51 protein-coding genes and 2 tRNA genes (1 of these 53 running past the window's edge) are annotated in these 57,671 nt (G+C 51.3%); 24 read left to right on the top strand and 29 right to left on the bottom strand.

Translation table 11 applies throughout. From position 1 onward, the window contains the following. The 4 genes from DEV76_RS20015 to DEV76_RS20000 all read right to left on the bottom strand — a co-directional run. Positions 1-130: the 5' end (the start) of a zinc-binding alcohol dehydrogenase family protein gene (locus DEV76_RS20015; protein WP_109699716.1), read on the bottom strand. It extends 884 nt beyond the left edge of the window; the window shows 130 of its 1,014 coding nt (coding positions 1-130); its start codon is at positions 128-130; the stop codon falls past the left edge of the window. Beyond that, on the bottom strand, positions 130-1,620 hold the full coding sequence (locus DEV76_RS20010) for a RagB/SusD family nutrient uptake outer membrane protein (protein WP_109699715.1): 1,491 nt from the start codon (positions 1,618-1,620) through the stop codon (positions 130-132). Before DEV76_RS20010 ends, DEV76_RS20015 begins: the two co-directional genes overlap by 1 nt. A 25-nt stretch (positions 1,621-1,645) precedes the next feature. Then, positions 1,646-4,708, bottom strand: coding sequence for a SusC/RagA family TonB-linked outer membrane protein (locus DEV76_RS20005; RefSeq protein WP_109699714.1), 3,063 nt, complete (start codon positions 4,706-4,708; stop codon positions 1,646-1,648). Between the two features lie 185 nt (positions 4,709-4,893). After that, on the bottom strand, positions 4,894-6,528 hold the full coding sequence (locus tag DEV76_RS20000; RefSeq protein WP_109699713.1) for an alpha-L-fucosidase: 1,635 nt from the start codon (positions 6,526-6,528) through the stop codon (positions 4,894-4,896). 176 nt (positions 6,529-6,704) lie between these two features. Here DEV76_RS20000 and DEV76_RS19995 point away from each other — a divergent pair, with 176 nt between their 5' ends. Together DEV76_RS19995 and bla are read left to right on the top strand one after the other, a co-directional pair. Beyond that, positions 6,705-7,613 carry a helix-turn-helix domain-containing protein gene (locus DEV76_RS19995; protein WP_109699893.1) on the top strand — a complete coding sequence of 303 codons (909 nt, stop codon included), beginning with the start codon at positions 6,705-6,707 and terminating at the stop codon, positions 7,611-7,613. 52 nt (positions 7,614-7,665) lie between these two features. Further along, positions 7,666-8,592 (top strand): class A beta-lactamase, subclass A2, encoded by a 927-nt coding sequence (bla, locus tag DEV76_RS19990; RefSeq protein WP_109699712.1) that lies wholly within the window; start codon positions 7,666-7,668, stop codon positions 8,590-8,592. 336 nt (positions 8,593-8,928) lie between these two features. On the opposite strand, the gene DEV76_RS19985 is transcribed toward bla, so the two are convergent. From DEV76_RS19985 to DEV76_RS19955, 7 genes are all read right to left on the bottom strand, one after another. Further along, the gene (locus DEV76_RS19985; RefSeq protein ID WP_109699711.1) at positions 8,929-10,128 is read right to left on the bottom strand and encodes a DUF1501 domain-containing protein; all 1,200 of its coding nucleotides are present in this window, start codon (positions 10,126-10,128) and stop codon (positions 8,929-8,931) included. Between the two features lie 19 nt (positions 10,129-10,147). After that, on the bottom strand, positions 10,148-11,566 hold the full coding sequence (locus tag DEV76_RS19980; protein ID WP_109699710.1) for a DUF1800 domain-containing protein: 1,419 nt from the start codon (positions 11,564-11,566) through the stop codon (positions 10,148-10,150). A 125-nt stretch (positions 11,567-11,691) separates the two neighbouring features. Then, complete coding sequence (locus DEV76_RS19975) at positions 11,692-12,768, bottom strand: ThiF family adenylyltransferase (protein WP_109699709.1); 1,077 nt, start codon at positions 12,766-12,768, stop codon at positions 11,692-11,694. A gap of 38 nt (positions 12,769-12,806) precedes the next feature. Continuing rightward, positions 12,807-13,865 carry a M48 family metallopeptidase gene (locus tag DEV76_RS19970; protein WP_109699708.1) on the bottom strand — a complete coding sequence of 353 codons (1,059 nt, stop codon included), beginning with the start codon at positions 13,863-13,865 and terminating at the stop codon, positions 12,807-12,809. Between the two features lie 6 nt (positions 13,866-13,871). Beyond that, complete coding sequence (locus DEV76_RS19965) at positions 13,872-14,417, bottom strand: GNAT family N-acetyltransferase (protein WP_157963007.1); 546 nt, start codon at positions 14,415-14,417, stop codon at positions 13,872-13,874. A gap of 82 nt (positions 14,418-14,499) precedes the next feature. Beyond that, on the bottom strand, positions 14,500-14,796 hold the full coding sequence (locus DEV76_RS19960; protein WP_109699706.1) for a c-type cytochrome: 297 nt from the start codon (positions 14,794-14,796) through the stop codon (positions 14,500-14,502). Positions 14,797-14,846: 50 nt separating this feature from the next. Then, a complete protein-coding gene (locus DEV76_RS19955; RefSeq protein WP_109699705.1) occupies positions 14,847-17,621 on the bottom strand; it encodes a S8 family peptidase in 2,775 nt (924 codons plus the stop codon). 348 nt (positions 17,622-17,969) lie between these two features. Here DEV76_RS19955 and DEV76_RS19945 point away from each other — a divergent pair, with 348 nt between their 5' ends. After that, positions 17,970-18,794, top strand: a complete 825-nt coding sequence (locus DEV76_RS19945) for a M57 family metalloprotease (protein ID WP_109699703.1) — start codon at positions 17,970-17,972, stop codon at positions 18,792-18,794. Between the two features lie 72 nt (positions 18,795-18,866). Here DEV76_RS19945 and serS read toward each other — a convergent pair whose 3' ends face one another. The 3 genes from serS to DEV76_RS19930 are packed head-to-tail and all read right to left on the bottom strand — an operon-like array spanning position 18,867 to position 22,625. Next, the gene (gene serS, locus DEV76_RS19940; RefSeq protein WP_109699702.1) at positions 18,867-20,141 is read right to left on the bottom strand and encodes a serine--tRNA ligase; all 1,275 of its coding nucleotides are present in this window, start codon (positions 20,139-20,141) and stop codon (positions 18,867-18,869) included. A gap of 45 nt (positions 20,142-20,186) precedes the next feature. Further along, positions 20,187-21,857 carry an NAD+ synthase gene (locus tag DEV76_RS19935; protein ID WP_109699701.1) on the bottom strand — a complete coding sequence of 557 codons (1,671 nt, stop codon included), beginning with the start codon at positions 21,855-21,857 and terminating at the stop codon, positions 20,187-20,189. A 42-nt stretch (positions 21,858-21,899) separates the two neighbouring features. Then, the gene (locus tag DEV76_RS19930; protein WP_109699700.1) at positions 21,900-22,625 is read right to left on the bottom strand and encodes a porin family protein; all 726 of its coding nucleotides are present in this window, start codon (positions 22,623-22,625) and stop codon (positions 21,900-21,902) included. 20 nt (positions 22,626-22,645) lie between these two features. Here DEV76_RS19930 and gldB point away from each other — a divergent pair, with 20 nt between their 5' ends. Next, positions 22,646-23,671 (top strand): gliding motility lipoprotein GldB, encoded by a 1,026-nt coding sequence (gene gldB / locus DEV76_RS19925; RefSeq protein ID WP_109699699.1) that lies wholly within the window; start codon positions 22,646-22,648, stop codon positions 23,669-23,671. On the opposite strand, the gene apaG is transcribed toward gldB, so the two are convergent. The 5 genes from apaG to DEV76_RS19900 all read right to left on the bottom strand — a co-directional run bounded on the left by apaG (position 23,668) and on the right by DEV76_RS19900 (position 26,468). Then, positions 23,668-24,054 (bottom strand): Co2+/Mg2+ efflux protein ApaG, encoded by a 387-nt coding sequence (gene apaG, locus DEV76_RS19920; RefSeq protein ID WP_109699698.1) that lies wholly within the window; start codon positions 24,052-24,054, stop codon positions 23,668-23,670. The two genes, gldB and apaG, sit on opposite strands and share 4 nt — an antisense overlap. A gap of 83 nt (positions 24,055-24,137) precedes the next feature. After that, positions 24,138-24,464, bottom strand: coding sequence for a DUF4157 domain-containing protein (locus DEV76_RS19915; protein ID WP_109699697.1), 327 nt, complete (start codon positions 24,462-24,464; stop codon positions 24,138-24,140). 65 nt (positions 24,465-24,529) lie between these two features. After that, positions 24,530-25,459, bottom strand: coding sequence for a DUF5777 family beta-barrel protein (locus tag DEV76_RS19910; RefSeq protein WP_109699696.1), 930 nt, complete (start codon positions 25,457-25,459; stop codon positions 24,530-24,532). A 27-nt stretch (positions 25,460-25,486) separates the two neighbouring features. Further along, a complete protein-coding gene (locus DEV76_RS19905; RefSeq protein WP_109699695.1) occupies positions 25,487-26,038 on the bottom strand; it encodes a YceI family protein in 552 nt (183 codons plus the stop codon). Between the two features lie 19 nt (positions 26,039-26,057). Beyond that, a complete protein-coding gene (locus DEV76_RS19900) occupies positions 26,058-26,468 on the bottom strand; it encodes a hypothetical protein (protein WP_109699694.1) in 411 nt (136 codons plus the stop codon). Between the two features lie 136 nt (positions 26,469-26,604). On the opposite strand from DEV76_RS19900, the gene DEV76_RS19895 reads away from it, so the two are divergent. Further along, entirely contained in the window at positions 26,605-27,876 is a 1,272-nt protein-coding gene (locus DEV76_RS19895; protein ID WP_109699892.1) for a UDP-N-acetylmuramoyl-tripeptide--D-alanyl-D-alanine ligase, read from the top strand. Here DEV76_RS19895 and DEV76_RS19890 read toward each other — a convergent pair. Both DEV76_RS19890 and mce read right to left on the bottom strand, forming a co-directional pair. Then, a complete protein-coding gene (locus DEV76_RS19890) occupies positions 27,873-28,301 on the bottom strand; it encodes a putative quinol monooxygenase (RefSeq protein WP_198652143.1) in 429 nt (142 codons plus the stop codon). The genes DEV76_RS19895 and DEV76_RS19890 overlap by 4 nt on opposite strands. A gap of 572 nt (positions 28,302-28,873) precedes the next feature. After that, complete coding sequence (gene mce / locus DEV76_RS19885; protein ID WP_109699693.1) at positions 28,874-29,275, bottom strand: methylmalonyl-CoA epimerase; 402 nt, start codon at positions 29,273-29,275, stop codon at positions 28,874-28,876. Positions 29,276-29,376: 101 nt separating this feature from the next. Between mce and DEV76_RS19880 the strand changes: the two genes are divergently transcribed. The 9 genes from DEV76_RS19880 (at position 29,377) to DEV76_RS19840 (ending at position 42,217) form a co-directional block, all read left to right on the top strand. Next, positions 29,377-30,540 carry a cysteine desulfurase family protein gene (locus tag DEV76_RS19880; RefSeq protein ID WP_109699692.1) on the top strand — a complete coding sequence of 388 codons (1,164 nt, stop codon included), beginning with the start codon at positions 29,377-29,379 and terminating at the stop codon, positions 30,538-30,540. A 13-nt stretch (positions 30,541-30,553) separates the two neighbouring features. After that, positions 30,554-30,880: a HesB/IscA family protein gene (locus DEV76_RS19875; RefSeq protein ID WP_109699691.1), complete on the top strand. Its 327-nt coding sequence runs from the start codon at positions 30,554-30,556 to the stop codon at positions 30,878-30,880. Positions 30,881-31,014: 134 nt separating this feature from the next. Continuing rightward, positions 31,015-31,752 (top strand): gliding motility-associated ABC transporter permease subunit GldF, encoded by a 738-nt coding sequence (gene gldF / locus DEV76_RS19870; RefSeq protein WP_109699690.1) that lies wholly within the window; start codon positions 31,015-31,017, stop codon positions 31,750-31,752. 2 nt (positions 31,753-31,754) lie between these two features. Next, complete coding sequence (gldG, locus tag DEV76_RS19865) at positions 31,755-33,470, top strand: gliding motility-associated ABC transporter substrate-binding protein GldG (protein ID WP_109699689.1); 1,716 nt, start codon at positions 31,755-31,757, stop codon at positions 33,468-33,470. A 49-nt stretch (positions 33,471-33,519) separates the two neighbouring features. Further along, complete coding sequence (locus DEV76_RS19860) at positions 33,520-34,470, top strand: TerC/Alx family metal homeostasis membrane protein (RefSeq protein ID WP_109699688.1); 951 nt, start codon at positions 33,520-33,522, stop codon at positions 34,468-34,470. A 67-nt stretch (positions 34,471-34,537) separates the two neighbouring features. Continuing rightward, positions 34,538-37,030 (top strand): bifunctional UDP-N-acetylmuramoyl-tripeptide:D-alanyl-D-alanine ligase/alanine racemase, encoded by a 2,493-nt coding sequence (locus DEV76_RS19855; RefSeq protein ID WP_109699687.1) that lies wholly within the window; start codon positions 34,538-34,540, stop codon positions 37,028-37,030. A 55-nt stretch (positions 37,031-37,085) separates the two neighbouring features. Beyond that, positions 37,086-37,748 (top strand): lipoprotein signal peptidase, encoded by a 663-nt coding sequence (locus tag DEV76_RS19850; protein ID WP_109699890.1) that lies wholly within the window; start codon positions 37,086-37,088, stop codon positions 37,746-37,748. Between the two features lie 439 nt (positions 37,749-38,187). After that, on the top strand, positions 38,188-41,052 hold the full coding sequence (locus tag DEV76_RS19845) for a TonB-dependent receptor (RefSeq protein WP_109699686.1): 2,865 nt from the start codon (positions 38,188-38,190) through the stop codon (positions 41,050-41,052). Between the two features lie 193 nt (positions 41,053-41,245). Continuing rightward, entirely contained in the window at positions 41,246-42,217 is a 972-nt protein-coding gene (locus tag DEV76_RS19840; protein WP_109699685.1) for a sulfite exporter TauE/SafE family protein, read from the top strand. 270 nt (positions 42,218-42,487) lie between these two features. Here DEV76_RS19840 and fumC read toward each other — a convergent pair whose 3' ends face one another. The 4 genes from fumC to DEV76_RS19820 all read right to left on the bottom strand — a co-directional run bounded on the left by fumC (position 42,488) and on the right by DEV76_RS19820 (position 46,194). Continuing rightward, positions 42,488-43,888 carry a class II fumarate hydratase gene (gene fumC, locus DEV76_RS19835; protein WP_109699684.1) on the bottom strand — a complete coding sequence of 467 codons (1,401 nt, stop codon included), beginning with the start codon at positions 43,886-43,888 and terminating at the stop codon, positions 42,488-42,490. A 42-nt stretch (positions 43,889-43,930) separates the two neighbouring features. Beyond that, a complete protein-coding gene (locus DEV76_RS19830) occupies positions 43,931-44,707 on the bottom strand; it encodes an enoyl-CoA hydratase/isomerase family protein (RefSeq protein WP_109699683.1) in 777 nt (258 codons plus the stop codon). 118 nt (positions 44,708-44,825) lie between these two features. Beyond that, complete coding sequence (locus tag DEV76_RS19825; protein ID WP_157963006.1) at positions 44,826-45,665, bottom strand: hypothetical protein; 840 nt, start codon at positions 45,663-45,665, stop codon at positions 44,826-44,828. Between the two features lie 109 nt (positions 45,666-45,774). Next, positions 45,775-46,194 (bottom strand): cobalamin B12-binding domain-containing protein, encoded by a 420-nt coding sequence (locus DEV76_RS19820; RefSeq protein WP_109699681.1) that lies wholly within the window; start codon positions 46,192-46,194, stop codon positions 45,775-45,777. A 101-nt stretch (positions 46,195-46,295) separates the two neighbouring features. Between DEV76_RS19820 and DEV76_RS19815 the strand changes: the two genes are divergently transcribed. Then, positions 46,296-47,963, top strand: a complete 1,668-nt coding sequence (locus tag DEV76_RS19815; protein ID WP_198652142.1) for a glutamine--tRNA ligase/YqeY domain fusion protein — start codon at positions 46,296-46,298, stop codon at positions 47,961-47,963. A gap of 69 nt (positions 47,964-48,032) precedes the next feature. Here DEV76_RS19815 and gltX read toward each other — a convergent pair whose 3' ends face one another. Continuing rightward, complete coding sequence (gene gltX, locus DEV76_RS19810) at positions 48,033-49,562, bottom strand: glutamate--tRNA ligase (RefSeq protein ID WP_109699680.1); 1,530 nt, start codon at positions 49,560-49,562, stop codon at positions 48,033-48,035. 55 nt (positions 49,563-49,617) lie between these two features. On the opposite strand from gltX, the gene DEV76_RS19805 reads away from it, so the two are divergent. Further along, positions 49,618-50,232 (top strand): polysaccharide deacetylase family protein, encoded by a 615-nt coding sequence (locus DEV76_RS19805; protein WP_109699679.1) that lies wholly within the window; start codon positions 49,618-49,620, stop codon positions 50,230-50,232. Between the two features lie 77 nt (positions 50,233-50,309). Here the strand turns inward: DEV76_RS19805 and DEV76_RS19800 are convergent, their stop codons facing one another. Next, positions 50,310-51,179 (bottom strand): hypothetical protein, encoded by an 870-nt coding sequence (locus DEV76_RS19800; protein WP_157963005.1) that lies wholly within the window; start codon positions 51,177-51,179, stop codon positions 50,310-50,312. Positions 51,180-51,300: 121 nt separating this feature from the next. Here DEV76_RS19800 and DEV76_RS19795 point away from each other — a divergent pair, with 121 nt between their 5' ends. The 4 genes from DEV76_RS19795 to DEV76_RS19780 all read left to right on the top strand — a co-directional run bounded on the left by DEV76_RS19795 (position 51,301) and on the right by DEV76_RS19780 (position 53,595). After that, positions 51,301-52,071, top strand: a complete 771-nt coding sequence (locus tag DEV76_RS19795; protein WP_109699677.1) for a TatD family hydrolase — start codon at positions 51,301-51,303, stop codon at positions 52,069-52,071. Between the two features lie 42 nt (positions 52,072-52,113). Next, positions 52,114-53,148 carry an asparaginase gene (locus tag DEV76_RS19790; protein WP_109699676.1) on the top strand — a complete coding sequence of 345 codons (1,035 nt, stop codon included), beginning with the start codon at positions 52,114-52,116 and terminating at the stop codon, positions 53,146-53,148. Between the two features lie 43 nt (positions 53,149-53,191). After that, complete coding sequence (locus DEV76_RS19785) at positions 53,192-53,437, top strand: YdeI/OmpD-associated family protein (protein ID WP_198652141.1); 246 nt, start codon at positions 53,192-53,194, stop codon at positions 53,435-53,437. 71 nt (positions 53,438-53,508) lie between these two features. Continuing rightward, a tRNA-Ser gene (locus tag DEV76_RS19780) sits at positions 53,509-53,595 on the top strand. Between the two features lie 393 nt (positions 53,596-53,988). On the opposite strand, the gene DEV76_RS19770 is transcribed toward DEV76_RS19780, so the two are convergent. Next, complete coding sequence (locus tag DEV76_RS19770; RefSeq protein WP_109699674.1) at positions 53,989-54,321, bottom strand: YegP family protein; 333 nt, start codon at positions 54,319-54,321, stop codon at positions 53,989-53,991. 107 nt (positions 54,322-54,428) lie between these two features. Between DEV76_RS19770 and DEV76_RS19765 the strand changes: the two genes are divergently transcribed. Beyond that, positions 54,429-55,049: a GyrI-like domain-containing protein gene (locus DEV76_RS19765; RefSeq protein ID WP_109699673.1), complete on the top strand. Its 621-nt coding sequence runs from the start codon at positions 54,429-54,431 to the stop codon at positions 55,047-55,049. Here DEV76_RS19765 and DEV76_RS19760 read toward each other — a convergent pair. Then, positions 55,042-55,947, bottom strand: a complete 906-nt coding sequence (locus DEV76_RS19760; protein ID WP_109699672.1) for a glutamate--tRNA ligase family protein — start codon at positions 55,945-55,947, stop codon at positions 55,042-55,044. The two genes, DEV76_RS19765 and DEV76_RS19760, sit on opposite strands and share 8 nt — an antisense overlap. Before the next feature lie 70 nt (positions 55,948-56,017). On the opposite strand from DEV76_RS19760, the gene DEV76_RS19755 reads away from it, so the two are divergent. The 3 genes from DEV76_RS19755 to DEV76_RS19745 all read left to right on the top strand — a co-directional run bounded on the left by DEV76_RS19755 (position 56,018) and on the right by DEV76_RS19745 (position 57,522). Further along, positions 56,018-56,091, top strand: a tRNA-Asp gene (locus tag DEV76_RS19755). 347 nt (positions 56,092-56,438) lie between these two features. Then, positions 56,439-56,768 carry a hypothetical protein gene (locus tag DEV76_RS19750; protein ID WP_109699671.1) on the top strand — a complete coding sequence of 110 codons (330 nt, stop codon included), beginning with the start codon at positions 56,439-56,441 and terminating at the stop codon, positions 56,766-56,768. Then, entirely contained in the window at positions 56,761-57,522 is a 762-nt protein-coding gene (locus tag DEV76_RS19745; RefSeq protein ID WP_109699670.1) for a hypothetical protein, read from the top strand. The genes DEV76_RS19750 and DEV76_RS19745 overlap by 8 nt, the downstream gene beginning before the upstream one ends. Positions 57,523-57,671 lie beyond the last annotated feature (149 nt).

The following is a 57,671-nucleotide window of genomic DNA, read 5'->3' as shown; positions in this document are numbered from 1 at the left end:
ATGCATGGAGGTCTGTTCCGCAGATGCCTATCCGCCGTATGCGGATAATTGCATGGCCTTTCTTCAGTTCCGGTTTCGGGGACTCACCATAGCTCAACTGGCCGGGAGTCGTACATGTCAGTGTTTTCATCAATAATCCGGGTTTTGTTTCAATGCCGGCGTATTCCTGTCAATTTCAGTTTGTGGAATGGGCCAGTATTGATATTTGTCTTCGTATTTCAGTTTAATGTTCGGCGCAAGGGGGTTGGATACAAATCCATTTAATTTCTGCGTGGCTATGCCCCAGCGGCGAAGGTCGAAATAACGCAGGCCTTCCAGTGCAAATTCCACTCTTCTTTCATGACGGATCTTTTCCCGCATCTGATCTTTCGACAGGCCTGCAGGCAGCTCTGGCATATTCACTCCTGTTCTCGCACGCACTTCGTTGATCTGCTTATAAACAGATGCATCTGCACCCACCGCTTCGTTCTGCGCTTCTGCATACATGAGCTTGATATCGGCAAAACGCATCAGCACAAAATCGTTATCCACCAGTGTTCCCGTGGTAGGGTCTTCCAGTCCGGGAGGGAGCCATTTCCGGGGTGTATAATACCCTTGTATCCAACCATCCATACCCGGTGTGGCTACAGACAGATCTCCCGTAAAAGGCCAGCCCTGCGCCTTGGTATCGCCGGGGAAGAACCAGGTCATCGTTTTACGGGGGTCATTCACCTCGTATTCATTGATGAGGTCCTGTGTGCCCATATACCCTTTCCAGCGGTGCATAGGCGCTACCAATGGCACATCCTGATGTGTGATATTGGGAAGGAGATATTTCACGGAAAACATGATCTCCTTACTGCTGTTCTGGGCAGGCTTGTAAAAGTTAGCCAAATAGTTATCGTTCAGGAAAAATTTGTTGTCGTCGATGATCTGCTTTGCCAGCGCGGCTGCTTCTGCATACTTCTTCTCGAACAGCAATACCCTTACTTTATATCCCTGCGCCGTACCTTTCACCGCATGGCCGGTAGTATACCCCACATCGGGCAGCCCTGCAATGGCAATATCGAGATCTTCCCTGATAAAAGCGAGCACCTCTTCGCGGGTAGATTTCCCCATTATGCTCGTATAATCTACCGTATAGGGATCAGCCTTCACGATCGGCACATTTCCATAAAGCTGTGCCAGCCAGAAATAGTTAAAGGCACGCAGGAAGTAAGCTTCCGCTTTGTAACGCTTCAGCTTATCACCGCTGATCACTTTGTCTACATTGGCGAGGAAGTGGTTGGCTGCAGCAATGGCTTTGTAATTGTTCGTATAATAGCTTTCCACATAAGCTTTCGTATTAGGCGTAAGCCCCGAACTCCCGGCGCTTCTGCCTCCGCCGTAATCGTGCTGGCTGTACGCATCATCCGTATAAGTATCCCATGCAAATACATAGTACTGTGAGCACGACCAGTTGCCGCCCGGCATATACAGGAAATTGTAAAGCCCTGTCAGTGCGAAATCCGCATCCCCTTCCGATTTCCAGAAAATGGTTCTGGGAAGCTTGTCTGTAGGCGACACATTCAGATCTTTGCAGGCGGCCAGCATAAACAGGCACCCCGCTGCGATATATAGACTGCTGATAATCTTTCTCATGATAAATAATTTAATAAACCTGTAATCAGAATTGTACGGACGCGCCGAAGGTGAATGTCCGGATCTGCGGATACGTCACATACAAGCCATCTCCTCCCCTTTCCGGATCAAGCCCCGGATAATCGCTGATGGTAAATACATTGTCTGCAGCAAAGTACACCCGCATCGATTTCATGGCCGCCTTACTGGTAAGCCGCGCAGGCAGCGTATACCCCAGTTGCAGGTTCTTCATCCGAAGGAACGATGCATCTTTCAGGAAGTAAGTGGAAGGATAGCCCTGCACCGGTGCATAGCCGTCGGCCATATAGATCTTAGGCATCTTGTTGGTGGGATTGGTGGGCGTCCAGCGGTTGCGCCAGTCAGTGGTTGGCATCGATCCCTGGCGGAAAGGTTCAGCACCCCAGCCATTCACATATATCTTCTGCCCCTGCGAACCATACAGCATGGCGCTGAGGTCGAAGTTCTTCCAGTTGAGCCCGAGGTTGAGGGTATACTGGAATGATGGGTATTTACCCTGCACATACGTACGGTCTGCATCCGTGATCTTACCATCTCCGTTCACGTCTTTGATCTTGAGATCACCCGGACTGGGCGTAATAGGCTGTTTGGGAGACTTGTCGATTTCATCCTGACTCTGGAAAATGCCATCCCAGATATACAGGTAGTATTCGTCCAGCGGCTTACCTTCTTCACGGATCAGGTTGCCGTTGATCTCACGCTTACCATATTTCTCCAGTGTGTTTTTATATGCCTGGAAGTTGGCACCGGCAAAGAAGCTGAGGTCTCTGGTGATGTTGCCTCTGTACTGCACACCGAGTTCCACACCTTTGTTGCGTACGGAGCCATTGTTGATGAATGGTGCTTCCATACCCAGCCAGAGCGGGATTTGTGCCTGCCGGAGGATGTCGAATGTATTTTTGTTGAACCAGTCGAAAGTAACCGACAGTTTATTGTTGAAAGCCGTAAGGTCGGCACCGATATCAAGTACCTGCGTGGTTTCCCAGGTAAGAGTAGGCTCTACGATCATGCCTGAGCTGTATCCGGGCTGCACCTTGCCGTCGAAGGCATAATCCCTGATGGATAGTGTTGCCTGATATGGATAGATACCGATATTCTGGTTACCCAGTTTACCCCAGGAGCCGCGCAGCTTCAGATCGTTTATCCAGCTAACATCTTTCAGGAACAATTCTTTAGAGATGCGCCATCCTGCGGAGAAGGAGTAGAACAGCCCCCAGCGGGTATCTTCCGGAAGGCGCGAAGTGCCATCGTACCGCACGCTGGAACCAAAGAGATATTTATCCTGATAATCGTAATTGAGATTACCGTAGAAAGAGCGGATAGCCCATTCTGTAGAAGTACCGCTGTTGGTCATGCCCGGCTTAGGGCCGGCATCCAGCTCCTTCAGATAGTTGGTGGTGTACTGCAGCCTGGAACCCGCGAGGTTGCTGGCTTTATTGTACTCCTGCTGGTAACCTGCCAGGGCAGACACCGAATGTTCGTTAAACGACCGTTTGAAATTCAGCTGGCTGTAATAAACGCCATAAGCATTATCCGACCTCCTGGCATCGAACCCCGGGTTACCCACATCCAGCGGACCGGCAGAGCTCATATCGTTGTAGTAAAACATAGGTACCACGGGGCGGAAATCACTGAACTTAAATGCATCGAAGTTACCACCGGCCCTGTTTTCCCAGGTGAGGCCGTTGAGCACTTCCACATCCAGCGAAATGTTGCCCTGTACATAGAAATCCTCGCTGCGGGCACGTACGTTCTCCCCTACAATGGCAGGAATATTCTTGTTACCCGACTCATTGGAATAAGCTCTTTTAATCCAGCGCCCGTCAGGAGACCGGGGAGGGTACAGTGGTGATTGCGCTAAGGTGGAGAGGAAGCTGTCGTCCGCTCCCTGCCTCGGGTTCAGCTTGTTGCCGTAATTCAGCTGGATGTTGGTACCCAGCGTTACGCGCTTGTTTACTTTAGATGACAACCCCAGGTTCACGGTGTACTTCTTGTACTCGAACCCGATCATCGTTCCCGGCTGATCGGTATACCCGATGCCCAGGTTGTAAGTGGTATTTTCTTTACCGCCGGTAAGACTGAGGTAATGGTTCTTGGTATATGCCGTCACAAACAGATCGCCGAGCCAGTCGTGGTTGGGATACTTCACACGGTCGGTTGCGTTGTCATACAGATCTATCTGTGCCTGTGTGTAAATAGGCTGCCTGCCGGAGTTGGCAGATGCTTCATTGGAAAGCCGCATGTACTCGGCAGAGTTGGTCACAACATCGGGTAAGCTGGTAGGGTTGGAAATACCGAGGTTAAACGTGTAGTTGAGGGAGAAGCCACCGTTTTTTCCTCTTTTGGTTTTGATAACGATTACACCGTTAGCACCGCGGGAGCCGTAAATAGCTGCGGAAGCCGCATCTTTCAGGAGGCTTACGGATTCAATGTCGTTAGGGTTCAGTGCCGCGAGGCTTCCGGGCAAACCGTCTACGATCACCAACGGGTCGTTACCCGCACCGCTGAATGTGCTTACACCACGGATGCGGAGGCTCACATTTTCGGCGCCGGGCTCTCCTGAGCCCTGCACCACCTGTAAGCCGGGGAGCTGCCCCTGCAGCAGCGTGGTGGGGTTGGTAGCGATGCGCTTATTCAGCTCCTCACCGGAAACGGTAACCACCGCACTGGTAAGCTTCCGCTTCGACTGGGTACCATATCCCACCACCACAATCTGGTTCAGCTGCTGGTCGGCAGTCTGTAATGCAATGGACAGGGATGATTGTCCGCCGATTTGCACCTCCTGGCTGGCGAAGCCGATGGCGCTAACGAGCAGCGTGCCATTGGAAGGTGCATTAATGCTGAACTCTCCTTTAGCATTGGTTTGTGTACCAACAGCCGTGCCTTTCAGCTGAAGGGTAACACCGCTCACAGCAGTGTCTGCAGATGTTACGCGCCCACGCACCGTTTGCTGTGCAGATACGTGGAGCGACGCAAGAATGAAGAAAGACATTACGGCGAATGGGAACCGCAATCTCTTTACATACATGGTAATGCCGGGAGGGATCATCCTCAGCAGGTAATTTTTCATAACGTACGATTTAAATGAATTGAAATAAGAAATGAGCGGAATCTTCTCTCTGGAAGTATATCCGGAACCTCCGTGGAATATGAATTATCGATTTTGATTGCATGTTCTCATGTAATGGCATGTGTTTCCCCTGCCGGTCCGTAACCTCCGGCGTACTGTTGTAAATATCCGACCTGTAGTAATTTTTAAACGATGGCGCCTTCTATTCTCAATACAAAGGCTTCTTTACCCGGCGCCCGGTCTGGCAGCTGCACCTGCAACCCCTCCGGAGTCTGGCTGAAAGTGAGTGCATCACCATGCCCCAGCAGGCGTACTTCGGAGATACTTCCTTTATTAACCAGACTTTTGATCACCGTCTTATTCCCTTCCGGCCATCCCAGCAGGATGGCATAAAGTGTATGTTGCTTTTTGGTAAACCGGATATCTTCCGCGGTGAAGGCTTTCCCTTTCCCTTCATTGAAATTGGCAGCGCCGAGGGAAGCGGCTGCTTCAATGGCCGGTCCTTCCCCAAAAGTGCTCCATGGCCGGGTGCCATAGATGGCTTCCCCGTTCAGCCGCATCCATGCACCAATACCTTCCACGATTGCGCGCTCCTTCTCATCAATGGTACCATCGCCACGCACCGGTACGCTCAGCATAAGGTTTCCGTTTTTGCTCACCACATCGCACAGGGTATGGATCACGGTTTTGGCGGATTTATAGCGGTCGTTGTCGTACACCCGGCGGTCGTAGTGCCAGCTGCCGATGCAGGTATCGGTTTGCCAGGGCAGCGGTTCAATGGCATTGCTCTGGCCACGCTCAATATCCCAAACCATGCATTTCCGCTGTTGTTCGTTCAGTCCTTTAGCCGTCAGCACCGCTTGCAGCTTCCCGTGCTTTTTGATGCTGCGGTTGTAGAGGTGGGCGGCAATCCGCAGGCCCACATCACTAACGGGCCATAACGGCAACACAGAATCATCGAAATACACGAGTTCAGGATCGTAGTTATCGATCAGCGCGAGGGTGCGCTTGTAGAATTTCTCTGCATAGGCTTTAGAAGGAATAGCCGCCCCATCGGCCCAGTCCCACTTCTTCAGATGATCGCCTCCCAGTGCGCTCAGCGGATGGTTCTGGGCATACAGCTCCTGGGGGTCAAGCCCTTCCCACCACTGGCCCTTCCCGTCTGCCGCAGTAAGCTTCCCATCGTAGGGCACGCCTGCCAGCGGACCGGCCTTATCAGCTTTCTGAGCGGCTTCAAACCACGTCCATGCATGAGAGGCATGCACGCTCACGCCAAACGGCATCCCGTTTGCTTTCGCGGCTTTAGCCCATCCGCCTATTATATCCTTACGGGGCCCCACCCGTGTAGAGTTCCAGCTTTGGTATTTATTGGGATAGAGGTCAAGATTATCGTGATGGTTAGCCATGGCTACAAAGAATTTTGCGCCGGCGTTTTTGTATAAAGACAGCAGTGCGCCGGGGTTCCAGTTCTCTGCCTTCCACAGGTTAATTACATCCTTGAACCCGAACTTAGAAGGGTGACCATACTTTTCGCAGTGGTATTTGTAAGCGGCGCTGCCTTCGTGATACATGCTCTGGCCGTACCAGTCTCCCAGTTCAGGCTGGCATTGCGGCCCCCAGTGGGCCCAGAGACCAAACTTGGCATCGCGGTACCATTCAGGCACCTCATATTGCGCGAGGGAATCCCAGCCGGGTTGAAACTTATCGGCCATTCCGTATGCCAGCATACCCGAAAACGGCGTGCTGCGGCCGAATACGCCAGACAGGAATAATGAGGGTACAGCGGTTAAAGCTCCTTTTACCAGGGTCCTTCTTTTCATATCAGTTCATTACGTGAATAGTTGCCAGGAACAACGATATCCAAACCTACTACGAATACCACTGCAAAAACTTGCCTTAAATTGACTTTTTTTTGTACAAATCCGACTTTTCGGTCAATATAGCTTTTGTAATACTCAGCGGGTTACGGTACTTTGGTAACTATACTTTCACTGTTATGATCAAAAGGAAATTCCAGCATACGTTTACACTGATGAATGTGGACCGGGTAGCGCTCGACTCGCGGTGGAATTACCAGCACGTCATCAGTCCGTATAACCGGATTTACTACATAGGCGGTGGAGAAGGATCGCTGTCGGGTGCAGGGGGAAGTGTGCAGCTGGAGCCGGGTTTCCTTTACATCATCCCCAGCTTCACCTTATGCAACATGCGCTGCGACACGCACCTGGATCAGTATTTCGTTCAGTTCTTCGAGGATTCTACAGATGGTATTTCCCTCTTCGCACAATACCGCACCATCAGTAAGGTAGCCGCCACGGAAACCGACCGCCTGCTGTTTAACCGCCTGCTGGAAATCAACCCCGGCCGCGGTATCAACCGGTCGGATAATCCTAAAGTCTATGAAAAGGATGTGTTTTATAAGGAATACCAGGAACTGAATAACCTGCAGAACATTTCCGTGTCTATGGAAACGCAGGGCATACTATGGCAACTGACGGCAAAGTTCCTCAGTCCGAATGTGCTGGACAGCCACGGGGCAAAGATGATACCGCTCAAACTGGCGGAAACGCTGGATTATATTGAGCTGAATATGCATGCAGAGCTTACCGTGAATTTTCTTGCATCAAGGATCAACCAGCATCCCGATTATTTTTCCCGGCAATTCAAGGCATATACCGGAACGCGGCCGCAGACGCACATCCTCGGTAAGCGGATAGAGCGCGCCCAATACCTGATGGCTACTACGCGTATGACTTATGTGGAAATAGCCTCCCGCCTCGGCTTCAGTGACCTGTCTCATTTCTCGAAGGCATTCAAAAAAACTACCGGAATGGCACCCCGCGACTACCGGAAGCAGATGTACCTGGTAGGCTTTCATGAGCATGTTAAAAACCCGCCGGAATGATGGCGGGCATCCGCAAATGGATTAAATTGCCGGTCTAAATCCTCTTCATTTCATGCGACCCATTATAGTACCCGCCGCCGTGATACTGTTTTTTTGTGCCTGCCAGAGCACTTCCCGCCCGCCGGTTGCCGACAGCCTTACAGCAGCCTCACAGGAAAAAATCGATACTTTCTGGCAAAATATAGCCACTATAGCTACAGAAGCAGGCGGCACCGTAGGTGTGGCCATCCGTAACCTCCATACGGGCGATACCCTTACGCTGAACGATACTGCCCGCCTCCCTATGCAAAGCGCTTATAAATTCCCCATTGCCATGGCCGTATTGAAGCAGGTGGATGAAGGGAAGCTGCGCCTCGATCAAACCATTCCCGTAACCACTGCCGATCTGTTCAAAACCTACAGCCCCCTGCAGGATAGCTTCCCTAAGGGAACAAACACCCAAACAGTGGCAGACCTTATCAGGCTCATGGTTGCACAAAGCGATAACATCGCCTGCGATGTACTGCTCAAAACCATCGGCGGCACCAAAGTAGCCAACGATTTTATACACAGCCTCGGCGTTCAGAACATATCCATCGCCGCTACGGAAGAAGAAATGCACAGTGGATGGGATGTTCAGTTCACCAACTGGTGTAATGTTTCTGCCTACACCCAACTGCTCGATATTCTGCAGAAAGGAACCGCGCTGTCTAAATCCAGCAACGACTTCCTCATGCAAACCATGCTCGGCACCACCACAGGCCCCAAACGCCTGCCGGGGCTCCTGCCTCCCGGAACCCCTGTTGCGCATAAAACAGGCACCTCCGGCTCGAAAGACGGTATGTATTCCGCCACCAACGATGCCGGTATTATCACCCTCCCCAACGGGCAGCCGCTTGCTGTAGTGGTATTCGTTACCCGGAGCACCGCCAGCGAAGCAGTGCGCGAGGGAGTGATTGCCAAAATCGCCAAAGCAGCCTACGACTATTACGGCAAATAAACTTACACGGATGCTGGTATGTTGCAATGTGATCATGCTCCGAAAGTAGCCCGGCAGGCAGGCTCCGGCAAACGGAATGACCGTTTTGGCCGCTATTGACCGTTTGGGCCATTTAAACTTATGGTGATTCCTTCATCTTAACTGCCTCGTTACTACCGCCAGACTGCCTTGCCACTGCCTTTAGACTGCCATTACACTAAGGGTAGACTGCCTCTACACTGCCTTCCACTGCCTTTAGACCACTTTGGAGACCAGTTAAAAGCCGCATCGTCAAAATAACAAAGAGGCCATCTCATGCAATTGAGATGGCCTCTTTTCGTAAACCTATTTCTGTTATCAGATGAAATTGAGGTGTTCGTAAGATTGCTGGAGGATGGCCCGGTCGTCGGCACCCAGCCATTTTTTGAGCAGGGTAGCGTACACGCTTTTGAAATCTACCTTGTACTGAAGGTCGCCGTCTTTGAGATCGGTAAGGTTCGGCCCTTCATTCAGTACGCCCTTCTCTTTCAGTCCGCCGCCAATCAGGAACATGTTATTGGCAGTACCATGATCTGTACCACCGCTGGCGTTCTGTGCCACACGGCGGCCAAATTCACTGAAGGTCATCACCAGCACATCATCGAACCGGTGGTTCTTTTTCAGATCGCTTACAAAAGGATCCAGCGCCTCGCTCAGCTGTGAGAACAAACGCTGCTGCTGGTTCTGCTGGCCCACGTGCGTATCAAAACTGCCGTGCGATACATAGTATACGCTGGTATTGATATCCGTCATAATCAGCTCGGCAATTGTTTTCATGTTCTTGCCCAGTTCCGTATTCGGATAATTCTCTTTGCTTTTGTAAGTTTTGAACTGCTGCTGGATGTAGCCTGCAGACGAGATGGTTTCCGCCATGGTTTTGTAGAGGTAATCCACATTATGGTGCTCATCGTCGTGCTGCTGCTTAGCCAGCAGGTCGCGGAAGTAGCGGTCGTTACTGGCGCCGTATAACCGTTGCGGGTCAGTAAGAGCAAGCCCCTTCACTTCGTTGCCTTTCATGGCAAGGCTCAGCGTATCATCGATTTCAAGGGCCTGCGTAGGTTTATCACAGCCTTTGCATTGCGCATCGAGGTAGCGGCCCAGCCATCCCGTTCCCCAGTAATCTTTGGAATCGCTGGCGCTTTGCCAGATATCCATACTGCGGAAGTGGGAACGGTCGGGGTTAGGATAGCCCACGTTGTTGAGCACGCCCAGCGCACCATCGTCGTAAAAGCTTTTGAAAGATTTAAGTGCAGGGTGGATGCCCAGCTCATCGTTGAGCGCAAGCGCCTCATCCCGTTTAATGCCCAATTGCGGGCGCAGTTTATAGTAAATATCGTTGCGGTAAGGGATCACGGTATTCAGGCCGTCGTTGCCGCCGGAGAGCTGCACCACCACCAGTACTTTATTGCCCGGGGGCACAAACTTCCCCTGCTCCATGGCTTTGAGGAATTTAGGGAGCATCAGGCTGGCTGATGCCAGGGAGCCCACCTGTAAAAACCGCCGTCTGTGTATTAGCATGTTTCGATGGATTTCAGTGTTAACACATTTGGTATTCCGGCGTGCTCATCACGTCGATGGTTACCGTTTTAATGTAATTGTCGCGCGTGGAAGCATCGGAATATTTTTCCAGCAGCTGCCGGTCTATCCCTTTGCTGCGCACCAGCAGCGATTGTGCGATGGACTCTGCCAGCTCTTCCCGCTTCACATCCTTATACCCGTCTACATACGGCTGCCAGTCTACATCTGCATTTACTTTCCGGGCGTATTGCTTCTTCAGCAATTCGTTTACCTGCATCGTCATTTTATAGTTCTGCCCCTCTCCCATTTCCGGTGTAATCTCTTTCGGGCGGATGTTGAATTCCTGCGAATAGAGGATGATCTGCGGTACACGGAGGCGGAACATAAGGCTGGAACTATCGATCCAGTTCTTCCCTCCCGGCCATCCGGCCACGTTGGGCGGATAGAAGAGCGTTTGCCCCAGTACGCGCTGAAATACCAGCATGGCTTCTTCCTGTTCAAAGCGCATGGGCACAGCGCGGCGCAGCCCTACGATCAGCTCTACCGGCGATTTAATCCTGCTGCCCACGATTTTATCTTCATAGAACCAGTCGGCCATAAAGATATGCTCCATGAGTGCGCGGAGGTCGTACCCGCTTTGGTAGAACTTTTCTGCCAGCGCAGCTTCATGCGCTTCGTTCCCATCTTCATGAACGAAGTAGCGGTATATTTTGCCGGTGATGAATTTTGCGGTCTGTTTTTGTTCGAGGAGGATGGCGATCACATCATCGCCTGTGAAGTTGCCCGATTTACCGAGCAGGGTTTTCATGCCTTCATCGTGCTGGTTTTTCCTGAACCTGAACTGCCCCACTTCATCATACCCCCATCCTGTGAAAGCCCTTGCGGCTTCTTTCACATCGCGCTCGGAATAGTTGCCGCGGCCGAGGGTAAAGAGTTCCATTACTTCGCGGGCGAAGTTTTCGTTGGGGCGTTGCTTACGGTTCTGCTGGTTATTGAGGAAGCCCAGCATGGCGGGCGATTTGGATACTTCACTGAGCAGTGTGCCGAAGTTGCCGAGGCCATGTTTACGGGTGATCTCTAACAACTGCTGGTTGAAGAGTACATTCTGCGTGCGGCAGGCGAAATGCCCGTGCCAGAACAGCGCCATCTTCTCCTGCAGGGGATGATCGCTGTTGATCATGGCATGCGTCCATAGCACATTGAGGTCTTTGATGCCGTCTGTATTCAGTTTCTGCACCATTTTACGCTCTTCTGCGCCCATATTGCGCTGGCGCTGATAATCGGGGAGATCGGTTTCATCCATCACGCGGATGGGGGCCGGGGCTGCCGTTGGGCCTAGGATTACCTTCCGCACCACATCCTTTCTCCTCTTCTTCATCCAGGACCTTATTTCGGGAAGGCCTTCACCGAAGCCGGCCCTCCAGCCCAGGTGTTGCATTTGTGTCTGTAACGGAACAACTGGCATAAGTGGAAATAATTTAGGGTAAGACGGGTGCAGGGTGCCCAAAGTTTAACCGGGCGTGCACCACCGGCCTAAAAAAGGGCAAATACCGTTCCACAAGGTTAATATACGGCCATGGTAGTATCAATTTCCCGCGCCCAGGCGTGAATACCGCCCGATACATTGTATACATCCGGGAAGCCGGCCTGCAACAGCAGCTCGGCAGTGGCGCGGCTCCGCATACCATGATGGCAGATCATGGCTACGGGGGTATCACGTGCAAGTGTGGAGAGGGATGCCGCCACACGCCGCATGGGAATATGCACAGCGCCTTCAATATGGCAGTAATCCCATTCATCTTTCTCCCGCACATCAATCAACTGAAAATCACGGCCTTCATCCAGCCACTCCTTCAGTTCCTGTACGGTTAACAGCTGCATGGTTCGGGCATCGCACACGGAATTACCGTAACTGTCCTGCAAGGCTGAAATATCATGATTGCCGGGTTGCGCATGGAAGGAGAATACCTGGTGTGTATTATCGAGCAATTGCACCGTAAGCAGCTGGTTGGCCAGCGGCTCACCAATGCCGGTGAGTACTTTAACGGCTTCTGAAGCCTGGTAGCAGCCAATGATGCCGGGCAGTACACCCAGTACGCCCACATCATTACAATCAGGCGCATCGCCCGGCTCGGGGAACAGGCAACGGTAAGTACCGCTGCCATTATAGTTCAGCACGCTCACCTGCCCTTCGTACCGGAAAATAGACCCGTAAATGAATGGTTTGGAGAGTATGACGCAGGCATCGTTAATGAGATATCGGGTGCCGAAGTTATCGGAACAATCTACCACCAGATCGTACGGGGCAATGATGTCGAGGGCATTGGCCGTGCTGAGATAGTAGGGATGGGGAACAAAAACGGTATCGGGATTCAGGGCTTCCAGCCGTGCAATGGCGGCCTGTATCTTGGGCTTACCCTCATCGGCAGTGGTATAGATCACCTGACGCTGCAGGTTGGTAACGGATACGGTATCTTCTTCCGCTATACCTATCTTCCCTACCCCCATGGCGGTGAGGTATTGTAATACCGGAACACCGAGGCCGCCGGCGCCTATTACCAGCACAGCGGCATTACGCAGCATCTCCTGCTTTTCGATGCCGAATCCTTCCAGTCTGATCTGTCGGTCGTAGCGGTTCATTTTCCCTCCGTTTTGCTTGTTTAAATTTCGTGTTTTTTTTACTTCAAACCAGCCCTGATCTGTTCCCAGGCAGATTTTAATGTTGCCGGAAATGACGGAGCCGGTGATATCAGCTTTTCCTGCACATATTCCGACCGGCGTCCCAGATCGGGATGAGAGCTCAGCCATTCCGACGGCGCCCCGCCGCCCGATTCGCCCAGGGTATTGAAGAGCAATACATATCCGTTGCCGGGAATACCTTTTTCCTGCAGCATACGCAGCCCGTTCATATCCGCTTCCTTCTCCAGGCTGCGGGAGTACTCCAGGTGCTTCAGCGAACTGGCGTTTTCCACCAATACGGCACCGATGCCCGTTACATCCCCGAACACCAGGCTCACCATGGTAAATGTTCCCAGGCTTTGCATCAGGGAGCGGGTGGTATGGCGCAGGTTGATGTGTGAGCTTTCATGCGCCAGCAATGCCGCCAGCTCTTCGGGCTGCTTCATGCGCTTCAGTAACCCGCTGAACACCACAATGTGCCCGCCGGGTACGGCAAAGGCATTCGTCTGGTCATAATCCACCACCGTGATGGTGATGGGGTAGGGAGACGACAGGCCCATCTGTTTGTAAAATGCATTCACCTGCTCCGTTTGCTTCGGGAGGATCTTGTATTCTTTAATCAGTGATTTGTAAGCTTCTTCCCCCATGGATACTTCATACTCCACCGGCAAAGCATTAGCCGCCTTGCCCGCCATCCAGGGCACTATCCAGAAGAACGCCGCGAGGATGAGGCCGATGATAATAACGCCTGTGGTAATGAAAGTAACCCATGCCGTGGGGAACACGCGGCGCTTCTTTTGCAGCTGCACATCCGCCAGTGTGGCAAACTCACCGCTGGGAACAATCAGTGTCTGCAATGGGAGACCTGCATGATGCAATACACATCCGCCTGGGCGCTCTTCGCCTTTTACGATATTCTCCCAATACCATAATACCACACGCGGGTTGCCATGGGCATCTTTCAGGTGGATCTCTATTCTTTTGTTGGTGACGGTTACATCTGCGCCCTCAATATGGTCTGGCGTTTCATAGGAGTAATAACCCTGAAAAGTTTTCATCGGTTGCTATATGGGTTTTATTCGTTTGGACATAACCACCAGGTCCACCATAGTGCCATCGGGCTGGATGACGCCATTGGGGATGCGGCCATGCTCGGTAAAATTAAAATTACGGTATAACTGAATGGCTCTTTCGTTGTTGGCCAGTACTTCGAAATGGATGATGGCAATACGCGGGTGCGCTTCGGCCCACCTGATGGCTGATGTAAGCAGGCGCCGCCCGATGCCCATGTTCCAGTATTTATGCAATACTGCGATGCCCAGCAGCGCCATATGATGCTGCTTGCGGGTACGGCCCTGGTGCAGGCTCACCATTCCGGCCACTTCCCCTTCCACATCCGCCACGAGGAACATATTGTTAGGGTTACCGGAATACGACCGTATAAAGGCTTCTTCCTTTGCCAGATCCATCTTCAGCGCCTCTTCGTGGGTATACAACAGGAAATCGGTTTCCCGGGTCACCTCCTGAAAGGTGCTGAGGCATGCCTGTGCATCCGTCACCTGTGGCGGGCGGATAACAAGAGGTTTACCATTGGGAAGGAAGTGTCGCATGGAACAAATATACAGTCTTCCGGCTTCGGGGCATAAAAAAAGCGGCCTTTCAGCCGCCTGTACATTGCATACTTCGTTGTTGTTAAGACGCTTTGGCATGTTTGGTCACAAACGCTACCACGGCGGATTTCTGATCGTCGGTCAGCTTCGCTTTACGGGCCATCCTGTCCATGATACCGGGCCATTTCTCAACAGTTTTGGTTTCAGGGAGCCTGTAGTTGTGGCATTTAGCGCACTTCTGTTTGAAAAGGGCTTTACCGTCCGATTCTTCATACTTCGCAAAAGCCGCGTCTACCTTTGCCGTATCGTTGGGGTTGAGACCTTTGGAACATCCCCACAATACAATGGCGATGAGTGATAACTGGATGAGTGTTTTCATAATTTGCATTTTTGACCTGTAACAAATTAAGTGATTTTTTCTATTATGCGTTACTGCACTTTCACAAAGCGCGTATGATATAGCTTCCTTCCGTTTTCGTATACCCCTATCCAGTAGATGCCTGCCGGCAGCCCATGCAGTGATATTTCCTGCAGCAGTGCCTCCTGTTGCAACACCCTGCATATCCGTCCCTGCATATCCGTTATCACGATCCGCTGCCCGCGCAGTGCTTTCGACATCAGCATTATTTTCCCGGATGCAGGATTAGGAAATACAATGAATCCGGATGCTCCCGTCACCTGAACAGGTACAGCATCAGACACAATAATCCGGCCATTCTGCAATTCCAGTTCCGCATGATAATACACAATCCCCTCCGGAGGTTGTGCATCTGTGGCTGTATAGTTCAGACTGTTGGAAGGCGCAGCACTTCCCAGTACAGCCCCCTGCCTGATCCAGCGTATGGCCGCCACGCCCACAGCAGTTCCCAGTTCCAGTTGCAGCTTTACCTCCCCGGTTGCTTCCAGGTCGGCCGTAAAGTTGCGGATATAACACCCCGGAACGCCTGCCGATACCAGGTGCCCCTCACTCCGGGGGCCTTCTGCATCCGCCACGGCACTTACAGCAATAATGCCCGAAGGCACCGCCGAAGGCCTGAAAGCGAAAAACGTATCCCTCGTTTCGGCAAACAGCACATATCCATCGCCGTTAAGCCGGTATACCCTGTACATGGCTGCCCCCGTTGCGGGGCGCCACCATACCAGCGCACTGTCTTCACAGATAAACCCTGTAGCCGGTTTCACCCGCGGCGCCAGCCGGAACAGCGGACCGTCAAACACCTTACCCCCCGCTTCCATCCGTAACTGGGCCATACCGAAAGCCTGAGGGGCTACCCATGCTCCTTTTTCTTCCGCCACTTCTGTTACGTCGGCTACCGGCTGCCAGTTGCCTGTACCCGGACGATAATATATTTTCCCCGGTCCGGTAATAGTGGTACTCCAGCGGAGCGTATGCTCCGTACCGGCATCCAGGGTTTCTGATACAGCGGGGTTATCCCACCCGAAAGCATCTGCCGCTGCAAGCTGCCAGGCAATGGCAAAGCGCTGTGCCCCCATTACCCGGCGCCCTGTTGCATGCACGGTATAATCCCCGGCAGCAGGGAGTCGCAGTACCACCTGCTCCGTGTTGTTAAGACTGTCGCGGCCGGGAAGGGCGTGGCGTACGAGGCTGTCGCGGTGAGGGAATGCGGATAAAGTAAGCGGGTCATACCGCCTCCCGGCGGCATCTGTTACCCAAAGGTCCAGGTCGTTCACCAATGCCACAGCACTATTGGCAGCCGCGGGCAAATCGGTGTAACGCAAAGTAATTTTAAGGGAATGTGTATTGGGTGGTACGGTAATCCCGAAAGTAAAGCTGCCTCCCTGCTGTACGGCGTTCATCACATACCTCCGTTCCATGATCGTTTTCACGGCTTCCCAGGCATTTACAGCTCCAAACCCTGAAGTAAAATCAGGCCCCGGAGCGCCCACATCCGCAGCGGAATTGATAAGTACGGCGGCAGTTAACGCTGCGGGCAATGCCTGCCCGGTTTGTAAACGGTATTGTTCTCTCACCAGCAACCCTATCCCGGAAAGCAATGCTGCCGCGTCGGAAGTACCGCCCGGCCCGTATACAACCAGTTCAGGTTTGATGCGCCCGTCGTAACAGGGGCCGCGGCTGCTAAGTGGTGCTACATGGAATGATCCGTCTGTAGCGCCTGCCACCAGCACGTTCTTCGCCTGTTTAAAAGTGCCGCTGAGGTTGGCAAATGCAGCTATGCCGGAGTAGATACCTTCTCCCGGGGCATTGGTACCGATATTACCGGACGAAAATACATGCAGGAAAGTATCCGTTTCAAACTGCTGTTCATCATATGCTGCAGCCTCCAGGCCGTAATAGTTTTCAATGCCGGTTCCATAGGAATGGTTTTGCGCCTGCAATCCATATGTGGTAAACGAGGCAGCGGCATCCGGCAGCAGGCGGGTAAAGTCGGAGGAAGCAATGCGGGCCTGTGGTGCTGCCCCGGTACCCAGGGGCCCGCTGTTCCCGTTTCCTGCAATGAGGGTTGCCATCAGCGTGGCATGAGCATCCACCCGGTCTGGCGCAGTGGCGGTGGGAATATAGCGGGGCCGGAGGTCTAAATCAGTAGTATCATACAGCGATTCTTTCAGGGAAATACGCATGCCGCTTCCCCGCAGACCGGGCAAATTAGCATGAAGCGTACTCACACGGTTCACACGAAGGTCCGAATTGGCAACCGTGGCCTCTGTGCGCGGCAGGCGGCTAACATCTGCAGCCTGCAATTGCGGAGCGGTGGCAAACTGCGGCCAGTCTTTCTTCGCGAGGCGAACCTCATATACATTGGTTGACGGATGCGCCAAAACGGTGAAGGGGCCTGCTGCGGAAGTGTTGGCGAATATGGTTAGACTGTCTGCCGGATGGAGCGATTCCAGTTTATCCAGCAGCTTCGGGGATGCCTTCCAGTTATTATTCGCCCGCCATACAGTAACCGTAGTATCTGCCGGTATTTTGCGGACGATGTGGAACTGAGGGGAAGGGGATTTTAAGACACCAAGCTCCGATAATACCCTGCTTCCCGGATAGTTAGGGAACCTTACAAGATAGATATCTTCCACCGCAGTGCCCTGCCGGCTGGCGGCAGTTAATACATTCCCTGCTGCATACCTGCACACCATGGCACTATCCTGCCCCTGTACCGCGAAATACGGTATGGTGGCCAGTATGGTAAGCAGTGTTATGAAATGGATTGCATAACGGGAGGACATATATCTAAGCTATAATTTTTTTTCTGCGTGAAAAAAAATACCTATTATTGGATACGAAAAGCCCAGATCAAGATCGAAGAGCATAACCATTTACACGTAACACTGTCACCGAATCTACGAGCACTAACAACTTCCATTTAAGTACATCGTCCACCAATTGCATCTGAACCTGTAAAGTAAATTTGTATAGAGAGCATCCGTAACAGCATATTCTGAACATGCCTGCATTGGCCTGTGTGCCTGCAATTGCATTGTTGATAGCCCGTAAAGGGAATCCGGTATTCCGGACAGGCCCTTGTTTGCTCCATTTAACGTTAAACATTCTTAATTTCCAAAATCTAAACTTCCATGAGAAAAAACACCATTGCTGCCCTGCTACTGGGCGCCACATTAGTTTTCGTTGTTTATTCCTGTAAGAAAGATGCTGTGGTAAAGCAAAGAGACACAGATGCCGCCGTTTCGCAAGACGTGCTGGCTAAAATCAAAGCCCTGGGCTTTTCGACCACAGGCGCAAGAACCGTTGAAGGCGGATGGCTGGTGGAAGGCGACATCATGCTCACGCAGGAGAACCTCGATGAAGCCGCTACTTCCGCCAATTTACGCATCGCGGAAACGGAGCAGTACCGAACCAACAACCTTGTAAAAAGCCTGCCCCGCCAGATCACTATTAAAGTAATGGATCTGGGCGCCGCATTTGTTTCCGGTACCGATCTGGCCATTGCACGCTACAATGCACAGAACCTGCAGCTCACCTTCCGCAGGATCACCAGCGGCAAGGCAGACATCACTATCAAAGGCTTCTACCAGGGCCCCAGCGGCGGGTTCATCACCCTCGGCTCTGCCGGCTTCCCCACCCGGAACGGCAACCCCTACGGCACCATTTCCATGAACACGCATGAGCTGGCTTATGGCGCTAACCCCAATGTAGATTATGTAGGCTCCGTTATCCAGCACGAAATGGGCCACTGCATCGGCTTCCGCCATACCGATTACATGAACCGTGCTTTCAGCTGCGGAACAGGCGGTAACGAAGGCGCTTCCAACATTGGCGCTGTTCATATCCCCGGCACACCTACCGGCCCCGACAATGCATCCTGGATGCTGGCATGCTCCAATGGCGGCAACCGCACCTTCAATGCCAACGACATCGTTGCCCTCAATTATCTTTACTAATACCAGATTGCCCGCATAAAAAAAAGCGTACGGAAATTATTCCGTACGCTTTTCTATTATCATTCCGCTGGATTATGCAATCCGGTCGGTACCGAAATATTTGTGCAGTACTTCCGGCAGCAGGATGCCCTCCGGCGTCTGGTTGTTTTCAAGCAGGGTAGCCATGATACGCGGGCAGGCAAGAGAGCTGCCGTTCAGCGAATGCACCAGCACGTTCTTACCATTCTCATCCTTGTAACGCACTTTCATACGGTTGGTCTGGAAGGTTTCGAAGTTGGACACGGAAGATACCTCCAGCCATTTCTGCTGTGCGGCAGACCATACCTCGAAGTCGAAGGTTTGGGCAGCAGCAAAGCCCATATCGCCCCCGCAGAGGTTCAGGATACGGTACGGAAGGCCCAGGCTCTGGATGAGCTTCTCCACATGCGCCACCATTTCATCGAGCACGGCATACGACTTATCCGGATGTACCAGTTGTACCAGCTCCACCTTTTCGAACTGGTGAAGGCGGTTCAGTCCGCGTACATCTTTACCATAAGAACCGGCTTCGCGGCGGAAGCATGGGCTGTAAGCGGTTAATTTCACCGGCAGCTCGTTCTCCTTCAGGATCTCATCGCGGTAAATATTGGTTACCGGCACTTCTGAAGTGGGGATGAGGTAGAAGTTATCTTCGGGCATATAATACATCTGCCCTTCTTTATCGGGCAGCTGCCCCGTACCGTAGGCCGATGTTTCGTTGACCATAAACGGTGTGAGCATTTCGTTATATCCCGCGGCGGTATTGAAATCGAGGAAATAGCTGATGAGGGCGCGCTGCAGGCGGGCGCCTTTGTTTTTATACACGGGGAAGCCGCTGCCGGTAATTTTATTACCCAGCTCAAAATCGATAAGGTCGTATTGCTTCGCCAGATCCCAGTGAGGTACTGCTCCTTCTGCCAGTGTGGGTATTACACCCCCGCGGCGAATTTCCACATTCTCTTCCGGAGTACGCCCCTTGGGCACGGTGCTGCCGGGCAGGTTGGGGAGCCTCACGAGGGTATCGTGCAGTAATTTCTCCGTCGCACCCAGCTGCTCGTTGATGGGCCCCAGCGCCTGCTTGAAGGTAGCCACCTCCTGCTTGCGGGATTCCGCACCCGATTTGTCGCCCGAAGCCATCAGCTTTCCGATCTCTTTCGATGCGGAATTTACCTTGGCCTGGGTTTCATCATAATCGAGCGTCAGCTTCTTGCGCTGTTCGTCAAGCGCCAGTACTTCCTCCACGATGGCAGCTGCGTCCGCGAAATTCTTCACGGCCAGCCTTTCGAGTACCAGCTCCTTGTTTTGACGGATAAATTGTACCTGTAACATTTTATAATGACTATTGAATTTGGACAAAGATAACGGGGTTCTCCCTTAACTCAAATATTTCCCTACAATGGGCACACGCCGCCCTATCCCGAAGGCCTTGGACGATACGCGGATAATGGGGCAGAACTGGTTCCTTTTATACTCATTGGTATTCACCAGCTTCAGGGTACGTGCCACCAGCGCAGCATCGAACCCCTGCGCCACAATCTCCTTAGGGCCCTGCCGCCGCTCAATATACTGATAAAGGATGCGGTCCAGAATGGCGTAGTCAGGCAGGCTGTCACTGTCTTTCTGATTAGGCCGCAGCTCTGCCGATGGCGCTTTATCGATAATATTGGCCGGAATAATCTCCTTTTCGCGGTTAATATGCCGCGCCAGCGCGTATACCTGCATCTTGTAAAGATCGCCCAGTACGGAAAGGCCGCCGGCCATGTCACCATACAAAGTACCGTAACCTGTAGACAGTTCGCTTTTATTGCTCGTATTCAGCAATATGTAACCGAACTTATTGGCCAGCCCCATCAGCAGGTTTCCACGGATACGGCTTTGCATATTCTCCTCCGCCACGTTAAAGGGCAGTCCTTTGAAATGCGGCTCCAGCGTTTGCAGGAACTTCTCGTAAATATCATTGATGCGGATAATATCGTAAGGATTGTCGAGGTTCTTCGACAAGGCTACGGCATCATCCACCGAATGGTCTGTACTGTAAGGGGATGGGAGCAGGATGGCGCGAACGTTCTCCTTACCCAGCGCTTCCACGGCCAGGGCCAGGGTAACGGCACTGTCTATCCCCCCGGAAGAACCGAGGATGGCCTGCTTGAAGCCCATCTTCTTAAAGTAATCGCGGATGCTGAGTACAATTGCCTGGCGGATGCGTTCGATGTTATGATCGAACACCAGCTCCGTCATGACCGTATTGGGTAAGATATCCGTTTCCAGATCGGGCTTCTTTTTGCCGAGGGTATCCAGCTCCACGCCTTCCATGCCTTCTTCGAAGAAAGGCAGCTGCGCTACTATTTCCCCGTCGGCATTAAATACCATCGATCCGCCGTCGAACACGATCTCCGTTTGCGAACCTACCGTATTGCAGTAATACATGGGCAGGCCGTACTTCTTCACATTCTCCCGGATGATCTCGCGGCGGCTCTCGTCGTGGTCGTAATCGAACGGTGAGGCAGACAGGTTGATCATTACATCGGGCTTCTGCAGTATGAGGCGGTCCATCGGACAGATCCTGTACAGCGGGTTATCACCGAGGTTCCAGATATCTTCACAGATGGTAACGGCCAGCTTCTTTCCTTTGTATTCGATCACGTTCCATTCGAAGCCCGGTTCGAAATACCGGTATTCGTCGAACACGTCATAAGTAGGCAGCAGTGTTTTCTGCACTACCTGTTTGATCTCTCCTTCGAAGAGGAAGAATGCGGCGTTGAAAAGGTCTTTCCCTTCGCGGTGAGGATTACGCTGGGGGGCACCCACGAGTACGGCCGTTTTCTGCGTATGGGCCTTTATTTCGTCGAGTGCGGCATAGCTCCGGGCGATGAAGTCTTCAAACTCCAGGAAATCTCTCGGGGGATAGCCGCATACACACAGTTCGGAGAACACCACCAGGTCGGCACCACGGGCTTCCGCGGCGTGGATGGCTTCGATGATACGGGCCGTATTGGCCTCGAAGTTCCCGATGTGGTAGTTCTGCTGGGCGAGAAAGATGTTCATCCGTACTTTTTTTTGTCTGCCAAAGGTACGGCTTAAAGGGTGTTAAAAATAAACCCCGAGGCGCAAAATGAAGTGATTACCGGTGATACGCCCGTCGTTCCACTTGCCGTTACGGGTCATATCCACGAAATTATTCTGGTAATTGATACCTACAACGCCTGTAAGGGTTTCGGTGATGGGGTATTCCATGCCTGCACCGATGAGCATGCCAGCGGTAAAAGGCTGGGTTTCGCGCAGAATGTTCTGCTTATCGAAGCGGGTCATATTGCTGATCACGTTGGCCTTAGCACGGATGGGCACGCCCACAAACCCGCCAAACTGGCCGTAGAAATCAAAACCTTTAGCCGTAGCAGTTTTGAGCTTCAGCGCAAGGGGTACTTCGATATATTGCAGGCGGATGTCGTATTCCGCGGAGTTATCCCTGAATTCGGAAAGACCTTTACCAGCCTCATATTGCATTACACTGCCGAGGTGGGTGATCTGAAGGCCGGTAGAAAAAGCATAACGCTCCTGGTCATCGATAAACAAATCGGCCAGTACGCCGTAGCTGAAGTAGAAGCGGCCGCTGTTGCGGGATACACCCGCATCCTGCGGGCTCAGGAACGATGCCCCCGGATCAATCTTAAATCCAAAGCGGACCTTACGGCCGGCTTTATCTGACACGCGCTCGCTTAAAGATTGTGCAGAAGCTGCAGAAACCATGGCCACCAAAACCGCGGAAACCATAATGGATTTCCGGAATACGTTGCTAAACAATATTTTTACCATCTCTAAAGTTATTATAGGCGATGCAAAAGTACCTGAAAAATCACATCCTTTCTACCCTATTCCTGATATCGGCCATCATGGCGGGCTGCGGAGGCAAAAAGCAAATACCAGATGTCAGCAACATCCCCATCACGGTAAAGATAGAAAGGTTTGACCGGGCCTTTGCAGGCCTCGATACTTTGAACGCATTGCCGGGATTAAAATTGTTGCAGGATCAATACCCCACTTTCACCAACGATTATCTCACCCGCATCCTTTTCTTTGAAAACGTGGCTGATAGCGCCATGCGGGCTAAAATGGTACAGTCTTTCCTTACCAACCCCGACATCCGTGCCCTGCAGGATTCGGTAGGAAAAAAGTTCGCCGATATCCGTCCGCTGGAAAAAGAACTCACACAGGCCTTCCGCCTGGCGAAACATTACTACCCTAAATTCCATGCACCGCAGGTACTGACATTTATTTCCGCCATCAATAATTACGGCGCCATCACGATAGACAGTGTGCTGGGCATAGGACTGGATATGTATATGGGGGCCGACTTCCCCGTGTACCGCATGCTGCCCGACCTGCCGGAATATATGGTACGCAAATTCACGCCTGAAAATATACCCGTTAACGTGATGACGGTATTGTACCAGCAGCTGGATGCTCCGAAGGATGGGGGTACGCTGGCGGCGCAGCTGGTGTACCTGGGCAAGCAGCAGTATTTCCTGGAGCACACCCTGCCTGAAACGGATGAGCATCTCCGCCTGGGTTATACATCTGAGCAGCTGGATTTCTGTAATAAGAGTGAAAAAATGATCTGGCAGTATTTCGTGGAGAATAAATTACTGTATAACCAGGAAGGGCAGGTGATTGCACGCTATACGGGCGAAGGGCCTTCCACGCAGGGTTTGCCGGGCGAAGCGCCGGGAAGGATAGGCGCATTTGCCGGGTACAGGATCGTACAGGCATTCATGCAGCGCCATAAGGAATATACATTGGAAAAGCTCATGAGTACGCAGGACGCGATGCTCATCTTTAACGGAGCGAAGTACAGGCCCTAATTCATTTTGAAAGGAACCACCATCTGGAACTCGGGGATCTTCACATCGAAGAGCTTCTTGTTCAGCTGGTTCTCCATTTGATAGGTACCGTACATTTTGCCGATTTCCGTACGGAGGTTGGAACCGGACACATATTGATAGCTTTCGCCGGGCGCCAGTAACGGTTGAACACCTACAACGCCCTCTCCCTCTACTTCGCGATGCGAGCCGTTGGAATCGATGATATACCAATGGCGGCGCAGCAACTTGATCGGGAAAGTGTTATTATTCTCGATGGTAATACGGTAAGCGAACATGAACTCACTGCCGATCGGATTGGAGTAATCCGGCTGGTAAAACGTTTCCACGCTTATCGTGATTCCCTCTGTGACCTTCTTGACCATAGACTCAGCCTTTACGGTAAAAATAAGGAAAATAACCGCGTTGTAACATTTTTTTACCCCGGTGGTGGCGTTTTAACGAATCTTTATCGTATTTCTACCCCCTCCAGCTCCAGGGGGTTACCCTCTGCCTCCCGGGCATCCTGCTCATACGGGATGTTATAATAGCCATACCGCACCCAATCTATGACATATCGCCACCAAAACCGCCACAGCCCTGCTTCCTGGTACTGGCGAACGTGCCGCACCTCGTGCCGCACCCAGGCCGTATTGGCCAGAAATTCCTTCCGGGACACCCCGTGCAGGTGGATCACACTGCCGAAAACGATCGCTATCCGGCCGCTTTTCATCTTCCACGCCGCCAGCCTTGCCACCCCGGAGCCCTCCCTGATACTGCATTTCAGTATTGCCATACTGCAATTTAACCGCTTCCGTCCAGAAACAGCACAATCGTACCCATTCACATTCCGTTAACCGCCTAACGGCCTCCCAGGGAGAATCGGCGGGAGATATTGAAGCCCCAGCGGAACTGTCCGTTGCGCCAGGTAGTGGTAGTTTCAGGGATAAACTGGTTCTCCAGCACCGCAGTGGCATTCGTAAAATTGAGGTGGAACACGTGTCCGCCCGTTTCAATTTCCACACCCACACCCAGCGAATTATAAAAATCCGTACCACGGGCAGCATAATAATCTTTCGACTCCTCATCACGGAATGCATAGAAATAATCCGCCACCAGCGCCACACGGTTACTGAAGCGCAGCCTGCCGCCCACGCCCAGGGCAAACATATTATTCATATCCTTATACCCCACGCGGTTGCGGTGTATGAACGACGGGGTGAGCGCCAGGCTCACGGCATTGCCGAACTTACGCGCAATAACCGCCTGCGCCACATAGCTCACACGGTCGCTGAACTTATCGAAATAATACACATCCTCCTTATCCGGACTGCTCTTCATGGAAGAGGCTACCGCATTGGCGAAGAGCGTAACGGCCACCGGGATGCGGTTGTCGTGCGTTTGCTGCAGGAGCTTATATTTCCCCAGCACTTCCCACATCTGCGAAAAGTTGCCGCTGCCTTTTGCGCGGCTCACGCCGGCAGTAAGTTTGTCGGTAATACCGTACTCGAAAGCAATACGTATGTCAGTAGAATTATCCAGCCCGAAGAAGGTAGACGAGCCGCCGCCCGAGCCACCAATATCCCCGAAGCGGTGTGCCACCCTGAAATCGAGGTCGCGTTTGGCCAGCGTTTCGTTGGACTGCCCATTGATAATACGGGTGCTTTTAAAAGTAGCGGTTACAGGATCGCGGCGAACGGAATCCTTACCGAAGATGGCTCCCAGATCTTCCTGCGCCATAGCCATGGAGGCCGGTAACAACAGAACGGTGAGCAAGCGGAGATGCAACATATTTGCTGATTTGATCGTATTGGTTGATTATTTTTTTACGGCCGGCTGGTACTCGGCGGTCATGGTTACTTCTACCACTTCCGCGATGTTTTTTACCACCAGGCTGGGAATTTTTATTTTATGATCGGCCACCCGCACATTAAACTTAGCGTCCACAGTAGTTTTACCCCCTGCCACGGTAATGGTGCCGGGCACACGGTAGGTTTTGGACACACCGTGTATCTGCAGCACTCCTTCAGTTTCTACCGTATAGGTGCCATCCTTCGTGAGGTCGGCATCGCCCAGTATATTCCCTTTAAATTCTGCGTAGGGATATTTATCGCTTTCGAGATAATTTTCGTTGAAGTGCTCCTGCATCAGCTTTTTCTTAAACCGGAAAGATGTGATGGGCACTTTAAAATAAATGGCGCGGGTGGCGGTATTGATGGCGGAAACACCCTGTGTGGTTTTGGCCTCGATATCTTCCAGCGGAGCACTGGAAAAGAAGCGGAGGCTTACTGAGCGGCACGAGAGTACATCCTGCGCCGAAAGCGAAGCAGAAAGGCCGATCAGTGCGATGAAGATGAATATGCGTTTCATGCAACAGGATTTAGGTGAATCAATCCGGCATCCCTTTGCTGACCCAGCAGGCGATGGAATCGCGCACGGCACGGGAAAGCGCAGGGTAGCCCTGGCTCTGGGGCATATCGGCATTGGAAGCCGTTACCCGGAAAGCCCAGGAGGCGCCATTGGCAGTAATATAACTTTTGAGCTTAACCGGCGTGGAGAAATCGGCCAACAGCGGGGAACCGGTGCCGGGGTGACAGCTGCGGTTGGTACAATGCTGCTGTACCAGCTCGTAAATCCGGGCGGTTTTAACATCCACGGTTGCACAATCGGTATTCGACGTTGGCTCCGGCGCCTGTTCCGAAGTACAGGCTGTAAGTAGGCAGGCTGCCAGGAGTACCGGTAAATACCACCGCTGTGGCCTGCGCCTGAGTATTGGTGTAAGGGTCTGCATAGTTTTCATTACGGTAATAGGCTTACATAGGTTGCCTGCGAAAGATAATAAAGAAAATGAGGGCCGGCATTCCTTATTTTTGCGATCGTACATTTGTACGATTGTACATTTGTACTATTGTATTTTTATACAAAACATCAGCATCGTGAATATCGAACAACTATATAGCATCTATCGCCAACACCCTTCTGTACAGACAGACACCCGGCTGCTGCAGCCCGGCGATATCTTCTTCGCCCTGCGCGGCCCTAACTTCAATGGCAACCAGTATGCTTCCGCCGCGCTGGCAGCGGGCGCCAGCTATGCCGTGATCGATGATCCGGCATTTAATACACAGCCGGAGAAGATGGTGCTGGTGGATGATACACTTACCACTTTGCAGGACCTTGCACGCCACCACCGGCGGCAATTCCAGATACCGTTTATCGCCATTACGGGCACTAACGGCAAAACCACCACGAAGGAAATGCTGCGTACCGCACTGGGGGCAGCTTACCGCACTCATGCCACGGCAGGCAACCTCAACAATCATATTGGCGTGCCCCTCACCATCCTCCGCATTCCTTTAGATGCAGAAATGGCCGTGATAGAAATGGGCGCCAACCACCGGCACGAAATTGCAGGCTATTGTAAAGTAGCGGAGCCTACCCACGGGCTCATCACCAATATAGGAAAGGCCCACCTCGAAGGGTTTGGCAGTGAAGAAGGCGTACGGCTGGCCAAAGGCGAACTGTACGATTACCTGCGGGAGAACGGTGGTACCGTATTCGTTTGCAAAGATTACCCCTACCTCGTGGAGATGAGTAAAGGCATCGGTACCATTATCACCTACGGGCACGAACCGGCTGATTATGCCGGCGCCCCATTCCCCGGTACCGCCCTGCTGGAACTGGAAGCCGTGGAAGCCGGCCATGTACGCACACACCTCGCAGGCGCTTATAACTTCCCCAATGTAATGGCCGCCATTGCCGCCGGCCTGCACTTTAAGGTACCTGCAGACAAGCTGCGCGCCGCACTGGAAGCATACGTACCGTCTAACAACCGCTCGCAGGTAATGCAGAAAGGCACCAACACCTATGTGATGGATGCCTACAATGCCAACCCCTCCAGCATGAAAGCCGCCGTGGAAAACTTCGCCGCGCTGGATGCAAAGCAGAAAGTGCTGATGCTGGGGGCTATGAAGGAACTGGGCGACGACAGCCCCAAAGAACACCAGGCACTGGCCGACCTCCTGCAAACAAGCCACTGGAAAGCGGTGGTACTGGTAGGTAAAGAATTCTCGCAAACGCAGCATCCATACGTATGGTTCGAAACTGCTGATGAAGCCCGCCAATGGCTGGAAATGCAAAAATTTGAAGACACCCATATACTCGTAAAGGGCTCCCGCAGTGTGGGAATGGAGAAAGTGGTGAGCTAGTCAAGTTTCCTGAACAAAGCGGGCATAAGCTGGGGATCTATCGCATCCATGTCCAGCAGTTTCAGGGATTTTACCATGTGGAGCGTGGAATTCTTATACTTAAGGAAATGCGGGGTCTTCAGATGTTGCTCATAGGCCTCTTTACCGGCATAGATTTCCAGGATGCGGATACGGCTGGAATCATCTTTCTGAACCATGGGAAAGATGGCAATAACGCCCGGTTCCAGCTTTACGGAGGCCGCAGCCTCTTCCTGCAGGATAGTCCTGTATTCCTCCAAATAACCGGATCTGACTTCAATTTCCGCGATACGCACCATCATCCCCGGCTGCTGAGCCGAAACAGGCTTCCCCGCAAGTACCAACAGGCAAAAGAGCAGGTAAAACGGAATGGTCGGGCCATTTGCCCCGGTAAGGTGCTGGATCATGGTAGAATAGTTGAATGGTGAGTACGGATGCCTCCCGGCATATCCACTTAAAAGTTACTACTTAGATACTGATAATGTACCCCAATGTATATAAAAGTCCCCTTTTCCCAATACTGTATTGGGTTTAGCCGGGTTTTATATACAGTATATATACAGTAACCCTTCTTTAAACCACCATTAACCCTGCTGTAAAGGGTGAGATACCTTAGCGGATACACGGCCTTACCACGGGAAGCGGAACGAAAGGCTGATTTCAGACCATTTATGGCTAAAGCAATGTACGGGAGAGATAAAAAGCGGCAGTGTGCGACGCAACGGGGGCTGAGGTTTCAAACCTGCGCCGGATACAGGAATATTCCTTTAGAAATGCATGGATTGGGCTAAAAAAATAAACCTGCGAGTTAAAAAACCCACAGGTTTTCATAACCTATGCCAACTTTAGAGTATTGTGTGAAAGCCGTGTGGCTTGCATTTGCTCTAACTTATACCATTATCAACGCGCGATTAAATAAAAGGTTTAAATACCGACAATTTTTTTCACGCTTTTTTCATAACAGGCTGATTTCCTTCTATCACGGCCGTTCCTGCGTAAGCTCTACCAGTACCCCATTCGTGCTTTTGGGGTGCAAAAAGCACACAAGTTTGTTGTCGGCGCCGGGTTTTGGCTCTGCCGATAACAGTTCGAATCCCTCCTTTTCCAGCCGCGCCATTTCCGCACGGATATCTTTTACTTCAAAAGCGAGATGATGTACACCTTCGCCTTTCTTCTCAAGGAACTTTGCGACAGGACTGGCGGCGGAAAGTGCTTCCAGCAGCTCTATCTTGGTATCTCCCTGGCGGAAAAATGCCGTGGCCACCCCTTCGGTTGCCACTTCCTCGGTTTTGTAGCATTCCGCATCCAGTAATTTTTCGAATAGCGGGACTGATACTGCAAGCGACTTTACGGCGATGCCGATGTGCTCAACTTTTAACATATAGGTGTATGATTTAATGCCCCAAAAGTATGACCCGGCGGTTACCCGTAAGGCAGGGCGGTTCCGGGTAAAAGTAGAACTTATATCGTAATTTTGTGGGGATGCAGCACATGCCCGTTTACCTCGACAACAACGCCACAACCCCTTGCGATCCGCGGGTGGTAGAAGCCATGTTGCCCTGCTTTACCACCCATTTCGGCAACGCTGCCTCCCGCAACCATGCATGGGGCTGGGCGGCGGAAGAAGCGGTGCAGCAGGCACGGGAAGAAGTTGCCGGCCTTATAGGGGCCGACCAGCAGGAGATCGTGTTCACCTCCGGCGCCACCGAGGCCCTGAACCTGGCACTGAAAGGTGCTTACGAGGCTTACGCCGTGAAAGGGAAACACCTCATTACCGTGCAAACGGAGCATAAAGCTGTGCTGGACACCTGCCACCACCTGGAAAAGCTGGGTGCCATCATCACCTACCTGCCGGTAGACGGGCAGGGCCTTATTAACCCGGATGACCTGAAAGCGGCCATCCGGCCGGATACCATCCTGGCAGCGGTAATGTATGCCAACAACGAAACCGGCGTAATACAGCCCATTCCCGAAATAGGCCGTATTGCGGCGGAACATGATATCCTGCTGCTGACCGATGCCACGCAGGCCGTGGGGAAAATACCCCTGAACGTATCTAAAGAAGGGATCGGCATGCTGGCCATGAGCGCGCATAAACTGTACGGGCCCAAAGGCGCGGGTGCTTTGTATGTACGCCGCCGGTCGCCCAGGGTGCGCCTTACAGCCCAGATGGATGGCGGAGGCCACGAACGCGGGATGCGCTCCGGTACTCTGAATGTACCGGGTATTGCAGGACTGGGTAAAGCCTGTGCCCTGGCAGCCGACGAAATGGCAGGGGAAGCCCTGCGGCTGGCGGTGCTTCGTGATAAACTGGAAGCCGCCCTGGTGGCTCAGACAGGGGCTATTGTAAATGGTGGTGGCGCTCCAAGACTGCCACATGTCACCAATCTGCGCTTTCCGGAGGTAAAAGGTACCGACCTGCTAAGGGTCGTAAGCCGCGAAATAGCCGTATCTTCGGGCTCAGCCTGCACTTCCGCCAACCCGGAGCCCAGCCATGTGCTCCTCGCCATGGGAGTGCCGGAAGAACTGGCACATTCTTCGCTCAGATTCGGATTGGGACGGTTTACCACCGAAAGTGATATAGACCGTGCCATTGAGACAGTAAACCATACCGTGCGCTCGTTGCACGCCATATATAACCTTTAAAAAAACGGATAAGATGATATATATCAGTGACAAAGCCAAGCAAAAAGTAGATGCTCTCCGGGCCGAAGGCACGCTGGCCTCCGATTACTTCCTGCGCGTGTCCGTTGTGGGCGGGGGATGCTCCGGCCTCAGCTATAAACTCGATTTTGATAACGAAACCAAACCGAAAGACCAGGTTTTCGAAGATAAAGGCATTAAAGTGGTAACAGACCTGAAAAGCTTCCTGTACCTCTGCAATACCACCCTCGAATTCTCCGAAGGCATCAACGGGAAAGGTTTTTACTTCAATAATCCCAACGCAGCCCGCACCTGTGCCTGTGGCGACAGCTTCGCTGTTTAACCCCCGGCACATTAACGATAGCTACTTTACAGCCGTCTGGTCCCAAAACCAGACGGCTTTTTTATTGAAGCGCTTACGGATGATTAAAAATTCAAATATTGTGGAAACGTAATTGAATTATATTTGCTTCCGTCATGTACGCGATATTCAAAAAAGACATCCACCAATTCTTCAGCAGTATAACCGGTTATGTAGCCATCATCCTGTTCCTGCTTGCCAACGGCCTCTTCCTGTTCATTTTCCGGGATACGAGCCTGCTCGAAGGCGGGTATGCCGACCTGGACGGGCTCTTTGAGCTGGCTCCCATGATCTTCCTGCTACTGATCCCGGCTATTACCATGCGCAGTCTGGCAGACGAATACCGCAGCGGTACCATGGAACTCCTCAGTACCAAACCGGTAACCGCCTGGCAGATCGTGTGGGGGAAATACTGGGCCTGCCTGCTCATAGTGCTTATTGCCCTTGTGCCTACGGCCGTGTATTACCTCGCCATTTCCCAGCTGGCCGCAGCGGGTAACGGGCCCGATACCGGCAGCATCCTCGGCTCTTACCTGGGGCTTTTCCTGCTGGGGAGCGTGTTCACCGCCATAGGGCTGTGGGCTTCCTCATTAACGGGCAATGCGGTAGTGGCATTCCTGGTAGCCATCTTCACCTGCTTTATTCTTTACAATGGGTTTGACGCACTCAGTAAACTGCCTGTATTCGAAGGCGGAGCAGATTACTACCTCGCCATGGCAGGCATCCGGTACCATTATACTTCCATCAGCCGTGGTGTGGTGGATACGCGGGATATCGTGTATTTCGCCAGTGTGGCCGGACTGATGTTATATCTTACCAAAATATCGCTGGAAAGGAAAATCTGGCAGGGTTGATTATGGAACTAACGAGAAAGGACAAACGCAAACAATACCTGAAACGGACACTGGCAGTGCTGGCCGTTATCATAGCCATTAACATCGCCGCGGGATACTTCCATGCCCGCCTCGATCTTACGGCAGAGCAGCGCTATACCCTTGCCCCCGCCACCCGCGACCTCCTCCGCAGGCTGGATGCGCCGGTGCAGATAGAAGTATATCTCAAAGGAAAATACCCCGCAGGCTTCCGCCAACTCTCTGACGCTACGCGTGAGCTGCTGGAAGAATTCCAGCAATATGGCGGCGCCAACATCCGCTTCACTTTCCTCAATCCCGGATCGGACCTCCCCGATTCCATGCGCGCCGCTTTCCAGGATACCCTCATGGCCAGAGGCATCCTCCCCTTCAACCTGCAGGTGCAGGACGACGGGAAAGACAGCTACGCAGAAAAACTCATTTTCCCCGGTGCCATTATTAAATATAAAGACCGGGAAACGTCCGTCAACCTCCTGAAAAGCCAGGGCGGCATGGACCCCATGCAGGCGCTCAACAGCTCCCAGGCCCTCCTGGAATATAAATTCGCCAGCGCTATTTACCAGCTGCAGCAAAACCGCCGGCCGCTTATCGGTTATATGCTCGGCCATGGCGAACCCGAAGGGCCCGAAGTATACGACGCCCTCAAAACACTCCATGAGCTGTACCAGGTAGATACCGTGAACCTCGCCACCACACCATCTATTCCCGAAGAATTTGACGCACTCCTGTTCGTAAGGCCCATACAAACCTTCACGGAAGCCGATAAACTGAAGATCGACCAATACGTGATGCAGGGCGGTAACATTGCCTGGTTCATCGATAACCTGACGGCTTCAGCCGACAGTCTCCGTGGCAGCGACTTCGTGGCATTCGACCGAAACCTCCAGCTGGAAGATCTCCTTTTCAAATACGGGGCCCGCGTGAATCAGGACCTGCTGCAGGACCTGCGGGCAGATATCATCCCCCTTGTGGTAGGGCATATGGGAGATAAACCGCAGATAGAACCTATCCCCTTCCCTTACTTCCCGCTGCTGGCTTCCACCAACGCGCACCCTATCGTCAAGAACCTTGACTATACCATGAGCCGCTTTGCCGGATCGGTAGATACCATGGCAGGCGGCGGCATACAGAAAACAGTACTCCTCACCACATCCGACCATAGCCGCACCGTACGTGCCCCGGTGCAAATAAGCCTCGAAAGCGTGCAGCAGCAGCCTAATCCGCGGGAGTTCCGGCAGCGGTTCATACCCGTGGCTGTGCTGCTGGAAGGGCGTTTCCCTTCTCTTTTCCGTAACCGCATAGGTTTGGAAGCACAAAGAGAGTGGCAGTCTGTATCCGGTAAACCCTTCCGCCCGGAGGCGGATACCGCAGGTAAAATGATTGTGGCGGGAGATGCAGACCTGGTGCTCAACGCCGTATCCCGCAAGAACGGGCCTATGCAAATGGGGGTCAACGAGTTCAATCCCGATTACCAGTTTGCCAACAAGGAATTTTTCCTGAACGGGATGGATTACCTCACGAGCCACTCCCCTGTCATGGAAACCCGCAACAAAGAGCTGACGCTCAGGCTGCTCGATGCAGAGAAGGTGCGCAAAGAAAAAACTACCTGGCAGATCATCGCATTTGCAGTGCCCATTGGCGCCATATTGCTGTTTGCCATGGTGTTCCAGTACCTGCGGCAGCGCAAGTATGCAAAATAAAGCTGCGGGAAACCATTATCTTTGCCATTCATTAAATTTTCCGTTTTACATGACACCGCAACAATGGACGTATGCAGTTTTTGGAATTGTCATCGTTCTGGCCCTGATCTTCGACCTGGGGTTATTAAGTAAAAAAGGTGAAGTAATGTCCATTAAGAAGGCACTTATCCAGACCTGTTTCTGGGTTGCGCTTTCCATGGGCTTCTTTGCATTCGTCTGGTTCGAAAACGGCTCCGGGATGGCCGTTGAGTACCTCAGCGCCTATCTGATGGAGTGGTCGCTGTCCATCGATAATATTTTCGTATTCATTCTCATTTTCGGATTCTTTAAGATTAAGGAATCGAGTTATGCAAGGGTGCTGCTGATCGGTATCCTCATGGCCATCGTATTCCGCGCCATATTTATTACCGTGGGCGTAGCCCTCATCGCACAGTTCGGATGGATACTTTACATCTTCGGCGCATTCCTCGTTTATACGGGTGTGAAGATGTTTATGGTAGATCAGCACGAGGAGTTTAAACCGGAAGAGAATTTCGCATACCGCTTCATGCAGAAATACCTCCGTATCTCCAACCAGCCGAATGTTGACAAATTCACCATCCGCCATAACAACCGTACTTATTTCACCACATTGTCTGTAGTAGTAGTAATGCTCGCATTTACCGATATCGTATTTGCGCTGGATTCTATCCCTGCAGTATTCGCTATTTCGAAGGAACCGCTTGTAGTATATACTTCCAACATTTTCGCCGTACTGGGCCTCCGTTCGCTTTTCTTTTTGCTGAGAGGCGCGGTAGACAAGTTCGACTACCTGCAGCAGGGCATCGCCATCGTGCTGGTATTTATTGGTCTGAAAATGCTTGCCGAAATATGGCACTTCAAGCTGCCGGTATGGGTATCGCTCGTAGTAATCGTGCTTTGCCTGGCAGGGTCCATTGTGTATTCTATATTATTCGATAAGAAATTACCGGTTAAACCGACCGAGTCGACAGAGAGTTAGTTGATCCGAACTAAAAGCGCCCGTACATGAGAGTCTGCGGGCGCTTTTCGATTAAAACCATATAACATTGTATACAGCAGAGAGTATCAGTAAGATCCTGAAGGGAGAATTGTTGCAACAGACCGGGCATCCGGAGATCGAACACATTTTGCTGGACAGCCGGAAATTGCTTGTGGCCGAAACCTCCCTGTTCATTCCCCTCGTGAGTGACCGCCGCAATGCGCATCAGTACATCGATGACCTGTACAAAAAAGGCGTCAGCAACTTCGTGGTAAGCGAGCCCGTTCAAACCGGCCTCTACCCGAACGCAAACATCATCTTAGTTAAGAACACCCTGCAGGCCCTCCATGCCCTCGTGGCCTGGCACCGCCAGCATTTCAACATCCCCGTTATCGGCATCACCGGCAGCAATGGTAAAACCATCGTGAAAGAATGGATCTATCAGCTGCTGGAGAAAGATAACAACATCGTCCGCAGCCCGAAAAGCTATAACTCACAGATCGGCGTTCCATTGTCGGTATGGCAGATGAAACCCGAAAATGATCTCGCTATTTTCGAAGCCGGTATTTCACAACCCGGCGAAATGGTGAACCTCGAAAAGATCATCCGCCCTACCATCGGCATCTTCACCAATATCGGCGAAGCCCATAACGAAGGCTTCCTCAACATCCGGCAGAAAGTGAACGAGAAGCTGGTACTTTTCACCCGCAGCGATGTTTTAATTTATTGCAAGGATTACCTCGCCCTCAACGAGTGCGTGAATAACTTCCATAACCTCGTAGGGAAACGTGAGATAGACAACGCCCTGCAGCTCCTTACCTGGAGCCGTAAAACGGATGCCGACCTCCGCGTTATTTCCGTTGATAAAAACGAGAACCACACCCGCATCGATGCCCTGTACAAACAGGAGCCCGTTTTCATCCGCATCCCCTTCGTGGATGAAGGGTCTATCGAAAACGCCATCCACTGCTGGGCACTCATGCTCTACCTCGGTAAAGCGCACGAAACCATCCAGGAACGGATGGACCACCTCGGCAACATAGCCATGCGGCTGGAGATGAAGCAGGGTATCAACAACTGCAGCATCATCAACGACAGCTATAACTCCGACCTCGGCTCGCTGGCCATTGCTCTGGAATTTCTCCAGCAGCAGCGCCAGCACCCCACCCGTACCGTAATCCTCAGCGATATTCTCCAATCCGGAAAAAGCGAAGGATCCCTGTATGAAGAAGTGGCAGGCATGCTGCAAAGCAAAGGCATCAACAAGCTGATCGGTATCGGTAAAAATATTTCCCGCGAGAAAAAGAGCTTCGGGGCCGTGAAGAGCGAGTTCTATGCCAGCACCGAAGAATTCCTGCAGCAGGTGAACATGGCGGATTTCCAGAACGAGTCTATTCTCGTGAAAGGCGCCCGCGTGTTCCAGTTCGAGCGCATCGGTAAACTGCTGGAGCAGAAAGCCCATCAGACCATCCTCGAGATTAACCTCACCGCGCTTGCACAAAACGTAAAAGCGTACCAGTCTATTCTGAAGCCCGGCACAAAGCTCATGGCTATGGTGAAAGCCTTCGCCTACGGCAGTGGCAGCTTCGAGATCGCTAACCTCCTGCAATTCCATGGCATCGATTACCTCGCTGTGGCATATGCAGATGAAGGCGTGGAACTGCGCCGCGCCGGAATCACCCTGCCCATCATGGTGATGAACCCGGAACCCAGCAGCTTCGACGCAATATTACAGTGGAACCTGGAACCTGAAATGTACTCCATGCACCTGCTGGAGATGTTCGAGGAGTCCGTGCGCTACGCCAATAAATCCAATTACCCCGTACACATTAAACTGGATACAGGGATGCACCGGCTGGGCTTCGAACAGCAGGACCTCCCGGCACTGGCCCTGCGGCTCAATGCCGAAGGGCTCTTCAGGGTGCAGTCTATCTTCAGTCATCTTGCAGCCAGTGAAGATCCTTCGAAAGACGATTTCACTAAAATGCAGTTCGACCGCTTCCAGAAAATGAGCACTGCACTCCAGCAACAGCTGGGGTACCCTGTGATCCGCCATATCGCTAACAGCGCTGCCATACAAAGGCATCCGCAAATGCAGCTGGATATGGTACGGCTGGGAATCGGGATGTATGGGGTAGACAGTGCGCATACCCTGCAGGATAAACTGCGGCATGTCAGCACTTTAAAGACCACCGTAGCGCAGCTGAAACGCATTCCCAAAGGGGATACCGTAGGCTATGGCGCCAGCTGGAAGGCAGAAGTGCCTTCCCTGATCGCTACTGTACGGATCGGATACGCAGACGGATATATGCGTGCATTGGGTAACGGTAAAGGCAAGATGCTGATCCGCAATAAACTGGCCCCCGTTGCCGGGGTAATTGCCATGGATATGCTGATGCTGGACGTAACCAATATCCCCGATGTAGCCGAGGGCGACGAAGTGATCGTGTTCGGTGAAGGCCTGCCTGTAGAGGATCTGGCCAAATGGGCAGGCACCATTCCGTATGAAATTCTGACAGGTATTTCCCAACGGGTAAAACGCGTTTATTTCCAGGAATAGCAGTGGAGGGAGACAACTTTGAAATAATACATTATTTTTGGAAAAATTTGAAGTTTTGAAATATCGGCACATTGTATGGATCGTGATCGGGATCCTTCTTATAGACCAGATCGTGAAATTCTGGATCAAGACGAACATGACGCTGGGAGAACATTTTCCGGTTATCGGAAGCCTGTTTCAGATTCATTTCATCGAAAATGAAGGAATGGCCTATGGCTTGAAGTTCGGCGGGGAGTTTGGTAAAATAGCCCTCACCCTGTTCCGCCTCGTTGCCGTGATTGTTGGGTTCTTCTATATAAAGAAGCTGGTTCGTGAAAAGTATCACAACGGGCTGCTCCTTTGCGGCGCGCTGATTCTGGCAGGTGCAGCGGGCAACCTCATAGACAGTATGTTTTATGGAATGATCTTTTCCGAAAGCACACCTTATGTAGTAGCAGAGTTCCTGCCTGCCGGTGGCGGATACGGTACTTTCCTCCATGGTAATGTGGTGGATATGCTTTACTTCCCCCTGTTTGAAGGGTATTTCCCTAAATGGGTGCCCATCTGGGGCGGTGAGCACTTCATCTTCTTCCGCCCGATCTTCAACATCGCCGATGCTGCTATTTCTGTAGGTGTGATCGCCATCCTTATTTTCCAGAAACGCTTCCTCCACAAACCGGAAGAAGAAAAGGAAAAAGCAGTAGGCACCCAGCCCGCGCTGGACGAGCCCGTAGCATAAGATTATCTGCAAACTTTATACAAAGAAGCCGCTCCTCCGGGAAGCGGCTTCTTTTCTTTTAGTATATCCCAAAGAGCTTAAAACCAATTGCATCTGAATTAACCCCCGCTATCAGCCCAAGATGCCTCCCTGCTGAAGGGATTGCTATATTCTTACTTAATAACAGGAGGGGCATTATTGTACCCTGCCATCAGATCATATCATTCCTGTAAAGTACAAACCGCTGCCGCTTACCGGTCTTTTAGGGCTTCATCAGAACCGTCTATTTACCGCAGCAGTACAATATGCTGCGGTTCGGTTGCGGTAACGCATCTCCCCAAACCCGCTACTGTATTGTATTTCAAAAATTCTATTCCTCATTTCTTGCAAATTTCCCATTTCCCATCTACTTTTGTCTACAATTCCTATAGACTATTAGTATTTATTAAGTCAAAACTATATGAAAAAAGCATTACAAAGCTTCCGTTTCCTCTTTGCCCTGCCACTTCTGCTGGCCGTGACCGTTGCCAGCGGCCAGGAAAGCAGCATTATGCAGATATCAGGGAAGGTAAAAGACCAGGGGACCGGAGAACCTATACCGGGCGTGAGCATCCAGGTGAAAGGCACTATTGCCGGTACCACTACGGACAACACGGGCACCTTTGTTATCAAAAGCCGTCTCAAATTCCCATTCACACTCGTATTTTCCAGCATCGGATTCGAATCGCAGGAGTTTCTTGTAACGGGTACCGGCTCTAAGCTGGATATTGCCCTGGCTACGCAAACGCTGCTTGGTAAGGAAGTGGTGGTAACGGCTTCCCGCGTGGAAGAACAGGCCCTACGCTCTCCCGTAGCCATTGAAAAGCTGGACATCCGTGCCATTAAAGAATCGCCCGCCCCCAGCTTCTACGACGCCCTCGAAAATGTGAAAGGCGTTCAGATGACTACCTCCAGCCTCACCTTTAAAGTGCCTAATACCCGCGGCTTCAATATCCCCAACAACTTCCGGTTTATGCAACTGGTAGACGGGGTAGATATGCAGGCCGCTACCCTCGGGGTACCGTTGGGCAACGCCATCGGGCCCACCGAGCTGGATATCCAGAGCGTAGAGATCACTCCCGGCGCGGCTTCCGCCCTTTATGGCATGAACGCCATCAATGGTATGGCCAACCTGCAAACGAAAAGTCCTTTCCTGTATAAAGGCCTCAGCATATATCAGAAGATCGGTGTAAACCATGTAGACGGGATCGATTATGACCCCAGCATTCTGACAGAAACCGCCATCCGCTATGCACAATCCTGGCGCGATAAGTTCGCTTTCAAAGTGAACGTTAGCTACCTGCGCGGTACCGATTGGCGTGCCAGCACCCCTACCGACCAGAACGGTGCCGCCAACAGCCGTTTCCCTGCCCTCAACGGTGCAGCTAACAATCCCGCTTACGACGCCTGGAATAAGTACGGCGATGAGAACAATAACAACGTATCCGTAGGCGTAACACTCAATGGCAAAAACGAAACCTTCAACGTACGCCGTACCGGTTACTGGGAAAAAGACCTCGTGAACCCCGTAGTGGAAAACATCAAGGCCGACCTTGGTCTCTACTGGCGCATCACCCCCAAAGCGGAACTCAGCTATACCTACCGCCGCGGACAAATGGACGGACTCTTCCAGCGTGGTAACAAGATTCAGCTGGATGGCGTGGTAGTGCAGAACCATAAACTCGAACTCCGCGGGGCCGACTACTTCGTTCGCGGATATGTGATGCTGGAAAACACCGGCGACTCCTACAACCTGAAGCCACTCACCGATAACCTGGACCTCACCAATAAAAGCAACAACGCCTGGCGCGATGCCTTTAAGGCCAAACTGCAAACCGAGATTAACAGTGGTACAGAGCTGGCAGAAGCCATGCGCCGTGCAAGAGCCACTGCCGATCAGGGCCGCGTAATACCCGGTACACCTGAGTTTGAAGCACTCAAAAACACCATCATCGGCATCAATAACTGGGACCATGCCGCAGCCGTAGCAGGTGCCCCTGCCACCGGAGGCGCCTGGCTGGATCAGCATAGCCGCGTATACCACTTCGATGCACAGTGGGACCTCACCCGCCATGTAAAGCACTTTAACCTGCTCATTGGTACCGACGGGCGCCTGTATGAAGTGATACCCGATGGTAACAACTTCGTGGACTTCACCAAGCCCGTTAAGGAAAGAACTACCCCCGGCGGCAAGAATGTACATTACAAGAAATTCGGTGGCTTCGCACAGTTAAGCAAAACCTTCTTTGAAGACAAACTGAAACTGGTAGGTTCCATACGCGTAGACTATAACCCTGAGTTTGATCCCAAGATCAATCCCCGTATTGCAGCGGTATATACCCTTGCACAGAAGCATAACTTCCGCGCCAGCTGGCAGAATGGTTTTCGCTTCCCTGCCCTCTTCGAAGCACTTTCCTTCGTGAACAACGGCAACGTACGCCGCGTGGGTGGCCTCTCCTACATCAACGATGGCCTCGGTTACCTCGAGAACTCATACACGCTTGCGTCTGTTAATAATTTCAACAACGCAGTGAACAAAGACGTGGCCGAAGGCCTCACCGCAAACGATGCTGCGCTTAAGAACAGGGCGCTGCTGGATATCACCAATCTCAGTCCTACCCGTCCGGAGCGTATTAACTCCTTCGAAGTAGGGTACCGCAGCGTACTCCTCGGGCATAAATTCGTAATTGATGCAGATGCTTACTACAACCGCTACGACGGCTTCCTTGGCCAGGTAGAGGTGGCAGTACCCGGTACCGATAAAGTAGGCACCGATGCATCCGTAACAGACATGCTGGCCGCTAACCGCAGCAAGCAAACCCGCTACCGGGTATACACCAACGCCAAAAACACCTACGACAACTATGGCGCTTCTCTCGGGCTTACCTACAACTTCTACAAGAAATGGACAGTGGCCGGTAACCTGAACTACAACGACATAGTGGATAATAAAGACAAAGATGTTTTTGCCACCGGCTTCAACACGCCCGACTGGGTATCCAACCTGAGCTTCGGTAACCGTGAACTGGTGAAGAATTTCGGCTTCAATGTGGTATGGCGCTGGCAGAACGCTTTCGAGTGGGAAAGCCCCCTCGCCAATGGCAAGGTACCCGCCTTCAGCACCGTGGATGCACAGGTGAACTACCGCATTCCGAAATACAAGGCCACGGTGAAAGTGGGCGGCTCCAACCTCCTCAACCACCGGTATATCCAATACGCTGCAGGCCCTACCCTGGGTGCACTGTACTATGCTTCCATATCGCTGGAAGGCCTGCTTACCAAATAACTGACAGCGCGCCGCAGCCTGCTGCGGCCGCTTTACCATACTATTGGAAACCCTGTTACACAAAAACCAACCTGTCCGGCGGAGGCCACGTAGGCCTCCGCCATTTTTTTTAAAAGGGGTAGAAATATTTGGAGAAACCGTGGATTACATCTATTTTTAGTCCACAATTCCTGTAGACTTTATTATTTATTATATGTCGCATAATGAGGTGATCGATAAGGCGGAACAGCGCGTTGCTACCGATGCCACACAGCAGGTACTCATAGACCTCGTAAATGAGGATAACAAAAAGAGTTACTGGATCTGGGTGGCCATTGGCGTATCTGTGCTCGCGGTGGCAGCCGGACTTTGGTTCACCTATCACTATGGGATATCGCACGATGCGCAAACGCGTATTGCGCATGGAATTCAGAACGTGTTCACCAGCAAGCTCCTTTTCTTTATGGGAGTGGGGCTGATGGCCCAGATGATAGACGGGGCACTGGGCATGGCCTATGGCGCCACCTCCTCTTCCCTCCTGCTGGGCCTGGGTGTATCACCCGCTATGACCAGTACCAGTGTACATGTTGCCGAAGTATTTACCACCGGCGCCAGTGGTATTGCGCATTTCAAACTGGGCAACGTCAACAAGAAATTATTCCTCCACCTCCTCATCCCCGGCATGATCGGCGCTATAGCAGGCGCATGGCTGCTTTCTGATGTGATCGACGGGGATATCATTAAGCCGTTCATGAGTGCTTACCTCATGATCCTCGGCCTCCTCATCCTCCGTAAGGCATTACAGAAGCGCAGGCCTAAAAGCAAAACCAAACGCCTTGGCCCCCTCGCCTTCTTCGGCGGCTTCATGGACTCTATCGGCGGTGGCGGATGGGGCCCTATCGTTACTTCTACCCTGCTGGCCAAAGGCCGTACCGTTAACTATACCATCGGCTCCGTAAACGCAGCCGAATTCTTCATAGCAGCCTCCAGCGCAGGCACACTCCTGTTCTTCAATGGTGTAGACAGCTGGCAGGTTATCATTGGGCTCATCCTCGGTGGTGTAATCGCATCTCCCTTTGCCGCCATCCTCGTTAAAAAGATGAAGCGCAAGCCCCTCATGATTCTGGTAGCCGTACTGGTAATTGCCATGAGCCTCCGTACCATCGTTCTCGCCCTGATGAAGTAATCTTCATTTCAGTAATTTGCTTCCAACATCACACTAACATATCATGTTTGGCGAATTAGTTCGTCATATATTGTGTGCCGTATCCCTTAACCCAATACCTATTAGGTTTTCATGAACTTTTTTTATTCCGGCAACAGATGCTTGTTTTGATAATCCAGTCTGCTCCTGTAAGAGCGGGCCGGGTATGCTTTGCTTTCTCTGCTTATGATTCATAAAAAAAGGTTGTCCGCTACGGCAGACAACCTTTCCTTTTTATATCGTTCGATATACTTAGTCGATTTTACCAACCATGTTACCGGGGATCACCCAGGCATCGAATTCTTCGGGTGTTACATAACCCAGCTTCACCGCCATTTCCTTCAGGGTAGTGCCTTCCTTATGCGCGGTTTGCGCGATCTCGGCGGCTTTGTAGTAACCAATCTTGGTATTGAGGGCGGTTACCAGCATGAGGGAATTATCCACGTGCTTTTTGATGTTTTCCTCGATGGGTGCAAGACCTTCCGCGCACTTATCGTTGAAGCTTACGCAACCGTCGCCGATGAGGCGTGCGGAGTGGAGGAAGTTGTAGATCATCATGGGTTTGAACACATTCAGTTCGAAGTGGCCGGTGGCGCCGCCAATGTTGATGGCTACGTCGTTACCCAGTACCTGTGCTGCGATCATGGTGAGGGCCTCACACTGGGTGGGGTTCACTTTACCGGGCATGATGGAAGAACCGGGTTCGTTATCGGGGATGAAGAGTTCACCGATACCGGAACGGGGACCGGAGCTGAGCATACGGATATCGTTCGCGATCTTCATGAGGCTCACCGCTACTGTTTTCAGTGCGCCGTGTGCTTCCACGATGGCATCGTGTGCTGCCAGTGATTCGAATTTATTTTCTGCTGTAACGAAAGGCAGGCCGGTAAGGTCCGCGATTTTCTTTGCTACGTTTACGGCATAACCTTCAGGAGTATTGATACCGGTACCTACGGCAGTGCCACCCAGTGCCAGTTCAGACAGGTGCGCCAGGGTGTTGTTGATAGCACGCAGGCCATGATCCAGCTGGGAAACATACCCGCTGATCTCCTGACCCAATGTGAGCGGGGTGGCATCCATGAAGTGGGTACGCCCGATCTTCACGATGTGCATGTATTCCTTCGATTTGGCAGCGAGGGTATTGCGGAGCTTCGTGATGCCGGGGATGGTTACTTCCACGAGCATTTTGTAAGCCGCGATGTGCATGGCGGTGGGGAAAGTATCGTTGGAAGACTGTGATTTGTTCACGTCATCGTTGGGATGCAGTACTTTATCCTTATCGGTGAGCTGGCCGCCGTTGATGACGTGAGCGCGGTAGGCTACCACTTCGTTCACGTTCATGTTAGACTGTGTGCCGGAGCCGGTTTGCCAAACTACAAGGGGGAACTCATTGTCGAGTTTGCCTTCGAGAATTTCGTCGCACGCTTTGCCGATGAGGGCGGCTTTCTCTGCGGGCAGTACGCCAGCGTCCTGGTTAGTGAGGGCAGCGGCTTTCTTCAGGTAAGCGAAGGCTTTGATGATTTCCTTCGGCATTTTATTGATGTCCTGGGCTATCCTGAAATTGTCGATGGAACGTTGGGTTTGTGCGCCGAAATATGCATTGGCAGGCACTTTCACCTCGCCCATCGTGTCTTTCTCTATCCTGAAATCCATAATACTGTTTATTTTGGACCGTAAAGTTACAGAACCTCCGGTTTATTCTCCTTTGAAATTAGGTGTACGTTTCTCAATAAATGCGGTAGCGCCTTCTTTCAGGTCTTTCGTACCAAAGGAGGCGGCAAATTCGGTGATCTCTGTCTCGAAGCCATTTTCATCATACCGGAAGTAAGAATTCACGCATTTGATAACACGGGCTACTGCCAGCGGGGCTTTGCCGTGGATCTTCTGCAACAGTTCCCTTGTTTTGGGCAGTAGCTCTTCCGGAGTGGTTACGTGGTTTACCAGCCCCCACTTCAGGGCTTCTTCCGCGTTGAGCATATCCCCCGTGAGCATCAGCTCCAGGGCCTTCCCTTTACCGATGAGCCTCGTAAGCCGTTGGGTGCCTCCGTAGCCGGGGATGATGCCGAGGTTTACTTCTGGCTGTCCGAAGCGGGCATTGTTACTGGCCAGCCTGAAATGGCAGGCCATAGCAAGCTCGCACCCGCCACCGAGGGCAAACCCGTTTACCGCTGCCACTATGGGCTTATGACAGTCTTCAATTCGCTGGAAAATGGTATGCCCTACCTTCGACAGTTCTTCTCCCTGCTCGGTAGTTAGCTTCGGGAACTCGGATATGTCTGCCCCGGCAATAAACGCCTTGGGGCCGCTGCCGGTAATGAGGGCAGCAAAAACCCCGTCGTTCTTATATACTTCATCCACCGCCAGCGCCAGCTCATTCATTACTTCGCGGTTGATGGCGTTCAATTTGTCTGGCCGGTTGATGGTGATCTCCAGTATGCCGTTGTTCAGTTCAGTGCTGATGGTATTATACATATGGCAAGATGTTTTGATTCGGTATGATCCGGCTAATTTAAGTTTATTGAAGGGCACCGGGAAATAAAAAGGCGCCCCCTTGCGGAGACGCCTTTCTCTATAGTTGGCTAAAGTTCTGTTAATCAACTATTTCAGTTCTTTTTTCAATGATCACCTTCGTGCCTTTGCGGTACTCGGTGGTGGTGGTTTTCTGCGTTTTGTGATGTTTTTTGATACCGAAATTATAGCTCAGCGTTACGAACATCATATTGGCTTTCAGGTTCTTATACGGCTGGGTCTTTACGCCGTCAATAGTTTCAGTGAAGTCACTATTATAAAAGTTGTTCAGGTAATACTGGCCTTTTATGCCAAAGGCAGGGCCGAAGCGGAAGCCGGCAAAGAGGGATGGCATGAACAGATCCGTACGGTCGCTGAACCATTCGTTGAACTTGGTTTTCTTATCTCCGTCGAGGAAATACTTCTCCTTATAGTTAAACGCCATGTCGTATTCCCCGCCGAAGAAGAGGAAGGTACCGCTGCGGAGGTCACCGATCTTGATACCTACGGGAACGCCCAGGGTATATACACGCTGCTTCAGTTTCACGGAGTCGTTTGGCTTGGAAATAAGACCTATATTCTTGATATTCAAGCCACTAAAGATACCGATGTTATTATTGAAGTCGTAGTTGTAGTTGGTTCCGATATTAAAGAACAGGGTGAAGCGGGGCACGTTACGCACGCGCTCGTCGTTGTTCTTTACATTGGCGAAAGAGAGCAGGGCGCCGTTGCCACCTGCGGTTACATATCCTTTACCGGGCTTGGGCGGAGCGTAGATGTGGAAGTGGTAGCTCACTTTCTTTTTGGTTTCCGTGGTAACCACGGTGGTATCTGCCTTGGTAGTAGATGTTTCTTCCTGGGCATAAAGGGTGGTTGCTGCGGTAAGGGGCAGGCAAAGCATTGCGTAGCGGACTAATTTCATGATGGTTTCTACTTTACTGGTTAAGGATGGAGGACTGCCGCATTTTTGCGCCTGTTATGCTGCCGTCCGTAATGAAGACGAACGTGTTTCTGAAAAGTTTCAAAAAAAGTTAAAATTCCCGATGCTCACGGGTCCAGCTGTCTATATAATCCGCAATTTCACGGGTATGGGTACCGGGAGGGAAGAGTTTTCCTACGCCCAGGGCGTATAATTCCTTCATATCCGCATCGGGGATGATGCCCCCGCCGGTGAGCAGCACATCATCCATCCCTTTATCCTTCATGAGGGCAATGATCTTGGGGAATACGGTCATATGCGCACCGGAAAGGATGCTGACGCCGATGGCATCCACGTCTTCCTGCAGGGCGGCGTTTACCACCATTTCGGGCGTTTGCCGCAGGCCGGTATAGATCACTTCCATCCCCGCATCGCGGAGGGCGGAGGCTATGACCTTGGCGCCGCGGTCGTGGCCATCAAGACCAACTTTAGCTACCAGTACACGGATGGGACGTTGATTCGGGTTGACCATATTTCGAATTATTGGATTGTAAATGTAGTATTTTCCCCGAAAGTGCGGCAAAAGCGTGTTTTCAATTATATTACCTTTGCATTTCGGATAAATTGCCAATTATGAGCGAAGAAAGATCACTGAATTTCCTGGAACAGATCGTAGAAGAAGATATTGCCAACGGTGTTAACGGCGGAAGGATACACACACGCTTCCCCCCCGAGCCTAACGGTTACCTCCATATCGGGCATGCCAAAAGCATCTGCCTCAATTTCGGCCTCGCTAAGAAATACGGCGGGCAAACGAACCTCCGGTTCGACGATACCAATCCTGTTACGGAAGACACCGAGTACGTGGATTCCATCAAAGAAGATATTAAATGGCTCGGATTCGACTGGGCCAATGAGCTATATGCCTCCGATTACTTTGAGCAGCTGTATGGCTTTGCCGTGCAACTGATCGAAAATGGCCTCGCCTATGTGGACGATTCCACCGCCGCTGAGATCGCTGCCCTGAAAGGCACGCCTACCGAGCCGGGGAAGGATAGCCCCTACCGCAGCCGCAGCGTGGAAGAGAACCTCCGCCTGTTTAGTGAAATGCGGGAAGGTAAGTATCCCGATGGCGCCAAGGTACTCCGTGCAAAGGTAGACATGGCATCTCCCAACATGCATATGCGCGACCCTATCATGTACCGCATCAAGCATGCCCATCACCACCGCACCGGTGATGCCTGGAGCATTTACCCTATGTACGACTTCGCACACGGGCAGAGCGACAGCATCGAGCAGATCACCCATTCCATCTGCACACTGGAATTTATCCCCCACCGCCCGCTGTACGACTGGTTCATACAGCAGCTGGGTATTTTCCCCTCCCACCAGTACGAATTTGCACGCCTGAACCTCACGTATACCGTGATGAGTAAGCGCAAGCTGCTGCAACTGGTGAATGAGAACATCGTTACCGGCTGGGACGATCCCCGTATGCCAACTATTGCTGCATTCCGCCGCCGTGGCTATACGCCTTCCAGCATCCGTACTTTTGCAGAAAGAGTAGGTATCCAGAAGCGTGATAACATGATTGAGCTGGGCCTGCTGGAATTCTGCATCCGTGAGGAGCTGAATAAATCCGCCAACCGGGTTATGGCTGTGCTGGATCCCATTAAGCTGGTTATTACCAACTACCCCGATAACCAGACGCTGGAATTAGATGCAGAGAACAATCCTGAAGATGCTGCTGCAGGCTCCCGTAAGGTTACCTTCAGCAAAACCCTCTGGATAGAGCGGGAAGATTTCATGGAGAACCCGCCCAAGAAGTTCTTCCGCCTTGGTGTGGGCCTGAAGGTGCGCCTGAAGTACGCTTACATCGTAGAGTGCACCGGCTTCGAGAAAGATGCCGATGGTAATGTGACCACCGTATTCGCTTCCTACATTCCGGAAAGCTTATCCGGATCGGAAGGCAGCACCATGAGCGTGAAAGGTACCATCCACTGGGTGAGCACCGAGCATGCTAAAGAAGCGGAAGTACGCCTGTACGACCGCCTTTTCACTGTAGAAAACCCTGCAGGAGAAGAAGGTGACTTCAAGGATATGATCAACCCCAATTCTCTGGAAATCATTCAAAAGGCGTACATCGAGCCGGTACTGGCCGACGCTAAACCGGGAGACCGTTACCAGTTCCTCCGCAAAGGTTATTTCGTGGCTGATTACGATTCTACCGCTGAACGCCCTGTGTTCAACAGAACCGTAACCCTGAAAGATACCTGGGCTAAAGAAGTGAAGAAAGCATAATCTTCAACATACTGAATAGAAAAAGGCCATCCTCACCGGATGGCCTTTTTTATATACTATAAGATTGAATTATTTCAGCAGATCGAGTGCGAGTGCAATACGGTCGATCGTTTCGTTCTTACCGATTGTTGCTGCGATATCGAATACGGGAGGGCCGAATTTACCACCGCAAAGCATAATGCGGAAGGGCAGTTGCAGTTCTCCGGGCTTAATACCCTTTGCTGCTGCCAGTGCCTTGAAACCTTCTTCCAGTGCGGCGGAAGAGAAATCTTCCTGATTCAGCAGGGAAGCAATCCATTCTGTGAAAAAGGCCTGCTTATCCGCATTCCATTTAGGCTTAACGGCATCGAGGTCGTATTGCAGCGGGCGAACGAAGAAGAAGAAACCGTGGTCCCAGATCTCGTTCACAAACTGGCAGCGCTCCTTCACCATGCCGGCAATCTTTTCTACATAAGCCGGTTCTGCAATTACTCCTTTCGCTTCGAGGATAGGGAGGAATAACTGCATCAGACGATCGTTGCCCGTACGCTGAATCCATTGGTGGTTGAACCATTTGGCTTTATCGTAATCGAACTTGGCGCCGCCTTTATGCACGCGGGAGATGGAGAATTTCTCTACCAGCTCATCCAGCGTAAATATCTCCTGACCGGAACCATCGTTCCAGCCCAGCATAGCCAGCATATTGATGAATGCTTCGGGCAGGAAACCGTTTTCACGGAAGCCCTGCGTCAGCGTGTTCTCTTTAGGATCGGTCCAGTTCATGGCATACACCGGGAAGCCGAGGCGGTCGCCATCGCGCTTGGAGAGCTTGCCATTGCCATCGGGCTTCAGGATGAGCGGGAGGTGTGCCCATTGCGGCATTTCCTTTTCCCAGCCCAGGTTCTTCCAGAGCAGGATGTGTACAGGGGCGGAAGGCAGCCACTCTTCTCCACGGAAGGCATGGGTGATCTTCATCAGGTAATCATCCACCACCACTGCGAGGTGATAAGTAGGCATGCCATCGGCCTTCAGCAGTACTTTATCGTCTACCAGCGTAGTCTGGAAAGTAACATCTCCACGGATCATATCGGTGAAGGTTACTTCTTCGTTCTCCGGCATTTTTATACGGACAACATGCGGGGTTCCTTTTTCGAGGAGCTCCTTTACTGCTGCCGGTTCCATATTGAGGGAGTTGCGCATGGTGCTGCGCACGGCATGGTTGTATTGAGGGGAATGGTTGCCACGGGCGCGTTCTACTTCACGCATGGCTTCCAGCTCTTCAGGGGTATCGAAGGCATAGTAGGCATGACCGGCAGCTACCAGTTGCTCGGCGTACTGGCGGTACATGGGTTTACGCTCGGATTGGCGGTAAGGGCCGTAAGGACCACCCTTGAGGGGGCTTTCGTCCGGTTCCAGTCCGCACCAGCGGAGGCATTCCACGATATATTCTTCGGCGCCGGGCACAAAGCGTGTCTGGTCCGTGTCTTCGATGCGGAGGATAAACTCACCGTTATGCTGGCGGGCAAAGAGGTAATTGAACAGCACTGTGCGAACGCCGCCCAGGTGAAGTCCGCCCGTAGGGCTTGGCGCAAAGCGCACCCTTACTTTATTCTGACTCATACGGCGCAAAAATAATAATTTCGGGGCAGGGAACGATCACGCTAATCCGCTTAACATGTTCTATTTTACGAAAACACCCGGACTTCTCAAGTCGCTATACAAAAGCTGTATCTGGAATTTCTCCCCCGCCGTACCGGCAGTTTACCTCACTTTTGACGATGGCCCCCATCCCAAAGCCACCCCTTTCGTGCTGGAACAACTGAAGAAGTATGGTGCGAAAGCCACCTTTTTCTGCATTGGTAAAAATGTGGTGGAGCAGCCGGAGATCTATCAGCAGATTCTGCTCGACGGGCATTCCGTCGGGAATCATACCCACAACCACCTCAACGGCTGGAAGACTGCAACGGATAAATACGTGGCCAACATTAAAGAGGCAGCCCAATACATCCGGTCTAATCTCTTCAGGCCGCCTTACGGGCGTATTTCTCCCTTCCAGATAAAGGAGCTGAAGAAGGATTACCGCATTATTATGTGGGACGTGCTGAGCGGGGATTTTGATACGGAGATCACCGGCGAAACCTGTCTTCAGAATGTTGTGTTTAAACTGCAGCCTGGCTCCATTGTGGTGTTCCACGACAGTGAAAAAGCCTGGGACCGTATGAGCTACGCCCTACCCCGTATACTGGAGCATTGCAAACGGCAGGGCTGGGAAGTGAAGGCTATCGTATAAACTGAGACTGATATAAATGCCAACGCCGCATGCCTTTCGGGACATGCGGCGTTGTTATACCGGTGAAGCCTGACGGATTAGTGCTTCAGGATGATTTCTTTGGCTTTGTCGCCAATAGTGAGGAGGGCCTTGTTGTCGCACTCTCCGGAACCATAGTTCAGCTTACCGCTGTGCGCGTTGAGCGTAACGGAGATTTCACCGGCCTGAATATATTTGCAGATCACCTCGCGCTGGAGAGGGCTGGTAATGGTAACAGTGGAAACACCGAGGCTGTCGGTCAGCACCGCGTTACCTGTCATTTCATATTTATCATCTCTCAGGGAAGGAGTACCGCCACCACCGATCTGGGTAATGGTACGGGTACCGGTGTAAGTGGCCGTGTAGCCGGTGGGGAAGGTTACCTTACCGTTGGTTACGGTGTAGTGGTATTTATCTTTACCGGTACCGAAAGCTTCGGTTCTGATGGTGAGTGTACCTTCTACTTTAATACCGTTTACGTAGTAGTTCTCGAAAGTAACGGTAGCGTCGGAATTCAGGAACCAGAAGAGCTTCTTGAGGGCAATCTTGATTTTACCTTTGCGGATGGTGCCATGGCCATCGGTGCAACCGGCGCCAAAGTCGATGGTGAGGGTTTTAGGAAATGTGGTCAAATCGCCCGGTATAAGTTCCACATTGCCATAGCAAACCTGTACATCAGCCTGAACGGGAGCTTTACGGCCACCGGGAGGCAGTTCGCGGGAGTTGTAGTCGAGGGCGGAAGAGAATACGTCTTCGTATATAGCGTTTACGGTAGCTTCTGAAGTTGCGGCGAAAATGGTAGCGTTATCTTTTGTTTCATCACCACCTGTTTTGGCATCGTCTTTCTTACAGGCGAAGAAAATTGTGATGGCTCCGATGGCCAGCGCGGTGATGGACAGCACCTTGTTCGTGTTAAAATAGTGTTTCATCATTGAAGGTTTTATAGGTATTGGCTTTATGAGACTGTACCTTTGATGGAAGGTTTAAGTCCAGATATTAGGATTTTCTCAAAATTAAAGATAAACAATTAACTGAAAAAAACAATATATAATGAACTGGATTGACACCCACGCCCATTTATACTCCGAGGAATTTGACGCAGACCGCCCCGAGATGGTGGATCGCGCCATCCGCCAGGGCGTAGGCACCATGTTGATGCCCAATATCGACGAAGATTCCATTGGGGGTATGCTGGCACTGGAAGCGGCTTTCCCGGACCATTGCCTCCCCATGATGGGGCTGCATCCCGTTTACGTGAAAGAAAACGTGGAAGAGCAGCTGGCTATTGTGCGGAAGTGGCTGGAAGCACGGAATTTTTGGGGGGTGGGCGAGATTGGACTGGATTTTTACTGGGATCAGACCTACCGGGAGCAGCAATACGAAGCTTTCCGCAGGCAGATAGGGATGGCCCTGGAATTTGGGCTGCCCATCGCCATACACAGCCGCGAAGCTACCCGTGCCTGTATAGATGTGGTGAAAGAACTGCATAACGGAAGCCTCACCGGCGTGTTCCATTGCTTCTCCGGCACTAAGGAAGAGGCGGAAGAAATTATAGAGATGGGCTTCTACCTCGGCATCGGCGGTGTGGTAACATTTAAGAAAGCCGGGCTGGATACTTTGGTGGCAGATTTACCGATGGAACATCTTGTATTGGAGACGGATGCGCCCTACCTCGCACCTGTTCCTTATCGTGGTAAACGCAACGAAAGCAGCTACCTCCCGCTGGCAGCGCAAAGGATCGCAGATGTAAAAAATCTAAAAATTGAGGATGTGGCTGCAATTACCACTGCCAATGCACAAAAATTATTCAAAATGCTCTAACTGATTAGTCGATACATTTGCATGCAATTCTTATAGCGTTACATGACGAAAATTCTCATCATCTATACCGGGGGCACCGTGGGGATGATTTACGACGAAAAGACGACCGCGCTGCGGCCCATTGGTTTTAATGAGATCAGGAATAACCTTCCCGAGCTTTACCGGATGGGAATTGATTTTTACGTATATGCCTTCAATCCCGCGATGGATTCGTCAGACATGCATCCCGATGTATGGTCCGAGCTCGCAGGTATTATCGAAGACCGGTACGACAGATACGATGGCTTCGTGATCCTCCACGGGTCGGACACTATGGCGTTTACCGCCTCTGCACTGAGCTATATGCTCGAAAATCTTTCCAAGCCCGTGATCCTTACCGGCAGTCAGCTGCCTATCGGCAAGATCCGTACGGATGCGAAAGAGAACATCATCACCGCCATGGAAATAGCCAGCACCAAGGCCAACGGTCATTGTATGGTACCCGAAGTATGCATTTACTTCGACTTCATGCTTTTCCGCGGCAACCGTGCCAAGAAGTACAACGCCGAGAAATTTGAAGCGTTCTATTCCATGAACTACCCTGCCCTTGCAGAAGCCGGTATCGATATCAAATACAAGCAGAACTACATTTTACCCGCGCCAACAAAGGAACTGAAAGTGCACAAGAGCATGGATCCGAACATTGGCGTGCTTAAGATATTCCCGGGTATTACCCGCAGGGCAGTAGAAGCCATCGTGAATACGCCCGGTATGCGCGGCCTGCTCCTCGAAACCTTCGGCAGTGGTAACGCCACCACCCAATCGTGGTTCACGGACTGCCTGCAGAAGGCGGCAGACAAAGGGATAATTATGGTCGACATTACCCAGTGCGACGGTGGATCAGTAGAGCTCGGTAAATACGAGACCTCCACTCACCTGCAGAAGATTGGTGTGGTAAGCGGGCATGATATGACCTTTGAAGCGGCCACCACCAAACTGATGTTCCTCCTTGGCCAGAATATACCTCCTGAAGAGATCAAACGGCTGATAGAAGAGCCTTTGCGCGGGGAGCTTACTCCTTCGGAAACGGTTGTTTAACAGGGCAGATATTATTAATTTTGGGTAGATAAAACCCAAGGCCATGCAGAAAGATTTCAGTACCCTGAAGCGCCCCCTGCACCCGATGCCCGCATTCATTGGCGAGGCGCTACAGCAGGCAGGACTTTATGAGCATTATGAAAGCCGTCCACCCTACCAGCAGAACGATTACATTTCCTGGATATCCCGGGCTAAGCGGGAGGAAACGCAGCAGAAGCGGCTTCGGCAGATGCTGGATGAGCTGAAAAAGGGCGGGGTGTATATGAAGATGCGCTGGAACGGCAAATAATTGAGGAAAATAATTGGAATTATTCAACAAAAAGCTATCTTTGCAACCCTGAATTGAATAATTCAACCGCCGGAGGGGTGCAGGAGTGGTTGAACTGGCACGCCTGGAAAGTGTGTATAGGTGAAAGCCTATCAAGGGTTCGAATCCCTTCTCCTCCGCAAGCTTTAAATGCTCATTGACTTCGGTCTTTGGGCATTTTTTGGTTTAGGACATCTTCACTTTCTTTTCCTCCCCGGAACCAGTATCCCAGTAAGTTGTATAGCCCGATACAGACGATGATAAATATGATGCCTCCCATAATCATTACGGGTAGCATCAACAGATCAAATATATCAAAGGAAGATATCTCAGGACTAATTGCATTCATGGTAAAGGGGATACTATTCTATACCGCATGTATATCATGCTCATATTTTCTGCTCCAGTACAGCGTTTTGCTTTATGCATTTGAAATGGCGAAATGCAACTCCTGAAAAGAAGAAGCACTCACCTATTACGAAATGCAATAAATGAGTGCCTGCTAATTATTTCATTTGCTGCAGTCTGCCGGATTAAGCAGTCTGATCATCTACTTCCGCATCGGGCGCATTCTTCTTCACAGAATCTATGCCCCCATCGCGGCCGGACTCAGACGCATATTGCTGGCTGGTACCTACAATCTGGCCATTGGCGGCTTTGAGGTTGAAGTAGAATTTCCCTCCTGCGTTGGTTTTCTTTTCATAACGCTCATCGAGGCGGCCGTTGTTCCTTACGGAATCAATACCGTTCTGGCAGGCTGCTTTAGAGGAATAGCCTTCGCTGGTAAGAATGGTTTCTCCGTTACCGGCTTTCAGGTTAAACTGAAATTCACCGTCAGATCTTTTGGTGATGACGAATTTGCTCATAGGATGTTGTTTTAGTAAAATGGAAGTTAATAAAAATATTTTACCATTGCTCCTGACATAAGGTTGTCAGCCCCCTGAATTTACTTGCACTCAAACAGCACCCCCTTATGGAAAAACTGGACCTTACTAAAAAGTACAAGACCTATTACAACGCCGCTTCCAAACCCGAAATAGTGGACATTGGCCCCGCCCGCTACCTTTCCCTCACCGGCACCGGCGACCCTTCCGGCGAAGATTTCTCCAACCGTGTAGGGGCACTCTACCCTGTTGCCTATGCTATTAAATTCCGTTGTAAGGCCCGTGGTAATGATTTTACCGTAGCCAAACTGGAAGGCCAGTGGTGGTTTGATCATGCGGCGCATCCCGGGCTTACCATGGCCGATGCCCCTGCGAAGGTGCCCCGCAGTGAATGGTCGTACAGGTTACTCATCCGGCTGCCGGAATTTGTAACGGAGGAAGACATTGCTGCAGGTATTGCCGCCGCTAAGGAAAAAGGTGTTTCGCTGGCTGCGGATATTCAGCCATTTGAGATGCATGAAGGTAAAAGCCTGCAGATGATGCATAAAGGAGCGTTCAGCCGCGAAGGGGAAACCCTGGCAGTGATGCACGACTATATGGTAGCCCATAACCTCTCCCACAACGGGTTACATCATGAAATTTACTTATCTGATTTCAGGAAAACTGCGGAAGACAAGCTGAAAACCATCCTCCGGGAGCCGATTAAATAATCACCCCTTCCCTTTCCAGCAATAATTTGCCCAGCGCCCGCACATCCTGCAGCGCTGCGGCTTTATCAAACACCTTTGCCACAGCAGTACAGATGGCTGCGGGAGGCATTCCCAATGCCCGCATATGGCGAATAGAGGTATCTCCTGCCGATTTAGAGAGCTTTTGCCCTGTAGGGCCTTCGATTAAGGGGTGATGCCAGAAAAGGGTATCAGGAAACGGATTATGTGGCAGCAGGGATGCCAGGTAGAGCTGTCCGAGCGTGGAAGGCAGGAGATCCTCTCCCCTTACCACGAGATCGGCACCATAGAAAAGATCGTCTGCCACAGAAGCCAGCTGATAAGCCGGGTCGCCATTCTTTTTACGGATCACAAAATCGTACATAGATGGGGGCAGCGGCATTGGGGGAAGCGGCTTGCCGAGGGAGCGCATGGTAATCAGTGTATCCGGCTCAGTGCGTAACCTCCAGGCTACGCCCGGCTGGTTAAGGGGGATGTTCTTGTGGCGGCACGCCCCGTCGTACACTCCGTTCTGCAATTGGGCACGGGAGCAGTCGCAGGCGAATACGCGGCCTGTATCTGTCAGTAACCCCAGCATCCGGTGGTACTCCTCCATCCGCAGGGACTGGGACCAGTTTGCGGAGAAATCGGCTGTATTGCGGGGGCCGTTGCTCCAGGGGATCTGCATGTATTCCAGCGTTTGGAATATATCATCCAGATATTCCGGGCGCACTCTTTCCCTGTCGAGATCATCGATACGGAGAAGGACCCGGGCATTGAAGTGCTCCGCCAATACAATAGTAGCCGCAAACGACAGCAGATTACCCACATGCAGGAATCCGCTGGGCGTTGGGGCCAGGCGGGTAAGGGTTGCAGTGAGGGACGTGTCGGGTTGCGGCATAATTTTTTTTGAGATTGATTTGTAAAATTACAAGACTTGTCGCTATATTTGCAACCCGGTTAACGGAAATGGATCGGTAGTTCAGTCGGTTAGAATGCCGCCCTGTCACGGCGGAGGTCGCGGGTTCGAGTCCCGTCCGGTCCGCAGAAATTTTAGAGACCCGCGCTATGCGCGGGTTTTCTGTTTTTAGGTGAGTATTTAGTCGAGTTCCCTTTTGTTTTCAATGATCTTTACGGAGGTTAACGTGATTGTTTGAACAAATTAGCATTATTTTATAAGACCTTAGTATTTGATTTGACTTAGGAGTTCTAAAACACTATCTTTTGGCTTTCCATAATAACCTCGGATTAACATTTGATCTCTTCACGAATTGTACATTCGCACCCATCATTAAGTAACGTAGCATGTAGTTTACTTAAGTGCTTAAAAATATATTAACTTGAACTTGCAAGACCCACTATACCTCCATATTAATTTACAAAATACCCTAAATGGATATTGACCAAATTATTAAACGAATTGACGAGGTCCATAAACAAAACAGGACAACTGAGATTCTACTATTACTCGGAACTGCAGCTCTCTTTTTATGTGGAATAGCTTGTTTTATCATTGCGATTGTAAAACAAGAATACGCTTGGGGTACACCTCCTCTTGTGACTACGGGATTACTATATTTTCCTCTAAAAGAGATTAAAGACTTAAGGAAAAAGAACATTGCATTAGCGACTGCGCCAGCATTAATAAGCACACTTCCCAAAGCCAAAGCAGCAGAAGAAATTTCTAAATTACTTCAAAATCTATTTGGAAATAATGAGTGAGAATAAGGATAAAACCAAATTGTTCCTGGAACAGCTACTTTCTGAAATCCACAAGGAACAAGCAAAAGAAACCAGCTCGACTGGGGAGTCATATCTTATTGGTCAAGATGGACAACTTTTAGGCAAGTTTACGGGTAAATACGACAGTGATTCTATTTTCAATAAATATGGACCATATGGTAGTAAGTACAGCACAACAAGTATATTCAACAAGTACTCGCAATATGGAAGTAAGTACGGTTCCTTCAGTATTCACAACCCGTATTGTAGTACTCCTCCTAAACTATATATAAAAGGAAAGTTTGCAGGACACGTTACAGTCAATAAATATGTTTCTGACCAGATACCAACTGAGACATTTTTGTACTTATTAAAGGATGATCCAGATGCTCTGTTAACCGGAAAATTCGATCTAAAGGAAAGCGATATACGTTCCAAATACGGAGAGTCATACATAATTGCGAATGATGGACAATTTCTTGGAAAGCTAACGTCAAATGAATTTGATAATGATTCCCTTTTAAACGAATTTGGGCCATTTGGAAGTGAGTTCTCTCCCACATCAATCTTTAACGAATTTGGAACATACGGAAGTGAGTTTTCCGGGATGAGTCCGTTCAATGAGTTTTCAAGCACCCCTCCTAGAATCTATGTAAATGGGAAGCTATACGGGTATTTGACTGAAAATGAACTTCTAGCAGGAAAGAAAATTAAACCAAAGGGAATTAAACAATGGATAAAGGATAATTTTTAACGAGCTGTTTTCTACATTTTCTGGCACTATCTCATTAACTGTGTAAACATAGAAAATCGGAGTTTCGTATTTGTACCTATAACTTGATTCTATTTTCAAAAATAGTTAAAAACTGATGGAGGACAACGCCCCAGTTCCTAATAGGCATA

Source organism: Chitinophaga deserti (genome assembly GCF_003149455.1).
Lineage (GTDB): Bacteria > Bacteroidota > Bacteroidia > Chitinophagales > Chitinophagaceae > Chitinophaga > Chitinophaga deserti.
Note: the sequence above shows the minus strand (reverse complement) of the source record. Positions and strands in the feature narration are given on the sequence as shown.

Coding starts and splice junctions, on each gene's coding strand:
- DEV76_RS20010 (WP_109699715.1), bottom strand. CDS start 1,620: ATGAGAAAGATTATCAGCAGTCTATATATCGCAGCGGGGTGCCTGTTT.
- DEV76_RS20005 (WP_109699714.1), bottom strand. CDS start 4,708: ATGAAAAATTACCTGCTGAGGATGATCCCTCCCGGCATTACCATGTAT.
- DEV76_RS20000 (WP_109699713.1), bottom strand. CDS start 6,528: ATGAAAAGAAGGACCCTGGTAAAAGGAGCTTTAACCGCTGTACCCTCA.
- DEV76_RS19995 (WP_109699893.1), top strand. CDS start 6,705: ATGATCAAAAGGAAATTCCAGCATACGTTTACACTGATGAATGTGGAC.
- bla (WP_109699712.1), top strand. CDS start 7,666: ATGCGACCCATTATAGTACCCGCCGCCGTGATACTGTTTTTTTGTGCC.
- DEV76_RS19985 (WP_109699711.1), bottom strand. CDS start 10,128: ATGCTAATACACAGACGGCGGTTTTTACAGGTGGGCTCCCTGGCATCA.
- DEV76_RS19980 (WP_109699710.1), bottom strand. CDS start 11,566: ATGCAACACCTGGGCTGGAGGGCCGGCTTCGGTGAAGGCCTTCCCGAA.
- DEV76_RS19975 (WP_109699709.1), bottom strand. CDS start 12,768: ATGAACCGCTACGACCGACAGATCAGACTGGAAGGATTCGGCATCGAA.
- DEV76_RS19970 (WP_109699708.1), bottom strand. CDS start 13,865: ATGAAAACTTTTCAGGGTTATTACTCCTATGAAACGCCAGACCATATT.
- DEV76_RS19965 (WP_157963007.1), bottom strand. CDS start 14,417: ATGCGACACTTCCTTCCCAATGGTAAACCTCTTGTTATCCGCCCGCCA.
- DEV76_RS19960 (WP_109699706.1), bottom strand. CDS start 14,796: ATGAAAACACTCATCCAGTTATCACTCATCGCCATTGTATTGTGGGGA.
- DEV76_RS19955 (WP_109699705.1), bottom strand. CDS start 17,621: ATGTCCTCCCGTTATGCAATCCATTTCATAACACTGCTTACCATACTG.
- DEV76_RS19945 (WP_109699703.1), top strand. CDS start 17,970: ATGAGAAAAAACACCATTGCTGCCCTGCTACTGGGCGCCACATTAGTT.
- serS (WP_109699702.1), bottom strand. CDS start 20,141: ATGTTACAGGTACAATTTATCCGTCAAAACAAGGAGCTGGTACTCGAA.
- DEV76_RS19935 (WP_109699701.1), bottom strand. CDS start 21,857: ATGAACATCTTTCTCGCCCAGCAGAACTACCACATCGGGAACTTCGAG.
- DEV76_RS19930 (WP_109699700.1), bottom strand. CDS start 22,625: ATGGTAAAAATATTGTTTAGCAACGTATTCCGGAAATCCATTATGGTT.
- gldB (WP_109699699.1), top strand. CDS start 22,646: ATGCAAAAGTACCTGAAAAATCACATCCTTTCTACCCTATTCCTGATA.
- apaG (WP_109699698.1), bottom strand. CDS start 24,054: ATGGTCAAGAAGGTCACAGAGGGAATCACGATAAGCGTGGAAACGTTT.
- DEV76_RS19915 (WP_109699697.1), bottom strand. CDS start 24,464: ATGGCAATACTGAAATGCAGTATCAGGGAGGGCTCCGGGGTGGCAAGG.
- DEV76_RS19910 (WP_109699696.1), bottom strand. CDS start 25,459: ATGTTGCATCTCCGCTTGCTCACCGTTCTGTTGTTACCGGCCTCCATG.
- DEV76_RS19905 (WP_109699695.1), bottom strand. CDS start 26,038: ATGAAACGCATATTCATCTTCATCGCACTGATCGGCCTTTCTGCTTCG.
- DEV76_RS19900 (WP_109699694.1), bottom strand. CDS start 26,468: ATGAAAACTATGCAGACCCTTACACCAATACTCAGGCGCAGGCCACAG.
- DEV76_RS19890 (WP_198652143.1), bottom strand. CDS start 28,301: ATGATCCAGCACCTTACCGGGGCAAATGGCCCGACCATTCCGTTTTAC.
- mce (WP_109699693.1), bottom strand. CDS start 29,275: ATGTTAAAAGTTGAGCACATCGGCATCGCCGTAAAGTCGCTTGCAGTA.
- DEV76_RS19880 (WP_109699692.1), top strand. CDS start 29,377: ATGCAGCACATGCCCGTTTACCTCGACAACAACGCCACAACCCCTTGC.
- DEV76_RS19875 (WP_109699691.1), top strand. CDS start 30,554: ATGATATATATCAGTGACAAAGCCAAGCAAAAAGTAGATGCTCTCCGG.
- gldF (WP_109699690.1), top strand. CDS start 31,015: ATGTACGCGATATTCAAAAAAGACATCCACCAATTCTTCAGCAGTATA.
- gldG (WP_109699689.1), top strand. CDS start 31,755: ATGGAACTAACGAGAAAGGACAAACGCAAACAATACCTGAAACGGACA.
- DEV76_RS19860 (WP_109699688.1), top strand. CDS start 33,520: ATGACACCGCAACAATGGACGTATGCAGTTTTTGGAATTGTCATCGTT.
- DEV76_RS19845 (WP_109699686.1), top strand. CDS start 38,188: ATGAAAAAAGCATTACAAAGCTTCCGTTTCCTCTTTGCCCTGCCACTT.
- DEV76_RS19840 (WP_109699685.1), top strand. CDS start 41,246: ATGTCGCATAATGAGGTGATCGATAAGGCGGAACAGCGCGTTGCTACC.
- fumC (WP_109699684.1), bottom strand. CDS start 43,888: ATGGATTTCAGGATAGAGAAAGACACGATGGGCGAGGTGAAAGTGCCT.
- DEV76_RS19830 (WP_109699683.1), bottom strand. CDS start 44,707: ATGTATAATACCATCAGCACTGAACTGAACAACGGCATACTGGAGATC.
- DEV76_RS19825 (WP_157963006.1), bottom strand. CDS start 45,665: ATGAAATTAGTCCGCTACGCAATGCTTTGCCTGCCCCTTACCGCAGCA.
- DEV76_RS19820 (WP_109699681.1), bottom strand. CDS start 46,194: ATGGTCAACCCGAATCAACGTCCCATCCGTGTACTGGTAGCTAAAGTT.
- DEV76_RS19815 (WP_198652142.1), top strand. CDS start 46,296: ATGAGCGAAGAAAGATCACTGAATTTCCTGGAACAGATCGTAGAAGAA.
- gltX (WP_109699680.1), bottom strand. CDS start 49,562: ATGAGTCAGAATAAAGTAAGGGTGCGCTTTGCGCCAAGCCCTACGGGC.
- DEV76_RS19805 (WP_109699679.1), top strand. CDS start 49,618: ATGTTCTATTTTACGAAAACACCCGGACTTCTCAAGTCGCTATACAAA.
- DEV76_RS19800 (WP_157963005.1), bottom strand. CDS start 51,179: ATGAAACACTATTTTAACACGAACAAGGTGCTGTCCATCACCGCGCTG.
- DEV76_RS19795 (WP_109699677.1), top strand. CDS start 51,301: ATGAACTGGATTGACACCCACGCCCATTTATACTCCGAGGAATTTGAC.
- DEV76_RS19790 (WP_109699676.1), top strand. CDS start 52,114: ATGACGAAAATTCTCATCATCTATACCGGGGGCACCGTGGGGATGATT.
- DEV76_RS19785 (WP_198652141.1), top strand. CDS start 53,192: ATGCAGAAAGATTTCAGTACCCTGAAGCGCCCCCTGCACCCGATGCCC.
- DEV76_RS19770 (WP_109699674.1), bottom strand. CDS start 54,321: ATGAGCAAATTCGTCATCACCAAAAGATCTGACGGTGAATTTCAGTTT.
- DEV76_RS19765 (WP_109699673.1), top strand. CDS start 54,429: ATGGAAAAACTGGACCTTACTAAAAAGTACAAGACCTATTACAACGCC.
- DEV76_RS19760 (WP_109699672.1), bottom strand. CDS start 55,947: ATGCCGCAACCCGACACGTCCCTCACTGCAACCCTTACCCGCCTGGCC.
- DEV76_RS19750 (WP_109699671.1), top strand. CDS start 56,439: ATGGATATTGACCAAATTATTAAACGAATTGACGAGGTCCATAAACAA.
- DEV76_RS19745 (WP_109699670.1), top strand. CDS start 56,761: ATGAGTGAGAATAAGGATAAAACCAAATTGTTCCTGGAACAGCTACTT.